The organism is Cedecea sp. VD22, from assembly GCF_037150195.1.
GTDB lineage: Bacteria > Pseudomonadota > Gammaproteobacteria > Enterobacterales > Enterobacteriaceae > Cedecea.
Genome location: NZ_JBBCPX010000001.1, coordinates 55,999 through 112,860, shown reverse-complemented (window position 1 = coordinate 112,860; position 56,862 = coordinate 55,999). Strand labels below are relative to the sequence as shown.

General features: G+C 55.6%; 53 protein-coding genes, 1 other RNA gene and 1 other annotated feature (1 of these 55 only partly in view). Of the genes, 33 read left to right on the top strand and 21 right to left on the bottom strand.

Going from position 1 to position 56,862, the window contains the following annotated elements; genetic code table 11:
- The 6 genes from astD to hutH form a co-directional block, all read left to right on the top strand.
- A protein-coding gene (gene astD, locus WFK85_RS00570) for a succinylglutamate-semialdehyde dehydrogenase (RefSeq protein WP_336708037.1) crosses the window boundary here: on the top strand, positions 1-857 show its 3' portion. The gene continues 622 nt to the left of window position 1, outside the view; the window shows 857 of its 1,479 coding nt (coding positions 623-1,479); its start codon lies off the left edge, out of view; it ends in the stop codon at positions 855-857.
- Positions 854-2,185 carry an N-succinylarginine dihydrolase gene (gene astB, locus WFK85_RS00565; protein WP_336708038.1) on the top strand — a complete coding sequence of 444 codons (1,332 nt, stop codon included), beginning with the start codon at positions 854-856 and terminating at the stop codon, positions 2,183-2,185. Before astD ends, astB begins: the two co-directional genes overlap by 4 nt.
- A 10-nt stretch (positions 2,186-2,195) precedes the next feature.
- Positions 2,196-3,161: a succinylglutamate desuccinylase gene (gene astE / locus WFK85_RS00560; RefSeq protein WP_336708040.1), complete on the top strand. Its 966-nt coding sequence runs from the start codon at positions 2,196-2,198 to the stop codon at positions 3,159-3,161.
- A gap of 334 nt (positions 3,162-3,495) precedes the next feature.
- Positions 3,496-3,981 carry an ATP-independent periplasmic protein-refolding chaperone Spy gene (gene spy / locus WFK85_RS00555; RefSeq protein ID WP_166874898.1) on the top strand — a complete coding sequence of 162 codons (486 nt, stop codon included), beginning with the start codon at positions 3,496-3,498 and terminating at the stop codon, positions 3,979-3,981.
- Between the two features lie 473 nt (positions 3,982-4,454).
- Positions 4,455-5,000, top strand: a complete 546-nt coding sequence (gene ves, locus WFK85_RS00550) for an environmental stress-induced protein Ves (protein WP_008456615.1) — start codon at positions 4,455-4,457, stop codon at positions 4,998-5,000.
- A gap of 263 nt (positions 5,001-5,263) precedes the next feature.
- Positions 5,264-6,808 (top strand): histidine ammonia-lyase, encoded by a 1,545-nt coding sequence (gene hutH, locus WFK85_RS00545; protein WP_336708043.1) that lies wholly within the window; start codon positions 5,264-5,266, stop codon positions 6,806-6,808.
- Positions 6,809-6,837: 29 nt separating this feature from the next.
- Here hutH and cho read toward each other — a convergent pair whose 3' ends face one another.
- From cho to nadE, 3 genes are all read right to left on the bottom strand, one after another.
- Positions 6,838-7,701 (bottom strand): excinuclease Cho, encoded by an 864-nt coding sequence (gene cho, locus WFK85_RS00540; protein WP_336708045.1) that lies wholly within the window; start codon positions 7,699-7,701, stop codon positions 6,838-6,840.
- A 66-nt stretch (positions 7,702-7,767) separates the two neighbouring features.
- On the bottom strand, positions 7,768-8,658 hold the full coding sequence (gene yddG, locus WFK85_RS00535; protein WP_166994014.1) for an aromatic amino acid DMT transporter YddG: 891 nt from the start codon (positions 8,656-8,658) through the stop codon (positions 7,768-7,770).
- A 65-nt stretch (positions 8,659-8,723) separates the two neighbouring features.
- Positions 8,724-9,551 carry an ammonia-dependent NAD(+) synthetase gene (nadE, locus tag WFK85_RS00530; RefSeq protein ID WP_008456608.1) on the bottom strand — a complete coding sequence of 276 codons (828 nt, stop codon included), beginning with the start codon at positions 9,549-9,551 and terminating at the stop codon, positions 8,724-8,726.
- Between the two features lie 267 nt (positions 9,552-9,818).
- On the opposite strand from nadE, the gene osmE reads away from it, so the two are divergent.
- Positions 9,819-10,160, top strand: coding sequence for an osmotically-inducible lipoprotein OsmE (osmE, locus tag WFK85_RS00525; RefSeq protein ID WP_166874884.1), 342 nt, complete (start codon positions 9,819-9,821; stop codon positions 10,158-10,160).
- Positions 10,161-10,311: 151 nt separating this feature from the next.
- A complete protein-coding gene (cedA, locus tag WFK85_RS00520) occupies positions 10,312-10,548 on the top strand; it encodes a cell division activator CedA (protein ID WP_008456606.1) in 237 nt (78 codons plus the stop codon).
- Between the two features lie 45 nt (positions 10,549-10,593).
- Here cedA and WFK85_RS00515 read toward each other — a convergent pair whose 3' ends face one another.
- The 3 genes from WFK85_RS00515 to hxpB form a co-directional block, all read right to left on the bottom strand.
- A complete protein-coding gene (locus WFK85_RS00515; RefSeq protein ID WP_336708046.1) occupies positions 10,594-11,985 on the bottom strand; it encodes an L-cystine transporter in 1,392 nt (463 codons plus the stop codon).
- 132 nt (positions 11,986-12,117) lie between these two features.
- The gene (locus WFK85_RS00510) at positions 12,118-12,708 is read right to left on the bottom strand and encodes a metal-dependent hydrolase (RefSeq protein ID WP_166994018.1); all 591 of its coding nucleotides are present in this window, start codon (positions 12,706-12,708) and stop codon (positions 12,118-12,120) included.
- 121 nt (positions 12,709-12,829) lie between these two features.
- Positions 12,830-13,498, bottom strand: a complete 669-nt coding sequence (gene hxpB / locus WFK85_RS00505) for a hexitol phosphatase HxpB (RefSeq protein ID WP_008456600.1) — start codon at positions 13,496-13,498, stop codon at positions 12,830-12,832.
- A gap of 168 nt (positions 13,499-13,666) precedes the next feature.
- Here hxpB and WFK85_RS00500 point away from each other — a divergent pair, with 168 nt between their 5' ends.
- Positions 13,667-14,203: a YniB family protein gene (locus tag WFK85_RS00500; RefSeq protein ID WP_166874878.1), complete on the top strand. Its 537-nt coding sequence runs from the start codon at positions 13,667-13,669 to the stop codon at positions 14,201-14,203.
- Between the two features lie 36 nt (positions 14,204-14,239).
- On the opposite strand, the gene WFK85_RS00495 is transcribed toward WFK85_RS00500, so the two are convergent.
- From WFK85_RS00495 to pfkB, 3 genes are all read right to left on the bottom strand, one after another.
- Positions 14,240-15,100 carry a fructosamine kinase family protein gene (locus WFK85_RS00495; RefSeq protein ID WP_166994020.1) on the bottom strand — a complete coding sequence of 287 codons (861 nt, stop codon included), beginning with the start codon at positions 15,098-15,100 and terminating at the stop codon, positions 14,240-14,242.
- Between the two features lie 98 nt (positions 15,101-15,198).
- Positions 15,199-15,480 (bottom strand): type V toxin-antitoxin system endoribonuclease antitoxin GhoS, encoded by a 282-nt coding sequence (gene ghoS, locus WFK85_RS00490; RefSeq protein WP_008456593.1) that lies wholly within the window; start codon positions 15,478-15,480, stop codon positions 15,199-15,201.
- 99 nt (positions 15,481-15,579) lie between these two features.
- On the bottom strand, positions 15,580-16,509 hold the full coding sequence (gene pfkB, locus WFK85_RS00485; protein WP_336708050.1) for a 6-phosphofructokinase II: 930 nt from the start codon (positions 16,507-16,509) through the stop codon (positions 15,580-15,582).
- A 291-nt stretch (positions 16,510-16,800) separates the two neighbouring features.
- Between pfkB and WFK85_RS00480 the strand changes: the two genes are divergently transcribed.
- The 18 genes from WFK85_RS00480 to selO all read left to right on the top strand — a co-directional run bounded on the left by WFK85_RS00480 (position 16,801) and on the right by selO (position 33,025).
- On the top strand, positions 16,801-17,559 hold the full coding sequence (locus WFK85_RS00480) for a DUF481 domain-containing protein (protein ID WP_008456590.1): 759 nt from the start codon (positions 16,801-16,803) through the stop codon (positions 17,557-17,559).
- Positions 17,560-17,683: 124 nt separating this feature from the next.
- Positions 17,684-17,938, top strand: coding sequence for a hypothetical protein (locus WFK85_RS00475; protein ID WP_008456587.1), 255 nt, complete (start codon positions 17,684-17,686; stop codon positions 17,936-17,938).
- A 257-nt stretch (positions 17,939-18,195) separates the two neighbouring features.
- Entirely contained in the window at positions 18,196-20,124 is a 1,929-nt protein-coding gene (gene thrS, locus WFK85_RS00470) for a threonine--tRNA ligase (protein WP_008456585.1), read from the top strand.
- 3 nt (positions 20,125-20,127) lie between these two features.
- Positions 20,128-20,670 (top strand): translation initiation factor IF-3, encoded by a 543-nt coding sequence (gene infC / locus WFK85_RS00465; RefSeq protein WP_071530481.1) that lies wholly within the window; start codon positions 20,128-20,130, stop codon positions 20,668-20,670.
- 91 nt (positions 20,671-20,761) lie between these two features.
- The gene (rpmI, locus tag WFK85_RS00460; RefSeq protein ID WP_006118955.1) at positions 20,762-20,959 is read left to right on the top strand and encodes a 50S ribosomal protein L35; all 198 of its coding nucleotides are present in this window, start codon (positions 20,762-20,764) and stop codon (positions 20,957-20,959) included.
- A gap of 44 nt (positions 20,960-21,003) precedes the next feature.
- Positions 21,004-21,360 (top strand): 50S ribosomal protein L20, encoded by a 357-nt coding sequence (rplT, locus tag WFK85_RS00455; protein WP_000124850.1) that lies wholly within the window; start codon positions 21,004-21,006, stop codon positions 21,358-21,360.
- Between the two features lie 240 nt (positions 21,361-21,600).
- Positions 21,601-21,724 (top strand) — a sequence feature (Phe leader region).
- A complete protein-coding gene (pheM, locus tag WFK85_RS00450; RefSeq protein WP_106120997.1) occupies positions 21,606-21,650 on the top strand; it encodes a pheST operon leader peptide PheM in 45 nt (14 codons plus the stop codon). (Overlaps the previous feature by 45 nt.)
- 60 nt (positions 21,725-21,784) lie before the next feature.
- Positions 21,785-22,768, top strand: coding sequence for a phenylalanine--tRNA ligase subunit alpha (gene pheS / locus WFK85_RS00445; RefSeq protein ID WP_008456562.1), 984 nt, complete (start codon positions 21,785-21,787; stop codon positions 22,766-22,768).
- A 14-nt stretch (positions 22,769-22,782) separates the two neighbouring features.
- A complete protein-coding gene (gene pheT, locus WFK85_RS00440; protein WP_008456560.1) occupies positions 22,783-25,170 on the top strand; it encodes a phenylalanine--tRNA ligase subunit beta in 2,388 nt (795 codons plus the stop codon).
- Positions 25,171-25,174: 4 nt separating this feature from the next.
- Positions 25,175-25,474, top strand: coding sequence for an integration host factor subunit alpha (gene ihfA, locus WFK85_RS00435; RefSeq protein WP_001229265.1), 300 nt, complete (start codon positions 25,175-25,177; stop codon positions 25,472-25,474).
- A 134-nt stretch (positions 25,475-25,608) separates the two neighbouring features.
- Entirely contained in the window at positions 25,609-26,568 is a 960-nt protein-coding gene (locus tag WFK85_RS00430; protein WP_336708068.1) for a bifunctional helix-turn-helix transcriptional regulator/GNAT family N-acetyltransferase, read from the top strand.
- Positions 26,569-26,670: 102 nt separating this feature from the next.
- Positions 26,671-27,651: a vitamin B12 ABC transporter permease BtuC gene (gene btuC / locus WFK85_RS00425; protein ID WP_008456557.1), complete on the top strand. Its 981-nt coding sequence runs from the start codon at positions 26,671-26,673 to the stop codon at positions 27,649-27,651.
- Positions 27,652-27,677: 26 nt separating this feature from the next.
- The gene (locus WFK85_RS00420) at positions 27,678-28,229 is read left to right on the top strand and encodes a glutathione peroxidase (RefSeq protein ID WP_336708070.1); all 552 of its coding nucleotides are present in this window, start codon (positions 27,678-27,680) and stop codon (positions 28,227-28,229) included.
- 10 nt (positions 28,230-28,239) lie between these two features.
- On the top strand, positions 28,240-28,977 hold the full coding sequence (gene btuD / locus WFK85_RS00415) for a vitamin B12 ABC transporter ATP-binding protein BtuD (RefSeq protein WP_442892203.1): 738 nt from the start codon (positions 28,240-28,242) through the stop codon (positions 28,975-28,977).
- Between the two features lie 76 nt (positions 28,978-29,053).
- Positions 29,054-29,515 (top strand): C40 family peptidase, encoded by a 462-nt coding sequence (locus WFK85_RS00410; RefSeq protein ID WP_008456552.1) that lies wholly within the window; start codon positions 29,054-29,056, stop codon positions 29,513-29,515.
- Positions 29,516-29,640: 125 nt separating this feature from the next.
- Positions 29,641-30,615: a LacI family DNA-binding transcriptional regulator gene (locus tag WFK85_RS00405; protein ID WP_008456550.1), complete on the top strand. Its 975-nt coding sequence runs from the start codon at positions 29,641-29,643 to the stop codon at positions 30,613-30,615.
- Between the two features lie 168 nt (positions 30,616-30,783).
- Positions 30,784-31,515: an EAL domain-containing protein gene (locus tag WFK85_RS00400; RefSeq protein ID WP_336708074.1), complete on the top strand. Its 732-nt coding sequence runs from the start codon at positions 30,784-30,786 to the stop codon at positions 31,513-31,515.
- Positions 31,516-31,579: 64 nt separating this feature from the next.
- Positions 31,580-33,025 (top strand): protein adenylyltransferase SelO, encoded by a 1,446-nt coding sequence (gene selO / locus WFK85_RS00395; RefSeq protein WP_336708075.1) that lies wholly within the window; start codon positions 31,580-31,582, stop codon positions 33,023-33,025.
- Here selO and WFK85_RS00390 read toward each other — a convergent pair whose 3' ends face one another.
- From WFK85_RS00390 to ppsR, 8 genes are all read right to left on the bottom strand, one after another.
- On the bottom strand, positions 33,026-33,805 hold the full coding sequence (locus tag WFK85_RS00390) for a heme ABC transporter ATP-binding protein (protein ID WP_336708077.1): 780 nt from the start codon (positions 33,803-33,805) through the stop codon (positions 33,026-33,028).
- Entirely contained in the window at positions 33,802-34,761 is a 960-nt protein-coding gene (locus WFK85_RS00385) for a FecCD family ABC transporter permease (protein ID WP_008456543.1), read from the bottom strand. Before WFK85_RS00385 ends, WFK85_RS00390 begins: the two co-directional genes overlap by 4 nt.
- A 35-nt stretch (positions 34,762-34,796) precedes the next feature.
- Complete coding sequence (locus WFK85_RS00380; RefSeq protein ID WP_336708079.1) at positions 34,797-35,612, bottom strand: heme/hemin ABC transporter substrate-binding protein; 816 nt, start codon at positions 35,610-35,612, stop codon at positions 34,797-34,799.
- Positions 35,609-36,640: a hemin-degrading factor gene (locus WFK85_RS00375; protein ID WP_336821300.1), complete on the bottom strand. Its 1,032-nt coding sequence runs from the start codon at positions 36,638-36,640 to the stop codon at positions 35,609-35,611. Before WFK85_RS00375 ends, WFK85_RS00380 begins: the two co-directional genes overlap by 4 nt.
- Positions 36,641-36,651: 11 nt before the next feature.
- Positions 36,652-38,631: a TonB-dependent hemoglobin/transferrin/lactoferrin family receptor gene (locus tag WFK85_RS00370; protein WP_008456539.1), complete on the bottom strand. Its 1,980-nt coding sequence runs from the start codon at positions 38,629-38,631 to the stop codon at positions 36,652-36,654.
- Positions 38,632-38,733: 102 nt separating this feature from the next.
- Positions 38,734-38,898 carry a hemin uptake protein HemP gene (gene hemP / locus WFK85_RS00365; protein ID WP_008456537.1) on the bottom strand — a complete coding sequence of 55 codons (165 nt, stop codon included), beginning with the start codon at positions 38,896-38,898 and terminating at the stop codon, positions 38,734-38,736.
- A 187-nt stretch (positions 38,899-39,085) separates the two neighbouring features.
- Positions 39,086-40,132, bottom strand: a complete 1,047-nt coding sequence (gene aroH, locus WFK85_RS00360) for a 3-deoxy-7-phosphoheptulonate synthase AroH (protein WP_166994075.1) — start codon at positions 40,130-40,132, stop codon at positions 39,086-39,088.
- A 170-nt stretch (positions 40,133-40,302) separates the two neighbouring features.
- On the bottom strand, positions 40,303-41,136 hold the full coding sequence (gene ppsR, locus WFK85_RS00355; RefSeq protein WP_008456534.1) for a posphoenolpyruvate synthetase regulatory kinase/phosphorylase PpsR: 834 nt from the start codon (positions 41,134-41,136) through the stop codon (positions 40,303-40,305).
- 327 nt (positions 41,137-41,463) lie between these two features.
- On the opposite strand from ppsR, the gene ppsA reads away from it, so the two are divergent.
- The gene (gene ppsA / locus WFK85_RS00350) at positions 41,464-43,842 is read left to right on the top strand and encodes a phosphoenolpyruvate synthase (RefSeq protein WP_008456532.1); all 2,379 of its coding nucleotides are present in this window, start codon (positions 41,464-41,466) and stop codon (positions 43,840-43,842) included.
- 84 nt (positions 43,843-43,926) lie between these two features.
- Here the strand turns inward: ppsA and WFK85_RS00345 are convergent, their stop codons facing one another.
- A complete protein-coding gene (locus WFK85_RS00345; RefSeq protein WP_166994077.1) occupies positions 43,927-45,489 on the bottom strand; it encodes an alpha/beta hydrolase-fold protein in 1,563 nt (520 codons plus the stop codon).
- 151 nt (positions 45,490-45,640) lie between these two features.
- Between WFK85_RS00345 and WFK85_RS00340 the strand changes: the two genes are divergently transcribed.
- A complete protein-coding gene (locus WFK85_RS00340) occupies positions 45,641-47,803 on the top strand; it encodes a TonB-dependent siderophore receptor (RefSeq protein WP_166994079.1) in 2,163 nt (720 codons plus the stop codon).
- Positions 47,804-47,812: 9 nt separating this feature from the next.
- Positions 47,813-48,715: an alpha/beta hydrolase gene (locus WFK85_RS00335; RefSeq protein ID WP_336708085.1), complete on the top strand. Its 903-nt coding sequence runs from the start codon at positions 47,813-47,815 to the stop codon at positions 48,713-48,715.
- Here the strand turns inward: WFK85_RS00335 and rprA are convergent.
- Together rprA and ydiK are read right to left on the bottom strand one after the other, a co-directional pair.
- Positions 48,712-48,818, bottom strand: an RNA gene (gene rprA / locus WFK85_RS00330) — antisense sRNA RprA. The genes WFK85_RS00335 and rprA overlap by 4 nt on opposite strands.
- A 299-nt stretch (positions 48,819-49,117) precedes the next feature.
- Entirely contained in the window at positions 49,118-50,236 is a 1,119-nt protein-coding gene (gene ydiK, locus WFK85_RS00325) for an AI-2E family transporter YdiK (RefSeq protein WP_166994084.1), read from the bottom strand.
- Between the two features lie 203 nt (positions 50,237-50,439).
- Here ydiK and ydiJ point away from each other — a divergent pair, with 203 nt between their 5' ends.
- The 3 genes from ydiJ to WFK85_RS00310 all read left to right on the top strand — a co-directional run bounded on the left by ydiJ (position 50,440) and on the right by WFK85_RS00310 (position 54,873).
- On the top strand, positions 50,440-53,496 hold the full coding sequence (gene ydiJ / locus WFK85_RS00320; protein WP_336708087.1) for a D-2-hydroxyglutarate dehydrogenase YdiJ: 3,057 nt from the start codon (positions 50,440-50,442) through the stop codon (positions 53,494-53,496).
- Entirely contained in the window at positions 53,493-53,903 is a 411-nt protein-coding gene (gene menI / locus WFK85_RS00315) for a 1,4-dihydroxy-2-naphthoyl-CoA hydrolase (RefSeq protein ID WP_008456522.1), read from the top strand. The genes ydiJ and menI overlap by 4 nt, the downstream gene beginning before the upstream one ends.
- A gap of 145 nt (positions 53,904-54,048) precedes the next feature.
- A complete protein-coding gene (locus WFK85_RS00310) occupies positions 54,049-54,873 on the top strand; it encodes a CPBP family intramembrane glutamic endopeptidase (RefSeq protein ID WP_336708117.1) in 825 nt (274 codons plus the stop codon).
- Positions 54,874-54,913: 40 nt separating this feature from the next.
- On the opposite strand, the gene WFK85_RS00305 is transcribed toward WFK85_RS00310, so the two are convergent.
- Complete coding sequence (locus tag WFK85_RS00305; RefSeq protein ID WP_336708089.1) at positions 54,914-56,554, bottom strand: ABC1 kinase family protein; 1,641 nt, start codon at positions 56,552-56,554, stop codon at positions 54,914-54,916.
- Between the last annotated feature and the right edge of the window lie 308 nt (positions 56,555-56,862).

The following is a 56,862-nucleotide window of genomic DNA, read 5'->3' as shown; positions in this document are numbered from 1 at the left end:
CTAATCAGTCGGAACTTGATGGGCTCCTGTTTACCGGCAGTGCGGGCACCGGCTACCACCTTCACCGGCAGTTTGCCGGGCAACCGGAGAAGATCCTTGCCCTGGAAATGGGCGGGAACAACCCGCTGATCGTCGAAGACCCGCAGGATATCGACGGCGCCGTTCACGTGGCTATCCAGTCGGCGTTTATCACCGCCGGGCAGCGCTGCACCTGCGCCCGCCGTCTGCTGGTGAAACAGGGTGAGCAGGGGGATACATTTATTCGTCGCCTGGTTGAAGTCTCTGCCCGTTTGCAGCCGGGGGAATGGGACGCTATGCCACAACCGTTTATTGGCGGATTGATTTCGGTGCAGGCGGCTGAAAGGGTGCTGACCGCGTTTCAGGCTCACGTAGCCCGCGGCGGTAAACCGCTGCTTGAACCAAAAATGATTCGTCCAGGCACCTCTTTACTGACGCCTGGCATCGTGGAGCTTAGCGGCGTGGCCGACGTGCCGGATGAAGAAGTGTTTGGCCCGCTGCTGGCGATTTACCGCTATGACAGCTTTGACGACGCGATTCGGATGGCGAACGACACACGCTACGGCCTGGCGAGCGGGCTGATTTCACCGTCCCGCGAACAGTTTGACCAGCTTTTACTGGAAGCCAGAGCCGGGATCGTGAACTGGAATAAACCGCTGACCGGGGCCGCCAGCACTGCGCCATTCGGCGGCGTGGGCGCTTCAGGTAACCACCGCGCCAGCGCCTGGTATGCTGCGGATTACTGCGCCTGGCCTATGGCCTCGTTGGAAAGTACAAGCTTCGCGTTGCCACCAACCCTGAGTCCAGGGCTAGATTTTAGCCGCGAGGAGCAGCCATGAAGAAAGCACGTGAGGCCAACTTCGACGGACTGGTGGGGCTGACCCACCATTACGCCGGGCTGTCGTTCGGCAATGAAGCCTCGACGAAGCACCAGTTTCGCGTGTCTAACCCGAAGCTGGCGGCGAAGCAGGGGCTACTGAAAATGAAAGCGCTGGCAGACGCGGGTTATCCGCAGGGCGTGATTGCCCCGCAGGAGCGTCCGAATATTGGCGTGCTGCGTCAGATAGGCTTTAGCGGCAGCGACGAGCAGGTTGTTGAGCGTGCAGCTCGGCAAGCTCCGCAGCTGCTGTCCGCCGCCAGTTCGGCCTCTTCGATGTGGGTGGCCAACGCGGCGACGGTATCACCGTCAGCCGATACGCTGGACGGTAAAGTGCATCTCACCGTCGCCAACCTGAACAATAAGTTCCACCGTGCCAGCGAAGCACCGACGACGGAAAGCGTGCTGCGGGCGATGTTCCGGGATACCGGGTGTTTTGCCGTGCACGGCGCGCTGCCGCAGGTGGCGATGTTTGGTGACGAAGGTGCCGCCAACCATAACCGTTTAGGCGGCGAGTATGGCGAGCCGGGCGTGCAGCTGTTTGTTTATGGTCGCGAAGACTCGAAAAGCGGGCAGGCACCGGCCCGCTATCCTGCTCGTCAGACGCTGGAGGCCAGCCAGGCCGTGGCACGTTTGAATCAGGTACGTTCTGAGCAGGTTATCTTCGCTCAGCAAAACCCGGCGGTGATCGACCAGGGCGTTTTTCACAACGACGTTATTGCAGTTTCTAACCGCGAGGTGCTGTTCTGCCACCAGCATGCGTTTGTGGATCAGCCGGGGCTTTATCAGCGCCTGCGCGAAAAATTCCCGGGCTTTACGGCCCTGGAAGTCCCGGACGATTTGGTTTCGGTGGCGGATGCGGTTTCGACCTATCTGTTTAACAGCCAGCTGTTGAGTCGCGCCGACGGCGGCATGACGCTCGTGCTGCCGGAAGAGTCTCGCCAGCATCCAGGCGTCTGGCGCTACCTTAATCAACTGCTGGAGGCGGATAACCCTGTCCGTGAGCTGCAGGTGTTTGATCTGCGGGAAAGCATGGCTAACGGCGGTGGCCCGGCCTGTTTACGCCTGAGAGTGGTACTGACGGACGAGGAGCTTAAAGCCGTTAATCCGGCGGTGATGATGAACGACACGCTGTTTATGACGCTCAATGGCTGGGTTGATCGCTGGTATCGCGACCGTTTAACCCAGGCTGATTTAGCCGACCCGCAGCTGTTGCGCGAGGGGCGTGAAGCGCTGGATGAACTGACGCACATTCTGGATTTAGGTTCCGTGTACCCGTTCCAGCAATAGGGGAGAAATAATGATTGATTTTCTGGCGCAGACGCTGGCCGGCAAGGCGCCTGAACAAACTTCCGGGGAGAATGCTTATCTCAGCTGGCGTTGGTGGGATGAAGGTATTCTGACGTTGACGCCGCGTGAGGCGGCAGGGAAAGCGCTGGTCATATCGGCCGGGATTCACGGCAACGAAACCGCCCCGGTGGAGATCCTTGGCCAGTTGACCAACGGCTTGATCGCGGGGCAGCTTCCGCTGCAGTGGCGCACGATGATTATTCTGGGTAACCCAGCGGCGCTGCGCGCGGATAAGCGTTATACCCATAGCGACATGAACCGTATGTTTGGCGGGCGCTGGCAGCAGTTTCCTGAAAGCGTAGAAACCCAACGTGCGGCCAGGCTTGAACATGCCCTCGAGCAATTCTGGTCGCGAAGTGAAGAGCAAACCCGCTGGCATCTGGATATGCATACCGCTATTCGTGGCTCTTATCACCCCCGGTTTGGCGTGCTTCCTGCGAGGCCGCTGCCTTATAGCGAGAGCTTTTTAACCTGGCTGGGCTGCGCCGGGCTGCAGGCGCTGGTGTTTCATCAAAAGCCCGGTGGCACCTTTAGTCATTTCAGCAGCGAGCATTTTGGGGCGCTGAGCTGCACGCTCGAGCTGGGAAAAGCCAGGCCGTTTGGGCAGAACGATCTTGGTCAGTTCGCGATAACTAAAGAAGCAATCTCAGCGTTGTTAAGCGGGGCAGAGCCGCCGGTCATGGAGATAGAACCGCAGCGTTACCGTGTCGCTCAGCAAATCACCCGACAGTCGGAGAAATTTGTGCTGCACATGTCCGGCCAAACGCAGAACTTTACCGAGTTTTCGAAGGGCACCCTGCTGGCTGAAGATGGTGAGAAGCGTTATGTCGTTGCCGGCGAAAAAGAGTACGTTTTATTCCCCAACCCGGATGTGGCGCTGGGGCTGAGAGCGGGCCTGATGCTGGAGGAAATTTAAACTTTAAGCAGCTCTGAATAATTGAGCTGCTTAATCATTTCGTATTGTTAATTTATTTGCGGATAATTCCTGGGTACAGGGTTTATTCGTTAGGTTGATTGCTGTACACTTTCCATATTGTCTTTATAATCAGTTATTTGTTATATTTAGTTGCACTATTCCTCGCCTTAATCCTTATTTTCTTCATAATTGATGCATTCTTGTTTTATACCCTTTCAATGATTTACGGATGCCACCGTCTCCTTGACGATAAGACTCGTAAACTCATTCTCGTCAACACGGCATCGTCGTTTTAAGCGAGCCGTCAATTTAATGAAAAGAGAAGGTTAAAAATATGCGTAAATTAACTGCACTGTTCGTCGCTTCTACCCTGGCTCTGGGTGCCGCTAACCTGGCGCATGCTGCAGACGCCACCCCGGCTGCGGCCCCACAAACCGATGCTCCGATGATGCACCATAAAATGATGCGCGGCCCGATGCACGACATGATGTTTAAAGACCTGAACCTGACCGATGCGCAGAAACAGCAAATTAAAGACATTATGAAAGAACAGCGCGGCAAGATGCAGCGCCCATCCGTTGACGAACGCCGCGCCATGCACGACGTGATTGCCAGCGACAGCTTCGACCAGGCTAAAGCCCAGGCGCAGATTGATAAAATGGCCGAGCAGAACAAAGCGCGCATGCTGGCGCATCTGCAAACCCAGAACAAAATCTACAACATTCTGACCCCGGATCAGAAAAAACAGTTTAATGCGAATTTTGAGAAGCGTCTGACAGAACGCCCTGCGCATGAAGGTAAAATGCCAGCTGCTCAGTAAGTCTGAGCGACTAAATTAAGACCGCCGGTCCTGTTCACAATAGCGAGGTACGCTGTGAACAGGATCGGCGGTTTTCTCGTTTAATCATGCCACTCCACTCTTTCCCCTTCGCTCGACTCAAATAATACCGCCCGGCAATAATCACGCCGACGGGATAAGCCATTTTAAACACTCAATTTCAGCAGCTTACATTCAAAATTGCAGTTCACTCCGCAGATTTTACCGACCGGTATTGAGGGCGATAAATTTACTTTGCTTCCCGATAAAAAAGCCGCTAAATCATTGTCACAAAAATAGAACCAGGGCTACAGCAACCGGCCACGGCTGCCGATAACACTGGCGTCAGGCACAGATCTGACGAACAAAACAGAGAACTGATGAGCAGGCCGCCGGGGGAGCTCTTCCTTTGGGGTCGCTCAATTTAAAGAGCAAATGCCAGGGCACACGGATGCCGTGCGTCCTCAGGAGTGGTGATGGAATTCTTTGATATACGAAAGGTGCCGGTTAACCTCTGGCGCAACGGCGCCGGGGAAACGCGAGAAATATGCTGTTTTCCACCCGCGACGCGAGATTTCAACTGGCGTGCCAGTATCGCCTCTTTGGCCCACAACGGCGAGTTTCCGGTCTTTCCGCAGGTTGACCGGGTAATGACTCTGCTGGAGGGGAGCGAGGTCGTTCTCGACGGCGGAAAGGCGTTCAGGCATACGCTCAAGCGCCATCAGCCTTTTACTTTTGCCGGTGAGCAGCCCGTAAAAGCCGAGCTGACTCGCGGCATGTCGATGGACTTTAACGTGATGACTCGCCGGGACCGATGCCGGGCCCAGGTGCGGGTGGCGGACAGAACCTTTACCACTTTTGGTACCCGAGGCGGCGTTGTTTATGTCCTGAGCGGGGAATGGCAGCTGGAAGATAAGCTGCTTTCACCGGACCAGGGCGCCTGGTGGCAGGAGGGCAGCCACACGCTGCGGCTGTTAAAAAACGAAGGGCAACTGCTGTTCAGCGAAATTACCTATTTGTAGACCGAATGCCCGGAAAACTGGCCGGGCAATGCTCTTTCTTCCTGATGAATATCCTCAGAAACTGCTGTGCAACTGCGGTTTTGTTCTTCATTTCCCCTGCCTGTAAACGCCCGGCAGCATCCCGTGCTGGAAAAATTTCACAAGCGCGATCCGGCTCACCGATCGATAAAAAAGTCCTATGACCCGCTGGCGGATTATTTGGTTTATTAGTTAAGTTGTATATACAAATATAGACAAAAACCCGATGCAAACAGGATGCTGACATGTCAACGCAAAAGAAGCTATGCAGTCTCACTCCAGGTTCCGTTTCACTGGCCACTCTGCGCGAGATCTACCATGGAAACGTGCTGCTCAGGCTTGACCCCGGGGCGGTTGCCGCCGTTGAGCGTGCGCTCGGCACGGTAGAAGCGATTGTTGCCCACGGCGACGTGGTTTACGGTATTAACACCGGTTTTGGCAAGCTGGCACAAACCACCATCGCCACCGATCATCTGGCTGAACTTCAGCGTAATCTGGTGCTTTCTCACAGCGTGGGGCTGGGCGAAGCGCTGCCGGATGATGTTGTCCGACTGGTGATGGCCAGTAAAATTATCAGCCTGTCACGCGGGCATTCCGGCGTTCGTCTGCTGGTGATTGATAGCCTGATTGCGCTGTTTAACTCGGGCGTAATGCCGGTGATCCCGGAGAAAGGCTCGGTGGGGGCATCCGGTGACCTGGCCCCGCTGGCGCATCTGTCGCTGATGTTGCTCGGGGAAGGGAATGTCAGGGTGAACGGCGAACAGATCCCTGCCGGTGAAGGTTTGAAGCTGGCAGGCGTAAAGCCGCTGGTACTGGGGCCAAAAGAGGGCCTGGCGCTGCTTAACGGGACCCAGGTTTCGACGGCGCTTGCGCTGCGAGGGTTGTTTGAGGGCGAGAAGGTGTTTGCTGCCGGGCTGGTGGCGGGGGCCTTGTCGCTGGAGGCTATCAAAGGCTCCGTGAAACCATTCGACGCGCGTATCCACCAGGCTCGCGGCCAGGCGGGACAAATTGATGTGGCTGCGGCGGTCACTGCACTGCTTGCCGACAGTAAAATCGTTGATTCTCACGTCCACTGTGGCCGCGTGCAGGATCCTTATTCCATTCGCTGCGTGCCGCAGGTTATGGGCGCGTGTCTAGATAACCTGCGCCATGCGGCGAGTGTTCTGCAGATTGAGGCCAACGCCGCCTCGGACAACCCGCTGGTGTTCAGCGACACCGGAGAAGTGATTTCCGGCGGCAACTTCCACGCAGAGCCCGTTGCCTTTGCCGCCGATATTATCGCGTTAGCGGTGGCGGAAATTGGCGCAATTTCGGAACGTCGCCTGGCGCTGCTGCTGGATACCGGGCTGTCCGGCCTGCCGCCGTTCCTCGTGAAAGAGGGCGGGATTAACTCCGGCTTTATGATTGCGCAGGTCACCGCTGCGGCACTGGCCTCGGAGAATAAATCGCTCGCTCATCCGGGTAGCGTCGACAGTCTGCCAACGTCTGCGAATCAGGAAGACCATGTTTCGATGGCGACCTATGCGGCTCGCCGTCTGGGATCTATGTGCTTTAACACTGCGGCAGTGGTTGGGATTGAGGCTATGGCGGCCGCTCAGGGCATCGAGTTTCACCGGCCGTTGCGCAGCTCACCCCTGCTTGAAAACGTCTTCGGGGATATTCGCGAACGCGTGGCATTTCTGGAAAAGGACCGCCTGCTGGCACCGGATATCGAGCAAATGCGTCTCTGGGGCTGCAGCGACGGCTGGCCGGAAGCTATCACCAAACTTCTGCCTTCGTCGGCGGCTTAGCACTTTTAGACTCCTCTCTTGGGGGGAGTCTACTCCAGTTCTATCACCTCATATTCCCCGCTCAGCATCAGCTTGCAAAGGATCTTGTAGCCGTCGTTATCAAAGCCCTCCGGCGGCTGGCGGCGGGTTGTTACGTCATTTAACTGCTGCACGGACCCAAGATAAAACCAGTGATCGATCAGGTGATACTCGGTCATCTCCGGGCTGCGTTCCACGATGGCGACGGCGTTTTTCCATGGCCAGCAAATCAGGCGAACCTGTTCGAGAGCCTGAACCAGGCGGGCATGATGCCCGGCCTGAGTCTCTTTCCCGCAACAGGCTCCGGCGCAGCGTTTGAGCGCTGAGCGAAAACAGGCCCGGCCCTTACTCAGTGATTCCAGGCCCAGCAGGCCGTAACAGAGGTGATGCTCATCGGCCAGCCCTTGCAGCGTTTGCAGCGCGGCCCGGCGGTTAGCATACAACCCATACAGGCCCGGCTGGCGGGAGAAATCGACATCTTTGGCATATACAACCTGCGGTGTGTCCCCCTGAAGAGACAGGGAACAAAGCTGGCGGTTACGACGCAGGCGTTTGTTGAACAAAGGCTGTTGCTCTTTGATCATTTGCGCTTCGAGCAGTAGCGCTCCGAGTTCGCCGGCAGTGCGGATAAAGGTAATACGGCGAGACTGCCTCAAGAGTGCGGCTTCATCAGGCGTACGAAAATGGGACATCACGCGCGTGCGGATATTGACACTTTTGCCGATATACAACGGCATAACGTCGCCTTCACCGTGAAAAACATAGACGCCGGGTTTTTTGGGCAGGTCATCAAGCCATGGCCTGAGATGCTCCGGATATTCATAGACCGCCGCGGCTTCAAACTCTAACCGCGACGTATTTGCACGCCTGACCACATCGGACTCCTGGATACTGTTTATTTCACCAGTATAGCAGTCGTGAAGGTGAAGAGGGAATCGCCCTTAACCATAGTGCCGCGTGGCAAGCCAGCAAAGCAGAGAGCCGCCTACAACCATCAGTACACCTTGCCAAAAAGCAAAGCCGGGATGCAGACCCAGCCACAGCGTGGCGAGCAGGGCCGATAATACCGGCGTGAAGTAGGAAGCCGTGGCAAGCAGCGTCATGTTTCCCCGCTGGATACCAACATTCCAGGCTGAATAGGCGACGGCGGTAGAAATCCCCATAAATAACAGCTGCGCCGTACCGGATAGCGTGAAATGCATTGTTGGATGTGCCACAAAGGCGAACTTAATCCACAGCACCAGCGCGGTGGCGCAGAAAAACAGGCTGACGCCGCTTTTACCTTCGCTCCAGCGGCGAGTCAGGTTGCAGTAGAGCGCCCAGATGATGGCGGCGGCAAAAGCCAGGCCGTAGGCCAGTGGGTTATCGAGAATGTTGTGCCACATCACGAGAGGCGACCAGTCGCCGTCTCCTTTCATTACCTGCACAATCCCCGCCAGGGAAAGCGCGAGCCCAGGCCACAGCCATAAATTGCTGCGCTGGCCGTTAATAAACAGGGCGAAAAAGACGGTCAGGCAGGGCCAGAGATAATTGATCATCCCCAGTTCCAGGGACTGAGCGCGGGTGTGCGCCAGGCCAATTGAAAGCGCCAGGCTTATTTCATAGCCCACAAAGAGCAGCCCGCCAACCCAGAGATAACGGGGTGGGAGTTCGCGTATTTTGGGCAAACCTCGGACGAGGCAAAGACACAGCGCGCTGACGGTGTAGAGCAGGGCCGCGCCGCCGACTGCGCCAAAGTGCTCGCTGATGCTGCGCAACAGGCCAACGGAGGTACTCCAGAGCAGGATTGCGATAAGGCCGATAAGCGTGGCGCGTTGCGAAGAGGTGTCCATGTCCATCCTGTAAAAAAGGCGGCACTACGCCGCCCTGAAAAATGCTAATGCAAAGTTGTTTCTGACTATTTTTTCCAGAAATCATCAAACACGGTAATCGGCGGACGGCGTTTGTGTTCCGTTTTCAGATACCAGCCTTCGATGATTTTTGCGGTTTCAGCCGGTACGGTTTTGCCTTCCAGATAATCGTCAATTTGCACGTAGGTTACGCCGAGGGCCGCTTCATCCGGCAGAGAAGGGCGATCGTCTTCGAGATCGGCTGTCGGGGCCTTCAGGTACAAATGTTCCGGGCAGCCGAGCGTTTTCAGCAGCAGTTTGCCCTGGCGTTTGTTGAGGCGGAAAAGAGGATTAATGTCGGTGCCGCCGTCGCCATACTTGGTGAAGAATCCGGTTACGGCTTCCGCGGCATGGTCCGTCCCCACGACGACGCCTTTGGTCATCCCGGCGATGCTGTACTGCGCTTTCATGCGCTCGCGGGCTTTTTCATTGCCACGCACAAAATCGCTCAGCTCGATTCCCGCTTCGCGCAGAGCCTGCTCGCTGGCAAGCACGGCGCCCTTGATGTTCACCGTTAACACGCGATCCGGCTGGATAAACGCAATGGCATCCTGGCAATCCTGCTCGTCGGCCTGTACGCCAAACGGCAAGCGCACGGCGATAAACTGATAGCTGTCGTCGCCGCTTTCTTCACGCAGTTCGCTGATAGCTAGCTGGCAGAGTTTGCCCGCCAGAGTGGAGTCCTGGCCGCCGCTTATCCCCAGCACCAGAGATTTAATAAACGGGTAGGTTTTAAGGTACGTTTTCAGAAAATCAACGCTGACGCGGATCTCTTCGCTGGCGTCGATCTGTGGCTTGACGCCCAGTGCCTGAATAATTTCTTGTTGCAGAGCCATTTAACCCCTCCAATAAGCTGTACCCGCAACGCGCAGGCCGCAAAATTTAACTGCCCTAAAACTTACCCTGTTGCGCTGAAAACGACAAGGCTCAAAGACTTGCCCTGCCCGCAGGCGGCGAGTTTTTCTGCAAACCAGACAGGATCCTTATGAATACTCTTATTGTCCGAATTTTCACGCATTAAGGGTAACGAGTTGAAAAATGTTCTTTTATATTCCAGGCTTATCTAACACGCAGGATCAATACATTCATTGATGAGGATAATTATGAATAATAAATTTGCAGGATTTTTAGGCGCGGCAGCGGTAATGACTATGCTGGCAGGGTGTACCGCTTACGATCGCACCAAAGATCTGGTGACTGAGCCGGTAGTGAAAGATGTGAAAAAAGGCATGACCCGTGCCCAGGTACAGCAGATTGCGGGTAAACCGTCTTCCGAAATCACCATGATCCACGCCAAAGGGACCTGCCAGACCTATATTCTGGGCCAGCGTAACGGTAAAGCTGAAACCTATTTTGTCGCGCTGGATAACACCGGTCGCGTGATGAATTCAGGCTACCAGACCTGCGCTGAATATGACACCGATCCGCAGGCACCTAAAGCCTAAGCTAGCACGCCGTAAAGGACCCGGCTGCAGTCTCTGCACCGGGCTTTTTTTTGCCTTACGGGCGGAGACAGAGAAGAGGGGGCGACGAGGAAGGGTGAGATCCGCTATCATGGTGAGGTTGTTCACTAATTCAGTTCCAATCCCGTTGCCTATGAAACCACTGCGCCAACCGAATACACGCCCAATCATTACCTACACGCCCCGCGTGGAGCCAGCTCCGCCTTCTCATGCGTGGCGAGTAGACGGGTTTAAAGATGTCTATCTGCTGCGCGGGCAGTATGTAGCGTTTGTTTTACTGGGTGATGCCTTCCGCCAGTCGCCGCCGTTTACTTTGCCCGAGTCGGCACAGCGCTGGGCGAAACAGGTTCGGCAGGAAAACGAAGTATAAAAAAAGGCCGCTAGTGATAGCGGCCTTTTTGTTTTTCAGTTCAGATTAACGGTGGGCTAATTCCACTTCATCGTCGCTGTTCAGAATCTCTTTGTCGGTCTGCTTCATCAACTGGCTGGTAATGGTCCCGGCGGTCATCGATCCGCTAACGTTCAGGGCGGTACGGCCCATATCAATCAGCGGTTCAACGGAAATCAGCAGCGCGACCAGCGTGACCGGCAGCCCCATCGCGGGCAGCACAATCAGCGCGGCGAAGGTTGCACCACCGCCCACGCCGGCTACGCCTGCGGAGCTAACGGTCACAATCCCTACCAGCGTCGCAATCCAGACAGGATCCATCGGGTTAATCCCTACGGTCGGAGCCACCATCACGGCAAGCATCGCCGGGTAGAGACCTGCACAGCCGTTCTGGCCGATGGTTGCACCGAAGGAGGCAGAGAAGCTGGCGATAGATTCTGGCACGCCAAGACGGCGGGTTTGTGCTTCCACGTTCAGCGGGATACTCGCCGCGCTGGAGCGGCTGGTGAACGCGAAGGTCAGCACCGGCCAGACTTTGCGGAAGTATTTCACCGGGCTAACGCCGTTGAAAGCCAGCAGAACGGCGTGAACGCCAAACATAATTGCCAGGCCAAGGTAAGACGCCACCACGAAGCTGCCCAGCTTGATGATGTCCTGCAGGTTTGAGCCCGCCACTACTTTGGTCATCAGCGCCAGCACGCCGTATGGCGTCAGCTGCATGACCAGGCGAACCAGCTTCATGACCCAGCTTTGCAGGGTGTCGATAGCCACCAGTACGCGCTCACCTTTCGGGGCATCATCTTTCAGCAGCTTCAGCGCTGCGACGCCCAGGAAGGCGGCAAAAATCACCACGCTGATGATAGACGTCGGGTTGGCACCGGTCAGGTCAGCAAACGGGTTTTTCGGCACGAAGGAGAGAATCAGCTGCGGGACGGTCAGGTCAGCCACTTTACCAATGTAGTTGGATTGAATCGCCGCCAGACGAGCGTTTTCTGCATTGCCCTGCACCAGGCCTTCAGCGGTCAGGCCAAACAGATTGGTGACCAGCACCCCGACCAGCGCGGCAATCAGCGTGGTAAACAGCAGTGTACCGATAGACAGAACGCTGATTTTCCCCAGCGAAGATGCATTATGCAGTTTGGCGACGGCACTCAGAATTGAGGCGAAGACCAGCGGCATAACAATCATCTGCAGCAGCTGCACATAGCCGTTACCGACAACATTAAACCACTGAATGGAATCTTTCAGCACCGCGCTGTCGGAACCATAAATGGTGTGCAGCGCCAGGCCAAAGATCACGCCCAGTACCAGACCTGCCAGCACTTTTTTGGCAAGGCTCCATTGCTTGTGGCGAGTTTGCGCCAGCAGCAATAGCAATACAACGAACACCACAATGTTCGCTACCAGTGGAAAATTCATCCCCGTATCTCCTGATTTATTGTCACGCGGCCGCGCAGGGGCGACCGTTATGTTGCAAAGCGTAACAGATGGCAGGGCGTTGGCTTATATTCAAAAGGAATTGATTATTACCAAATGAATGATATTGGCTGTTTAACGCTCAGACTGGTGAGTTATAAAGCTATCAAAGGTGGTTTGCAGCGAATTTATCATCTGCGAAGACCAGCGTACTGCACCGTTTTCGGGCAGGCCCTGGGGCATCCAAACCGCAAAACCAAACAGCGCCATGCACAGGGCGCGCTCAAGCTGATTGCCTTTTTGTGGGCGAACGATGGGGAAACGGAAACGCCAGCGGCACGGCCACAATAGCGGCACCCCGGCAGGCGTTAGCATGTCGGCAAGGATATGGCTGAGGTAACCCAGCACCATACCCTGCAGCGCATCGGCCGGAATGACCCAGCTTTCCGGTACCTTGAGGTAAAACAGTGCCAGCCCGGCGAACACCACAAACAGGCTATGGGTAAACCCCCGGTGGCCGCACATTCGCGCCACCGGTTTTGAGATCCAGCTTAGCCGCTGGCCCAGAAAGGATTTTGGGTGGTCAATATCCGGCAACAGGCAGGTCAGAATCGCGGACGGCACAATATGCCACCAGTCACCCTGGGCGAGGACGGGCGTCAGTTCGGCGTTTTTGGCAAAAACTGCGCAGGCAATAGAAAAGAGCAGGTGGCCTTCCGCCGTCATGATACAACCTGAATGAAGAAACTGTCGATTCATCCAGTATAGGGTTTTTGTACAGTATTCGGAAGAGGTGACGGTGTAACATTTTGTCAGGAAGATGGGCGGCCTGAGCCGCCCGACAGGTTTAGCCTTTCAGGCTTGTTTCCGTTAGCTGAACCAGAGAAGGAAGTTTGACGTCCGCCAGGCACCAGCGTGGGTCCGCAAAGTTCTCCTCGGCAGGCACCACAATGGAGCGCATCCGCGCTGCTTTGGTGGCAATCATACCGTTGACGGAGTCTTCGAGCGTCACGCAGGAGAGCGGATCGATCCCCAGCTTCGCGGCTGCATCGAGATACACTTGTGGATGCGGCTTGCTGTAAGGCAGATGTTCAGCGGAGGCAATAGCGTCGAAGTCCTGGCGCAGGTCGAACATTTCAAGCACCTTTTCCAGCATGTGCAGCGGAGACGCAGAGGCCAGGCCAACCTTCAGGCCCAGCGTTTTGCAAAGCTTCACCGCTTCAATAACGCCAGGCAGCAGCGGGCGCTGTTCCTCAACCAACGCAATAGCACGTTCGATAACGCGCGCGGTCACTTCCTCACGGGATGGTCCGGTCCACGGCTGGCGTGAATACCAAAGTTCAACCACCAGGTCGATGCGTAATCCCAGCGTGTCGGGCAGTTCGTGACGACGCGTAATATCGACGCCGATGCTCTCCAGCACGTCCAGCTCCGCACGATCCCAAAGCGGTTCGGAATCTATCAGCAGCCCATCCATATCAAAAATTGCTGCGAGGATTTGGCGCGTTTCGGCCATAAAATGACTCCTTTCTGTTCGTCAAAATAAAATGTTTGTGTATCTTTAGCCGGAAACAAAGCTCGAAGCTACCGCTTTTGCGAATTTAGCCCGCAAAGCTCAGGCGAAATAGCGCCACACAGGGTAGACTTTGAGCGTATAACGTTACGTCCTAATAAAGGGGAGTACATGACGTATCAACAAGCTGGACGCATTGCGATTTTAAAGCGCGTGGCGGGCTGGATTATTTTTATCCCGGCGCTTCTGTCGACGGTAATTTCCATCCTGAAATTTATGTATCAGCACAGCGAAAAACAGCCGGGCATTGACGCCGTAATGATGGATTTCGCCCACGTGATGATTGAGATGATGCGGTTCAATACGCCGTTCCTGAATCTCTTCTGGTACAACTCGCCGCTGCCGGATTTTAACGGCCAGGTGAACGTCTTCTTCTGGCTAATATTTGCGCTGATTTTTATCGGTCTGGCGCTGCAGGACTCCGGGGCCCGCATGAGCCGTCAGGCAAAATTCCTGCGCGAGGGCGTGCAGGATCAGCTGATTCTTGAACAGGCCAAAGGGCCGGAGGGACTCAGCAAAGCGCAGCTCGATGCAAAAGTGGTTGTGCCACATCACACGATCTTACTGCAGATTTTTCCGCTTTATGTCCTGCCGGTGATTGTCATCGTGGTGGGCTATTTCTTCTTCAAGCTGCTCGGCTTTTTATAAAATAACGGGCCACGCCGTTCAGGCGCGGCCTGCTTTTTACGCCGCTAATACTTTCTCCAGCGCTTTTTGCGCCGTCACCAGGTGCTGCCCGCCGAACAGAATCGCCCGGTTAAGCAGGGTATAAAGTTGGTAAATGGGTTGGCGGTCGAGGAAGCCCGCCGGAAGAGGAGAGACGGACTGATAGCCGTCGTAAATTTGCGGCGGCTGGTCGTTGTGCAGCGGCAGCATGGCCAGGTCGCATTCCCGGTCACCCCAATAGCAGGCGGGGTCGTAAATAAAGGGCCCGTCAGGCCCGAGGGCGCAGTTGCCCGACCAGAGATCGCCGTGCAACAGGGAAGGCTGAGGCTGATGCGAGGCCAGCGCCTGCTGGACAAAATCAACGATCAAATCAATATCGCCATAGTCGATGCCTTTTTCCGCCGCCATTTCCAACTGCCAGCCAATGCGCTGCTCGGCAAAGAAGGTCGACCAGCGTCGCTGCCAGGCGTTGGGCTGCGGGGTGGTGGAGAGATCGTTGTCGAAGTCCAGACCGAACTGCGGCTGGTCGCTCCATTGATGAAGCCGGGCCAACTGCTGACCGAGGAGAAACGCGTTATGGGCATCGAGGGGTTTAGAAGGCAGATACTCCAGCAGCAAGAAGCTGTAATCTCTGTCGCTGCCGAGCGCCCAGGCCTTGGGTACTCTGACGGTTTTACTGCGCGACAGGAGCTCTAGCTGATCGGCTTCTGCCGTGAAGATGGGCAGCATTTCGCGTTCGTCACACTTGACGAAAATCTCGTGGCCCGCATAACGAATATGCCATGCCGCGTGAATTTCGCCGCCGGGTAGCTCAGTGCGCTGTTCAATCTCTGCTTCGCCTAACTGCTCGCTTAACAAATGACGGATGGCTTGCCACATGACTTTTCTCCCCAGGTTGGCTGGTAGACACTGCAATCAATAGCTTATCGCCGTTTGCCGGGCAAAAACACGCGCTGACGCACAACCCCGGCCAGTACTTACTTTTGTTTCTGCCAGGCTTCCCAGCGGGTAACGACGACGTCAGGCTCCGTGCCAAGCGCTACGCTTCCCAGCCCTCTGGCCAACGCTGCAACTTCTTGTTCATCAAGCGGACTGATTAGCCCGAAGCTGCCCGGGCCAAGTTCGTGAATTTTGCCTTGATCATCGGTGAGCGTGAGGGTAAAACCGCCGCGCGTGAGCTGGTTGTTCAGCTCGTTGATGTCGGCCAGGCTTTGCTCTTCAAATTGCACCGTTATCAGATAGCGTTCAACTTCGCTCATAGTCACCCCGTTGTTATCCTGAAGGTTTTAGCATAGTTCATGCTGCCGGAATGGCGATATTCTCGCCCGGCGGCAGCCCGTTTATTCTGCAACGAAACGTTAGCCTCGTAGCCAGGCGTAGATCTTCTGCGTATTTTCCTGCGAGCAGAGGCGGGTGCCTTTGTTCAGCGTAGCGGCACTGCCGGCAGCCACGCCATAGCGAACGATATCCAGCAGAGGCGCGTTTTCCGCAAGCTTGATCGTCATGGCGCCAACCATGCTGTCTCCGGCGCCGACGGTGCTTTGGCTTTTGACCGGCGGTGGCACAACGTGCACACACTCTTGTGTATCAACCGCCAGGGCTCCCTGGGCTCCCAGAGAAACCACGACGCGTTTTGCCTGGCCGCTGTCGACAAGGTGCTGCGCGGCGGCTCGCACATCGTCCGGCTGCGTAAGTTCGCGCTGGACTAAGGCGCTCAGCTCTTTTTGGTTTGGCTTCACCAGTTCGATGTTGCCTAACGCGAGTGTGGCTTTCAGTGCCTCTCCTGAGCTGTCCACGATGCAGCGTATGCCTTTCTCCTGAGCCATTTTTACCAGGCGGCAGAGCTTTTTGAGATCAACGCCCGGCGGCAGGCTCCCGCTGATCGCCAGAATATCGCCGGAATGAAGGGCAAGGGCTTTTTGTTCCAGGTGCAGGAATTCATCCTCCGTCAGGGCGGCTCCAGGCATAACGAATCGATATTGTTCGCCGGTAGATTCGGTATGTACGTGCAGGTTCTGGCGAGTCCAGTCTTTCGCTTCCACGGTGTCCACGGTGACATGCTCTTCAAGCAGCAGATCGCGAAGGTGCTGGCCAGTCGCGCCGCCAACCGGAAATATCGCCGTGGCGTGTCCCCCCAAATGGACAATGGCACGGGCAACGTTTATACCGCCGCCGCCGGGTTCAAAGATGGGCGAGGTGCAGCGAAGTTTCCCTTCAGGATAGATTTGCGCCGTGACGGTGGCGCTGTCGAGGGAAGGGGCGAGGGTGAGTGTAAAAATAGCGGTCATGTCTCCTCCTTTTTTAGCCATTGTCCTAAAGCGTAGCACCGAAGCGGGAAGTGAAATGTTAATTAAAATCATGATTTATCGAATGATTATCCAAAAACCATAACCTTCGTATCCTTATGAAAATAAAGATATTTTAAGAGCTCTCTTATACAAAAAATGAAACAAGAATCCATTGCTATGTTATTGCGGAGTTTTTATAATTTGTAACCTTTCCGGGGCGGCTTCGATTTGATCCCGAGGAAAGATTCCGGAACCTTAATGGTTTCTTTTTTGTGTTGTACGGATTAATAAATGAAGCTTTTAAAGACAGTGCCGGTTGCGCTTTTACTCACCGGTGGAGCGTTCTTTAGCCATTTCGCAGTGGCAGATGACTCAGTATTTACTGTCATGGATGACCCGACTACCGCGAAGAAACCCTTCGAAGGTAATCTGAATGCAGGCTATCTTGCGCAGGCAGGCAATACCAAAAGTTCTAACTTGACTGCTAACACCAATATGACCTGGTACAATACGGCTACCGCCTGGTCAATTTGGGGTACCGCCAGCAACACCTCTTCCAACGATGTGCGCTCTTCCGAGAAATACTCAGCGGGTGGGCGTGGTCGTTACAACATGACTGACTATGACTATCTGTTTGGTCAGGCCAGCTGGTTGACTGACCGATACAACGGCTACCATGCGCGCGATGTCTTCACTGCGGGTTATGGTCGCCAGTTGCTGAACGGTCCAGTTCACAGTCTGCGTGTGGAATTCGGTCCAGGTGTGCGTTATGACGAATTTACCGATGGTAAAAACGAGACTCAGGCGCTGGGCTATGCGTCTGCGACTTATAACTGGCAGCTGACCGACAACGCTAAGTTTATTCAGGGCGTGTCCGTGCTGGGCAGTGACGACACCACGGTGAACTCCGAAACGGCGCTGGATGTGGCTATCAGTGAGCACTTTGGCCTGAAAGTAGGCTATAACGTGACCTGGAACTCCGATCCGCCGTCTACTGCACCAAACCATACCGACAGACGTACGCAAATTACGCTCGGGTATAAAATGTAAGATTAAGAAGCCGGACAATATCCGGCTTTGTTTTTTCCTCGTGCGCCCACTCTTCGTTTTTTCCTATCCTTTTGAGAACCAAAACCACCTGGCAAAACGCATCGCGCCCTGAGAATAATCGTGCATGACTATCTATCGCGTACGAGTGGGGTTTCATAACCCTTCAGCCCTGACCTTCAGGCAGCTTGATGAAATTCTGGAGCCGCAGCGATTCTGGCGCACTGAGTCCGGCGGTGGGACTTTTCGCTATTTTATGGAATACGAATATGAGTCGGAACTGAGAGACCTTTGTGCGGTGTGCGACCTGGCTTACTCCCAGGCTTGTAAGGTAAAAAAATGCCCGCTGGTGCTGGTGGAAGAGAAAGACAAAGCGGCATAACGCGCCTTGAAAAGGGTGGGCGACGGCCCTATTTATCAAGCTCGTTCACGGCAACAAGGGATGTATTCCCCTTTCTGTTAGTGTTACCATCTGCGATTCAGGTGAGATGGCAGTGATGCCATTTTCATTTGTACACCAGACTGCGTACCAATTCGGCGATTGTTGGTCAAATGGTTACGCAACGAGTTGTTCTAAATCCAATTTCTCTACTGTATGTGATCTTTCGTGCGGGTCACCACTGCAGATAAGGACTTAACATGCCTGTTATTACTCTTCCTGATGGCAGCCAACGCCATTACGACAAACCCGTTAGCCCAATGGACGTTGCGCTGGACATCGGTCCAGGTCTTGCCAAAGCGTGTATCGCTGGCCGCGTAGACGGTGAACTGGTTGATGCTTCCGATATTATCGAAAACGACGCGAAGCTCGCCATTATCACCGCTAAAGACGAAGCGGGTCTGGAAATTCTTCGCCACTCTTGTGCTCACCTGCTCGGTCATGCCATCAAGCAGCTGTGGCCGCACACTAAAATGGCGATCGGCCCGGTTATCGACAACGGTTTCTACTACGACGTTGATCTGGACCACACCCTGACGCAGGAAGATCTTGAGCTGCTCGAGAAGCGTATGCACGAGCTGGCCGAGAAAGATTACGACGTTATCAAGAAAAAGGTGAGCTGGCAGGAAGCACGTGAGACTTTCGTCAACCGCGGCGAAAACTACAAAGTTGCCATTCTTGATGAAAATATCAGCCATGATGACAAACCAGGTTTGTATCATCATGAAGAATACGTGGATATGTGCCGCGGGCCACATGTGCCAAACATGCGTTTCTGCCATCACTTCAAGCTGCAGAAAACCTCCGGCGCATACTGGCGCGGTGACAGCAACAACAAGATGCTGCAGCGTATCTACGGCACCGCCTGGGCGGACAAAAAGCAGCTGAACGCTTATCTGCAGCGTCTGGAAGAAGCGTCCAAGCGCGATCACCGCAAAATCGGCAAGCAGCTTGACCTGTACCATATGCAGGAAGAAGCGCCGGGTATGGTGTTCTGGCATAACGACGGCTGGACGATTTTCCGCGAGCTGGAAGTGTTCGTCCGTTCCAAGCTGAAAGAGTACCAGTACCAGGAAGTGAAAGGTCCGTTCATGATGGACCGCGTTCTGTGGGAAAAAACGGGCCACTGGGACAACTACAAAGACGCGATGTTCACCACCTCTTCCGAGAACCGTGAATACTGCATCAAACCGATGAACTGCCCGGGCCACGTGCAGATCTTCAACCAGGGCCTGAAGTCCTACCGCGACCTGCCGCTGCGTATGGCGGAATTTGGTAGCTGCCACCGCAATGAGCCTTCGGGCGCGCTGCATGGCCTGATGCGTGTTCGCGGCTTTACTCAGGACGACGCCCACATCTTCTGTACTGAAGAGCAGGTTCGCGATGAAGTAAACAGCTGTATCCGCATGGTCTACGACATGTACAGCACCTTCGGTTTCGAGAAAATCGTGGTGAAACTGTCTACCCGTCCGGAAAAACGCATCGGCAGTGACGAAATGTGGGATCGCGCGGAAGCGGATCTGGCTGTTGCATTGCAGGAAAACAATATCCCGTTTGACTATCAGCCGGGTGAAGGTGCATTCTACGGCCCGAAAATTGAGTTCACGCTGTATGACTGCCTGGATCGTGCCTGGCAGTGCGGTACCGTTCAGCTTGACTTCTCCCTGCCAACCCGCTTGAACGCCTCCTATATTGGCGAAAATAACGAGCGTTTGGTGCCGGTAATGATTCACCGCGCCATTTTAGGTTCAATGGAACGCTTTATCGGTATTCTGACCGAAGAGTTTGCTGGTTTCTTCCCAACCTGGCTTGCTCCGGTGCAGGCGGTGGTGATGAATATCACCGACGGCCAGGCAGAATACGTTAACGAATTGACTCGTAAACTCCAAAATGCGGGCATTCGCGTAAAAGCAGACTTGAGAAATGAGAAGATAGGCTTTAAAATCCGTGAACACACGTTACGTCGTGTCCCTTATATGCTGGTTTGTGGCGATAAAGAGGTCGAAGCAGGCAAAGTTGCCGTTCGTACCCGCCGCGGCAAAGACCTGGGGAGCATGGATGTCAACGAATTGATTGAAAAGCTGCAGCAAGAAATTCGCAGCCGCAATCTTCATCAACTGGAGGAATAAAGTATTAAAGGCGGAAAAAGAGTTCAACCGGCGCGTCCTAATCGCATTAACAGAGAGATTCGTGCCACTGAGGTTCGTCTGACCGGTATTGATGGCGAGCAGATTGGTATTGTCAGTCTGAATGAAGCTTTAGAAAAAGCCGAAGAGGCTGGGGTTGATTTAGTAGAAATCAGTCCAAACGCCGAGCCGCCTGTTTGCCGCATCATGGACTACGGCAAGTTCCTCTACGAGAAAAGCAAATCTTCTAAGGAACAGAAGAAGAAGCAAAAAGTTATTCAGGTTAAGGAAATTAAATTCCGACCTGGTACCGATGATGGCGACTATCAGGTAAAACTCCGCAGCCTGGTTCGCTTTCTGGAAGACGGAGACAAAGCCAAAATCACCCTGCGTTTCCGTGGACGTGAAATGGCACACCAACAGATTGGTATGGAAGTGCTTAACCGCGTCCGTGACGATTTGAGTGAACTGGCAGTGGTCGAATCCTTCCCAACGAAGATCGAAGGCCGCCAGATGATCATGGTGCTTGCTCCGAAGAAGAAACAGTAAGGCCATCAAGTAACAGACCGCGGGGCTTAGGCCTCGCGGGTTTTGTTCGCCTACTGGTTCGTTTTATTAACAATGCGAAGTGGAAATTGAAATGCCAAAGATCAAAACAGTACGCGGCGCCGCTAAGCGCTTCAAAAAGACTGCTTCTGGCGGTTTTAAGCGTAAGCACGCTAACCTGCGTCACATTCTGACTAAAAAGTCTACCAAACGTAAACGTCATCTGCGTCCGAAAGGCATGGTCTCCAAAGGGGATCTGGGCCTGGTTGTCGCTTGCCTGCCGTACGCATAAGTAAACTTTTTTTAATTAATTCAGAATAGAAACAGGAGAGCTAAATGGCTCGCGTAAAACGTGGTGTAATCGCACGTGCTCGTCACAAAAAAATCCTCAAACAAGCTAAAGGCTACTACGGTGCGCGTTCTCGCGTATACCGCGTTGCCTTCCAGGCTGTTATCAAAGCTGGTCAGTACGCTTACCGCGACCGTCGTCAACGTAAACGTCAGTTCCGCCAGCTGTGGATTGCACGTATCAACGCTGCAGCTCGTCAGAACGGTATCTCTTACAGCAAATTCATCAACGGCCTGAAAAAAGCCTCTGTTGAAATCGACCGTAAGATCCTGGCTGACATCGCCGTATTCGACAAAGTGGCATTCACTGCCCTGGTTGAGAAAGCGAAAGCAGCTCTGGCATAAGCCAGTTATAAGAGGGAGCTTGCTCCCTCTTTTAATTTATCCCCGTCATACTTCAATCTGTAGCTGCGTTAACTGCACTTGCTGACCCCAGTCACTTACTTAAGTAAGCTCCCGGGGATAATCGAGCTTGTCGCCTTACTACAAATCGAATTATTAGGGCATAACACAATCAATTTATTGACTTTCAACGCCGTAGCTCGTTCAATAGCCAAAGCGAAATTTGTCAAAACAAGGTAACTGCAAGCATGAATGCTGCTATTTTCCGCTTCTTTTTTTACTTTAGCGCCTGATTCAGGGGGCTTTGCGCGTAAGAAAAGAAACGAAAAACAGCGCCGAAAGCCTCCTGTACGGAGGCTTTTTTTTTGCGTTTCGTTTTCGAATCAGACCAACTACCCCGGCAGTTTGCCGGCATAAGAGGAATACCATGCCACATCTCGCAGAGCTGGTTGCCAGTGCCAAAGCAGCCATAAACGATGCCCAGGATGTTGCCGCGTTAGATAATGTACGCGTCGAATATTTGGGGAAGAAGGGGCATCTGACCCTTCAAATGACCACCCTGCGTGAACTGCCACCGGAAGAACGTCCGGCTGCGGGCGCGGTGATTAACGAAGCTAAAGAGCAGGTTCAGGAAGCCCTGAACGCCCGCAAAGCTGCACTCGAAAGTGCCGCACTGAACGAACGTCTGGCTGCAGAAACGATTGACGTTTCTCTGCCTGGTCGTCGGATTGAAAACGGTGGCCTGCACCCGGTAACCCGCACCATCGATCGTATCGAAAGCTTCTTCGGCGAACTGGGGTTCACCGTAGCAACTGGCCCTGAAATCGAAGATGACTACCACAACTTCGATGCGCTGAATATTCCAGGGCACCACCCGGCGCGCGCGGACCACGATACTTTCTGGTTTGACGCGACCCGTCTGCTGCGTACCCAGACTTCTGGTGTGCAGATCCGCACCATGAAAGACAAGCAGCCGCCAATTCGTATTATTGCCCCGGGCCGCGTCTACCGTAACGACTACGATCAGACCCACACCCCGATGTTCCACCAGATGGAAGGCCTGATCGTTGACACCAACATCAACTTCACCAACCTGAAGGGAACGCTGCACGATTTCCTGAATAACTTCTTTGAAGAAGACCTGCAGATTCGCTTCCGCCCGTCCTACTTCCCGTTCACCGAGCCGTCCGCTGAAGTGGACGTGATGGGTAAAAACGGCAAGTGGCTGGAAGTACTGGGCTGCGGCATGGTGCACCCGAACGTGCTGCGTAACGTAGGTATCGATCCGGAAGTTTACTCCGGCTTCGCCTTCGGTATGGGCATGGAGCGTCTGACCATGCTGCGCTATGGCGTGACCGATCTGCGTGCATTCTTCGAAAATGATTTACGTTTCCTCAAACAGTTCAAATAAAGGCGGGATATCCAATGAAATTCAGTGAACTCTGGTTACGCGAATGGGTAAACCCAGCCAACAGCAGTGACGAACTTTCCAGCCAGATAACTATGGCCGGGCTTGAAGTTGACGGTGTCGATGCCGTAGCAGGGGCTTTTCACGGCGTTGTGGTCGGGGAAGTGGTCGAGTGCGGTCAGCATCCAAACGCCGACAAACTGCGCGTAACAAAAATTAACGTCGGTGGCGATCGCCTGCTGGATATCGTCTGCGGCGCACCAAACTGCCGTCAGGGTCTGAAAGTTGCCGTGGCGACTGTTGGCGCCGTGCTACCGGGCGATTTCAAGATCAAAGCGGCCAAACTGCGCGGTGAGCCGTCCGAAGGGATGCTGTGCTCCTTCTCCGAGCTGGGTATTTCCGACGATCATAATGGCATTATCGAGCTGCCAGCGGACGCGCCAATCGGCACTGACATCCGCGAATACCTGAAGCTGGACGACAACACCATTGAAATCAGCGTCACGCCAAACCGTGCCGACTGCCTCGGTATTATCGGCGTAGCTCGCGACGTGGCGGTGGTGAACAAGCTGCCTCTGGTTGAGCCAGAAATTACCGCCGTTGCTGCGACTATCAATGACACGCTGCCTATTCGCGTAGACGCCGCAGAAGCTTGCCCACGTTACCTGGGCCGCGTTGTGAAAGGCATCAACGTTAAGGCACCCACGCCGCTGTGGATGAAAGAGAAGCTGCGTCGCTGCGGTATTCGTTCCATTGATGCGGTGGTTGACGTGACCAACTATGTGCTGCTGGAGCTTGGTCAGCCGATGCACGCCTTCGACCTGAACCGTATTGAAGGCGGGATCGTGGTGCGTATGGCGGAAGAGGGCGAAACCCTGGTCCTGCTGGACGGCAGCGAAGCGAAGCTCAATGCCGACACCCTGGTTATTGCCGATCACAATAAAGCGCTGGCCATGGGCGGTATCTTCGGCGGCGAGCATTCAGGCGTAAACGACGAAACCCAGAACGTACTGCTGGAATGTGCCTTCTTCAGCCCGCTGTCTATCACCGGTCGTGCGCGCCGCCATGGTCTGCATACCGATGCTTCCCACCGCTATGAGCGCGGCGTCGATCCTGCGCTGCAGTATAAAGCGATGGCGCGAGCGACTCGCCTGCTGGTGGATATCTGTGGCGGTGAAGCTGGCCCAGTTATCGATGTCACAAGCGAAGCGCACCTGCCTAAGCGCGCTACGATCACGCTCCGTCGCAGCAAACTGGACCGTCTGATTGGTCACCACATCGAAGATGCTCAGGTTAGCGACATTCTGCGTCGTCTGGGCTGCGAAGTGACCGAAGGTCAGGCGCAGTGGACTGCCGTGGCGCCGAGCTGGCGTTTCGATATGGAAATTGAAGAAGACCTGGTGGAAGAAGTGGCCCGCGTTTACGGCTACAACAGTATTCCAAACAGCCCGGTACAGGCAGGTCTGGTGATGGGCACCCATCGCGAAGCCGACCTTTCTCTGAAGCGTGTGAAAACCATGCTGGTGGACAAAGGTTACCAGGAAGTCATTACCTACAGCTTCGTCGACCCGAAAATTCAGCAGCTTTTGCACCCTGGCGAAGAAAATCTGATTCTTCCTAATCCGATCTCTACCGACATGTCCGCTATGCGCCTGTCGCTGTGGAGTGGCCTGCTGACAACCGTGGTTTATAACCAGAATCGCCAGCAAAGCCGCGTGCGTATTTTCGAGTCCGGCCTGCGCTTTGTGCCTGATACTCAGGCAGACCTTGGGATTCGTCAGGATCTTATGCTGGCGGGGGCTATCTGCGGCAACCGCTATGAAGAACACTGGGATCTGGCGCGTAACACCGTTGACTTCTATGATCTGAAAGGCGATCTGGAGTCCGTTCTGGCCCTGACCGGTAAACTTTCAGACATCGAATTCAGAGCGCAGGCAAATCCGGCCTTGCATCCTGGGCAAAGTGCTGCCATTTATTTAGCAGGTGAATGCATTGGTTTCATTGGTGTTGTTCACCCGGAACTGGAGCGTAAACTGGACCTTAACGGCCGCACGGTGGTGTTTGAGGTGCTGTGGAGCAAGCTCGCAGACCGCGTGGTGCCTGAGGCGCAGGACGTTTCCCGCTTCCCGGCAAACCGCCGCGATATCGCTGTTGTGGTGGCTGAAAACGTCCCGGCAGCAGATGTTTTGGCCGAGTGTAAGAAAGTTGGCGCAAATCAGGTAGTTGGCGTAAACTTATTTGACGTGTACCGTGGCAAGGGCGTAGCCGATGGCTACAAGAGCCTGGCCATAAGCCTTATCCTTCAGGATACGGGCCGTACACTCGAAGAAGAGGAGATGGCCGCTACCGTTGCAAAATGTGTAGAGGCATTAAAAGAGCGATTCCAGGCATCATTGAGGGATTGAACGTATGGCGCTTACAAAAGCTGAAATGTCAGAATATCTGTTTGATAAGCTTGGGCTTAGCAAACGAGATGCCAAAGAGCTGGTAGAGCTGTTTTTCGAAGAGATCCGTCGCGCTCTGGAAAACGGTGAGCAGGTTAAACTCTCGGGCTTTGGTAATTTTGACTTACGCGATAAAAACCAACGTCCCGGGCGCAACCCGAAGACCGGTGAAGATATTCCCATTACGGCGCGCCGTGTGGTGACCTTCCGACCTGGTCAGAAGCTAAAAAGTCGGGTTGAAAACGCGTCGCCAAAAGACGAGTAACCTGAGTTAACAAAAAAGGCCGCATTCGCGGCCTTTTTCTTTTGCTTTTAAGTCCTGTTGCTTAACGACATGTGCTTGACAAACATTTCTGTCAAATGGTTGTATTGTACAACCATATTTCAACGGTATCGATCATGTCTGACAGCACCCTAATCGAATCTATACGCGCCTCATCGCGCCAGGTTGTACGCGAGCTTGGTTTTCTCAACTCAACGCTTGCCGCCACGAACTACTCTGCTTCTGCGGTTCATGCTTTGCTGGAAATTGATTCCCGGGAGAACGTCACTGCGGCCGATCTGGTCCAGATTCTTGGTCTGGAGAAGTCGAGCGTCAGCCGAATGATAGGCAAACTGCGCAAGGCGGGAGAGCTGTTCGAGAGCGTTTCAGACGAAGACGCCAGAGCCAGACGACTCCGTTTGACCGCCCAGGGTAAACAAACGGTCAGGGAAATCCACAGATACGGCAGAATGCGGGTAGAGAAGGCTCTGGCGCACCTGAATACTCCGGCGCAGCAATCAGTGGCTGCTGGCCTGTCTAACTATGCTCAGGCGCTGAAAGCCTGTCGTGGTGAGTTGACGGGCGACGAGGGAAGAAAAAACTTCGAGATAATGACGGGATACCTGCCGGGCGTAATTGGCCGCGTGGCGGAAATGCACGCTAACTATTACTCAAAGCACTATAACTTCGGCTATTTTTTTGAAGGGAAAGTCGCCGCCGGGCTGGCGGAGTTTTCAGGGCGGCTGGATCGCCCGTGTAACCGCATCTGGGTGGTGCTCCACAACGGCAAAATAGTGGGCTCTGTATCCATCGATGGTGAGGATCTGGGCAATCACGAAGCCCATTTACGCTGGTTTATTCTCGACGATGAGTGCCGTGGCAGCGGTATCGGGCGAGCGCTTTTACGTGAGGCGATGCGCTTTTGCGATGAGTATGGTTTTTCCGCCGTGCAGCTGTGGACTTTTAGCGGACTGAATGCCGCTCGCCATCTTTATGAGTCGATGGGATTCAAGCTAACCAGGGAATGGCAGGGCGAGCAGTGGGGAAGCTCAATGCTGGAGCAGCAGTTCACTCGTAAACGGCCAGTAGAAAAGTAATTCGGGACAGGTGCGGTATTAAGGCCTTTTCTTTGCTTGTTCTCTTCGGCGAACTCCCCGTAAAATCAGGCGCATAAACGGGGCAGAGGGAGCCTTTACGGAATGCTGAATTTTGTAACCAGACAACGCAGGTTTGAGCGACGCTGGCTAGTGGCCCTGGTCTTTGCCACGGCGACGATGCTGGCCTTGAGCCTGTGCGCCGGGGATGTCTGGTTTTCCCCTCTTTCCTGGTGGAATGATGAGGCCCGGCTCTTTATCTGGCAAATCCGCCTGCCGCGAACGTTGGCCGTTCTGCTGGTGGGGGCGGCTCTGGCCGTGACCGGCACGATTATGCAGTCGCTGTTTGAAAATCCGCTGGCCGAACCCGGTTTACTTGGCGTCTCCAACGGCGCCGGCGTTGCGCTGGTTGTTGCCCTGTTGCTCGGGCAGGGGATGCTGCCGGGCTGGGTGCTGGGGCTGTGCGCCATTCTCGGTGCCTTAGCGATCACTTTTATTCTGTTACGTTTTTCCCGTCGTCATCTCTCCACCAGTCGTCTATTACTGGCAGGTGTCGCCCTCGGCATTATTTGTAGTGCCCTGATGACCTGGGCGGTCTACTTTAGCTCAAGTCTCGACCTGCGCCAGCTGATGTACTGGATGATGGGAGGCTTTGGCGGCGTGGACTGGCGTCAGGGCTGGCTGATGGTGACGCTGCTGCCGGTGGTGGTCTGGCTGTGCCGACAGCATGCGCCGCTCAACCTGATGGCGCTCGGAGAAAACTCAGCCCGGCAGTTGGGGCTTTCCGTCTGGCTGTGGCGCAATATTTTGGTTGTGGCTACCGGCTGGCTGGTTGGCGTCAGCGTGGCGCTTGCCGGCGCAATTGGATTTGTCGGTCTGGTGATCCCGCACATGCTGCGACTCGCGGGGTTAACCGATCATCGCGTTTTGCTGCCTGCCAGTGCGCTGGCTGGGGCCGCGATCTTAACCGGCGCGGATGTGGTGGCAAGGCTTGCGCTAAGTTCTGCCGAGCTGCCCATTGGCGTAGTCACCGCTACGCTCGGCGCGCCGGTGTTTATCTGGCTATTATTGAAAGCCGGACGTTAATTCGGCTCACAGAGGAAGAGGATGATATGCAAAGCAATGTTCTGAATACCGAAGTCACCACCATTGACGGCGAAAACACCACGCTGGAGAGCTGGCAGGGAAAAGTGCTGCTGGTGGTGAACGTCGCTTCCAGGTGCGGCCTGACGCCGCAGTATGAGCAACTGGAAAACCTGCAAAAAGACTTTGAAGCTCAGGGGTTCAGCGTGCTTGGTTTCCCATGTAATCAGTTCCTGGGGCAAGAGCCAGGCAGCAGCGAAGAAATTAAAACCTTCTGCAGCACTACCTACGGCGTGACGTTCCCGCTGTTTAGCAAAATCGATGTCAACGGCGAGCACCGACATCCGTTTTATCAGAAACTGATTGATGCGAGCCCGGCAGCCGTTGCCCCGGAAGGCAGCGGCTTTCTGGAGCGAATGAGCAGCAAAGGGCGTGGCCCGCTTTACCCTGACGACATCCTGTGGAATTTCGAAAAATTCCTGATTGGCCGTGATGGCAAAGTGATTCAGCGTTTCTCTCCGGACATGACGCCGGAAGATCCTGTGGTGCTGGACGCCATTAAACAGGCGTTGGCTAAATAAGTTGTCCCTGCTGCAGCTGACAGGCGTCACCGTCGCGGGCCGGGTTGGGCCAATATCTGCGGCGGTGGAGCCCGGAGAACTTATCCATCTTGTCGGGCCGAACGGAGCAGGCAAGAGCACGCTGCTCGCGCGAATGGCAGGGTTAAGCGCCGGGCAAGGCAGCCTTCTGTTTAACCAGCAGCCGCTTGACGACTGGTTGCCTGCCGGGCTATCCCGACATCGTGCCTGGCTAAGCCAGCAGCAGCTTCCTCCTTTTGCAATGCCCGTCTGGCATTACCTGCAGCTACATCAATCCTCGCCTGAGTCCGAAGCGGCAATGCTGCGCCTGGCGGCGTCGCTATGGCTCTCAGACAAACTGACCCGGTCGGTCAACCAGCTTTCCGGCGGTGAATGGCAGCGCGTTCGCCTTGCCGCCGTGCTGCTGCAGATTGATCCCTCGGCCAATCCCGAAGGGCAGCTCTTGCTGCTGGATGAGCCGATGAACAGCCTTGATGTCGCCCAGCAGGCCGCATTAGATCGCCTGTTGCTTACGTTTTGTGAGACGGGTATTGCGGTAGTGATGAGCAGCCATGATTTGAACCATAGCCTGCGTCATGCCCATAAAGTGTGGCTCTTGCGTGAGGGAAAAATGATCGCTCAGGGGCCGAAGGATGAAGTGCTGACGCCAAAAAATTTAGCCGCAGCTTACCAAATGCCGTTCCGACTCTTGCGTATCGAAGGGCACAGTATGCTGATAAGCCCGTTATAACATCGTGGAAAGCTTGCAATAATTCCGGGCGACAGGCTAAATTACTGGAAACAGCAAGACCGGGAGTTGTCTGAAAATGCGTTTGTGGCTTATTGCAGTGGCATGCATAGTGTTGGTGGGGTGTAGTCATAATGCCCCTCATCCGAACGCCAGGCTTTCCGATTCCATCACCGTTATCGCTCAGCTAAACGATCAGCTCCGCAGCTGGCACGGCACGCCGTACACCTACGGTGGCATGAGTCGACGCGGCGTGGACTGTTCGGGCTTCGTGCTGATGACCTTCCGCGACAGGTTCGATCTGATGCTGCCGCGCATGACCAGCGAGCAGGCAGAAATCGGCACAAAAATCGATAAAGACGACCTGCTGCCTGGCGATCTGGTGTTCTTCAAAACCGGCTCGGGCGAAAGCGGCCTGCACGTCGGCATTTATGACACCGACAACACCTTTATTCACGCGTCTACCAGTCGCGGCGTTATGCGTTCCTCTCTGGACAACGTCTACTGGCGTAAAAAATTCTGGCAAGCCCGCCGCATATAGCCTTTCTTGTTTGTTCTTGACTGAAAATCGTGACCGTTCCCGCAAATCTGCGGGCAACGTCAACGGTATTGGCAATATCAGGTAATATCGGGATGCATTGTGCTTTTCCCGCTAAGGATTGTGTCATGGTCACCCTCGAAGATGTTGCTGCTCACGCCGGCGTCTCCCGCGCCACCGTATCCCGCGTGGTGAATGGCGACACTAAGGTTAAATCGCAAACCCGCGTTAAAGTGGAGGCCGCGATTGCTGAACTGGGCTATTCCCCCAATCCTGCAGCCAGAGCGCTGGCGTCCAGCCAGAGCCATTCCATTGGTCTGGTAACCACGTCATACACCGGGGGTTTCTTCGGGACGCTGATGGATACGGTGCAAAGTGAAGCTGAATCCCACGGCAAGCAACTGCTGGTGACGCAGGGGCGTGGCGTAGAAGAGAACGAGCGCAATGCCATTCAGCGACTCTACAATCTGCGCTGTGATGGCTTGATTCTCCATGTCCGTGCCATCGCGGACGAAACGCTGCTTCAACTGGCGGAACGAGGTAACCGGTTTATCATCCTCGACAGAGACGTGCCCGCATTAAGCCCGCGCTGCGTGGTCTTCGATCATCGTCTTGCCAGCCACATGGCCACCCGCTATTTGCTGGATGCCGGCCACCTGGCAATCGCCTGCCTGCATGGCCCGACCCAGCGCGCCTCCAGCCTCTTACGACGCCAGGGCTTTCTCGATGCCATGGAAGAGCAGGGCATTACCCCGGTGGCGGTGGTGGAAGGCGAGTACGATATGCCCAGCGGCTATCGGCAAACCTCGGCCTTGCTGGATGAATATAAAATCAGCGCCCTTTATTGCTGTAACGAAGAGATGGCCGTCGGGGCGATGCTGGCCATTACCGAGCGGGGCTTACGCATTCCTCTGGATATATCCCTTATTTGTTATGACAGTGGCGATCGTGCGGCATTTGTCCGCCCGGCGTTAACCAGCGTTTATTTCCCAATAGGCGACATGGCCCGCTTTGCCACGCGTAAATTACTGAATGAACATTGTGAGAATGAATCTTTTTTACCTTGCATCATTGCTCGTGATTCCGTTCGGAATTTACGTTAAAAACTGGCTATGTACGGATATCCAGGATAAGCTAAAAGTTATTAAAACATAAAGCTTAAACGTTTCAGGGATGAGTGTGAAATTCACAGCGATAGCAGCTATCCGACTATTTTCGGATTGGCGCTGTATCTCTCTGCCGTCCAACCAGAAATCCACAGGGCTGGCAAAATGATTGTTTCACTTGATAGTGTTTATTGTTCTCACCTCTACTATCGCCCCGCCGTCAGGCCGGACGCTAGCATTTTGGGCGTCGAAATCGTTGCTAACTTCGTGGGGGCCGACGCGCCGGTTCGTATTCCAACCGAATTGTTAATTCCTCATCTTGCGCCTGAACAGCATCTCGAACTGTTTAGAGAAAAATTAACGCAAATAGAAGAACATCAGCATTTCTTTATCACCCGGTACCTTGTTGTCTGGGTTCATATTAATGAAACTATTGTTGATGCGCTAATTAACAACCAGGATTTATATATCCGGCTAAAGGCTTTGCCGTTTATTGAATTAATGATTAGCGAAAGCTTTCCTGATTTAAATAGCGGCAAAACGAATTTAAGACTGGCCTGGCTGGCTGAACGTTTCCCACTCGGTTTGGCTGACTTTGGTGCAGGCAATGCCACCACAAAATCTATTTTTGATGGTCTGTTCCGGCATGTGATCATGGACCGATTTTTTGTTCAGAAACAGCTTCCTGGCCGCACTTTCTCGCCCTTTATGCTTGCCATTCTTGGACAGGTTTCGCCGTTTTGTCAGGCATTGTTGATTGCCGGGATAGATACCGCCAGCGCGCGACGTAAAGTGCAGGGTTTAGGCTTTGCCGCGATGCAGGGCAAACTCTGGCCGCTGGTGCCGCCGGAAGGACTGGCCTCACTTTTCCCCCCTCATGACGGTCTGGTTCACTAAAGCCCCTGCTGCTCGACTGTGTTTAAAATGCATTACTGGGGCTACACTGTCGGGCGGAGGAACCATGACCAATACTTTAGCTTTTCTGAATACCTGGCACGATGAGCTGCCGGGGTTCTATAGCGAATTAACCCCCACGCCGCTGAAAAACGCCCGGCTGCTTTATCACAGCCAGCCGCTGGCAGACGATCTGGGGATTAACGCCTCGTTTTTTGCTGCACCACAGCAGGGGATCTGGAGTGGCGAAACGCTGCTGCCCGGCATGCAGCCGCTTGCCCAGGTTTATAGCGGGCACCAGTTCGGCGTCTGGGCAGGGCAACTGGGGGACGGGCGTGGTATTTTACTGGGAGAGCAGCAGCTGGCGGACGGACGCAAGGTTGACTGGCATCTCAAAGGCGCAGGCTTGACGCCGTACTCTCGCATGGGCGATGGCCGGGCCGTGCTGCGCTCCACTGTTCGCGAATTTCTCGCCAGCGAAGCCATGCATGCTTTAGGCATTCCGACGACGCGAGCGTTAACTATAGTCACCAGCGATACGCCGGTACAGCGTGAAACGGTTGAGCAGGGGGCAATGCTGCTGCGGGTGTCCGAAAGCCATCTGCGTTTTGGGCATTTTGAGCATTTCTACTATCGCCGCGAGCCGGAAAAAGTTCAGCAGCTTGCCGATTACGCCATTCATCACCACTGGCCGCATCTGCAGGGGCTTGAAGAACGCTATGAGCTGTGGTTTACCGACGTGGTGGCGCGTACCGCCGCGCTCATTGCCAGCTGGCAAACGGTGGGCTTTGCCCACGGGGTAATGAACACCGACAACATGTCGATTCTTGGCCTGACCATGGACTACGGCCCGTATGGCTTCCTCGACGACTATCAGCCTGAATTTATCTGTAACCATTCCGACTACCAGGGCCGGTATGCCTTCGACAACCAGCCAGCGGTAGGGCTGTGGAACCTGCAGCGCCTGGCGCAGACGCTGTCGCCGTTTATTACGGCCGAGAAGCTGAACGCGATTCTGGATGGCTACCAGCCGGCAATTATGCGTGCTTTTGGCCAACGGATGCGTGCCAAACTGGGGCTTTTCACCGAACAGCAGGCCGATAACCTAATCCTGAGTGAGCTCTTCGCCCTGATGAGCAAAGAAGGCAGCGATTACACGCGTACCTTCCGGATGCTGAGCGTGACGGAGCAGCTCAGCGCGGCGTCGCCGCTGCGGGATGAATTTATCGACAGGGCAAGTTTTGATGTCTGGTTTGGGCGCTATCGTGAGCGGCTTCAGGCGGAGCAGGTGAGTGATGCCGAACGCCAGCAGAAAATGCAGGCGGTGAACCCGGCGCTGGTCTTACGCAACTGGCTGGCACAGCGGGCAATCGAAGCTGCCGAAAAGGGCGATACTCGTGAACTGGCTAAACTCCACGAGGCGCTGCTCCAGCCGTTCTCCGATCGTGAGGACGATATGACGCAGCGCCCACCTGACTGGGGAAAACGGCTGGAAGTCAGCTGTTCAAGCTGATCACTGGCGCAGGCCTACCTGAGGAACCGGGTGTTCCGGATGTCGGAACACCCGCAGATCGGCCTGATACCAGCGCTGCAACGTTTGCTCTTCCAGCACTTCATCAGGCGTTCCGTTTGCCACCAGCCTGCCTTTATGTAGCAGCACGATACGGTCGGCCCAGAGTGCCGCCAGATTCAAATCGTGCAGCACAACGCAGACCGATAACGTCCCCATTTGCGCCAGGCGACGCAGCAGGCGCAGCACATGCTGCTGGTGGTAGAGATCCAGCGCCGACGTAGGCTCGTCCAGAAACAGCCAGCCGTGAGGCTGCCCATCGCACCAAAGCTGCGCCAGCGCCCGGGCAAGCTGCACCCGCTGTTGCTCGCCGCCTGACAGACGACAAAAATCTCTGCCGCTCAGAGAGTCGCACCCGGTCAGCGCCATGACTTCCGCCACGACGTCGGCCGTTGACGCCTGCGGCCACGGCGCACGGCCCATAGCGATCACGTCTTCTACCGTCCAGCTAAACGCCATGCTGCTTTGCTGGCGCATCACCGCGCGTTTGCGGGACAGCGCTTCGTTGGACCACTGATTCAAATCCTGGCCTGCCAGCGCAACGTGCCCGCTGTCAGGCTGTTGAAACCCGGTTAACAGCCGCAACAGCGTGGATTTGCCCGCGCCGTTTGGGCCAATCAGCGCCACAACTTCACCCGGCTTCAGGCTGACATTGACGTTATCAATCAGATAACGGTGGCCCAGCTTTAGCGAAATATCGTGCGTGGACAAAACTTCATTCATCTCGCGCTCTCCTTGCTGCGAAAGATCATCGCCAGGAACCAGGGGCCGCCTATCAGGCTGGTCAACAGGCCTACAGGCATTTCTGCTGGCGCGACAATCGTTCTCGCCAGCGTATCGGCCACCAACAGCAGCATGGCACCGGCCAGCACGGAGCCGGGCACCAGCCAGCGATGATCGGACCCAAGCCACATGCGCACCAGATGCGGAACCACCAGACCAACGAAGCCGATCACGCCGCTGATGGCTACCGCCGCAGCAACCAACAATGCGCTCAGGATCAGCAAATGCCGCTGGGTTGTTTTGACATCCACGCCCAGGTAATGCGCTTCCTCATCACCAAGCTGGAGCAAATTCAGGCGCTTTGAAAGCAGCCAGATGCCCAGGCTTGCAGGAAGAATAAGCGACGCGGTAGCGAGCAGCGTGGACCATTGTGCCTGGCCCAGGCTCCCCATGCCCCAGAGAGAAAGCTGGCGCAGCTGAGTGTCGTTGCTTATCCACGACAGCACGCCAACCGCCGCGCCGCACAGCGCATTGATGGCGATGCCCACCAGCAGCAGGCGAGACAAACTGTTGGTGCCTTTCCGGCTAAGCAGGAAAATCGCCAGCGTCACCGCCAGGCTGCCTACAAACGCTGCCAGCATAGGGGCATAAAGCGCTAAAACCGCCGGCAGAGCCAGCGGCATAACAATCGACAGCCCCACCGCCAGCGCGGCCCCGCTGCTGATCCCAAGCAGGCCCGGATCGGCAAGCGGGTTACGGAACAACCCCTGCATCACGCAGCCCGACAGCGCCAGCGCGCCGCCGATCAGCGCCGCCAGCAGCACCCTCGGCAAACGGATGTTGAGCCAGATGTCACGCAGCGTGTCGTCATGCGTCTGCCACAGCACGGCCACAGACAGCCGCATGGCGCCGAGGTTAGCGGCAATAAGCGCCATTGCCAGCAAAACCAGCCCCATCAAAAACAGGGCATGGTGAGGCAAAGGTCGGCGTATCACGGCAGTTGCTCCGCTTTTTTGCGCAGGGCGAGGATCGTCTGCGGGGTATCAATGCCAAAGCCGAGCAGCGCCATGTCATCGACGACCATCAGCTGTTTATTTTTCCCGGCTGGCGTTTGCGCAAGCCCTGGCAATGCCCAGACTTTGGCTTCTCCGCCGAGGGTTTTCACCCCATCAGTGGTGACCAGGATCAGGTCAGGTTTGCTGGCGATCACGCCTTCCTGAGACAGCGGCTGGTAGCGCTTGAAGCCCTGCATGGCATTGTCCAGTCCGGCGGCGTGAATCGCGGCATCCGCGGCGGTTTCCTGCCCGGCAGCCATGGCGGTCATGCCGCCGTGGCTCATAATGAACAGCACTTTTTTGCCCAGCGGTTTGGCCGGGATCGCCGCTAGCTGGTCGTGAAGCGTTTTGCGCAGCTTGTCGCCTTCGGCTGTTTTACCCAGCGCGGTAGCCACGGCAGCCACTTTGGCATCAATGCTCTCGAGGTTATTTTCCGCCGGAACGGTAACCACTTTCACTTTGCTGGCCTCAACCTGCTTCAGCGCCATGGATGGCTGAGCCTGAGCGCTGGCCAGTACCTGCGTCGGGCGCATGGCTAGAATACCCTCGGCATTAAGCTGGCGCAGGTAGCCCACATCCGGCAGTTTTTTCACGGCATCGGGATGAAGGCTCGTGCTATCACGAGCCACCACATCCTGACCCGCACCCAGAGCCCAGGCAATCTCGGTGACGTCGCCACCGATGGTTACCACGCGCTCGGCCGCACCTGCCATCAATGGCAGGGCGAGGATGGCGAGCAGCAGGCGTTTCATGCCGCTAACCCTTTGCCGATCAGGGCTTCAATTTGCAGACGCCACTGCTCCTGCTCCGGCTGGCCTTCAGTACGCTGGCCGTACAGCTGGGCAATTTGCGTGCCGTCGGCGGCAAACAGCTCGAGGCTGGTCACGTGGCCGTCGGCGGTTGGTTTGCGGGTTACCCAGCTTTCGGCGATGGTATCGCCCATCAGGTGCAGGGTGAATTCCGGGTTGAACACGTTGACCCAGTTTTCCATCGGGACCACTTTGCGGATTTCACCGGTGAAGATCTGCACGCAGCCGCGGTTGCCGACGAAAATCATGATCTCGTATGCCGTCTTCTGCTTGTAAAACAGCAGTTGGGACAGCGCTTCGTTATCTACGCGACAGGCCAGATCGTCTTTCACCAGGCGGAAAGCCTGCTGGCGAGTCAGCTGATGGCGTTTAAGCAGCTGGAAGAACTGGTGTACATCCGTCATCGCGCGCCATTCTGCGTCCACCTTGTCGGCCTCGACCGTAGGCGTCATTACCGCTTCTTCAACGGCTTTGATCGCCAGCGCCGGGTTGTCGGTGTGGATGAAACGGGTCAGCACCTGGCTCCATGATTCAACATGGGTGTTGTCGGTGGTATATACCTTCAGCAGCGCATCACCCTGATGGTCAAAGAATTGAATGCTCTGGCGTTCGCCGCGAGCGGTCTCTTCCCGGACGTGGAACACGCTCGCCCACTGGTTCAGGAACAAACGCAGATCCAGCGCACGAGGATTCAGTACCAGCCCGGCGTGGCCGTTAAGGTGCTGGTTCTCAAAGCGGCCTACCTGCTCGTGAACGGCATATTCGTTGCGGCAGATGCACTTTGTTTCCCCCACGGCTTCCAGCGCGGCGAAGATCTCTTTCACATCGCCATTCAGGCGCCATGCGTCGTGCCCGACGCGGGCATGGGTCAGTTCCGCCTCGCTGATGTGCATCAGTTTGGCGATATCCCGGGCATATTTTTTCGGGTGTTCTTGCTTAAGCTGGATCCAGCTGTCGTAACGCTGACTCATGAATAACTCCTTTACCATTGATAGCTCACGAAAATTTTACCGTTACGGCCATCCTGCGGGAGACCCTGCGGTGACCAGTACTCTTTATCGAAGGCGTTGCCAAACACCAGCGTGGTGGTTAAACCGCGCAGCTGCTGCTGCCCTTTGTAGCTGACATAAAAATCGCTGACCGCATAGCCCGGCTGCTGTGCATAGGAGCTGCTGATATGGGTGGAACGCTCGGCGAAGGTGCCGACCCAGCCCACGGAGAAGCCGCTGTGTGACACAGGGATGTCCAGGGTGGTGGTGACGGTGTCCGGGTTCAGGCTGGAGATGTACTCGCCGGTATCTTCATCTTTACCGCGGGTACGGTTATAGGCGGTATCCAGGCTGAACAGATCGGCGGTGTACTTCGCGTTGACGTCCCAGCCCCAAATTTTTGCTTTTGGCACGTTGTAGGACATGGTGGTCGCTTTGGCGAAGTCCACGGTGGTAGAGATGTAATCTTTCGCTTTGGTGTCGAAGTAGCTGGCTTTGAATTCCAGGCCGTCGTTAGCCATGGCCAGATTGTCGAAGCGCAGACCGAAGCCGTATTCCTGCGTTTCGTTGGTTTCCGGGCGCAGGTTCGGGTTTGGTACCCAATAGTTGGTGTAGCGAGTGCCGATAGAGAAGTGCTTGGAGTCGTTGTACATCTCGCCCATGGTCGGCGCACGGAACGCCTGCGCATAGGAACCAAACAGCATCAGCCAGTCGGTTGGGGTGACAGAAACCGCTCCGCGTGATGACCACTTGTCGGCATCCACGTCTTTATAACCCTGGCTGCTGCCGCTGTAGTTGTCATAACGCGTCCCGGCCAGGATAGAAATCGGCAGGTCGCGCAGGGTGATTTCATCCTGCAGCCAGCCGGAACCAAAGTTGATTTTCGCCTGTGGGAAACCGGTCGTCAGGCCACCAGGAGCCTGCTCCTGACGATAATATTCGCTGCCGTAGGTCAGCAGGTTAGCCGCGAAGCTGTCGCTAAACAGACGGCTGCGGTTTTCGAGCTTACCGCCTTTGGTCGTCTGTTTACGGAATTCACCCCCCTGATTAGGGGTTTCAGCGTTGATACGAGCTTCGGACCAGTAGGCCGTCGCGGTCGCGTTCAGCCAGTCGTTATCCTGCGGATTGAGGTGGTATTTCAGCTGCGCGTCGCGCTGAATGGTGGAGCGATTGGTCATCGGGTTGCTGGAGGCTGAGGCATCCGGCGTCTGCGGGTTTTTCGGTTCCTGCGCGTTGTTATTGTAGTAGCGCAGGGAGCCGGACAGCGACTGAGCCGAATCGATATACCAGGTGCCTTTGGTCAGCAGGTTGCCGATGTTTTCGTCATTAGGCGCGGTTTCACCGTTGCTCTGGCGCAGGTTACCGCGATCGCGGCTGGACCAGGCGACGACGCCGTCCAGGTTATCGGTACGGCCAAAGGCACTGGCGCCCATGCCGATGCTGTGGTCGCCGGTACCGCCGGTGCCGAAGACGCGGAAGCCGCTGTTTTGCCCGTCAAATAGAAGATCGGCGGCGTCTGCGGTTTCATAGGAAATAACACCGCCCAGCGCGCCGCTGCCGTACAGCAGAGCCGCCGGGCCACGTACCACTTCAATACGCTTAATCAGCGCGGGATCGAGGAACGTACTGTTCAGGTGGCCGGTGTCGGTGCCCTGACGAATGCCGTCTACCAGGGTAAGTACGCCACGGCGGTCGTAACCGCGCATGTTGATGTCCTGGCCGTTGGTGCGCCCGGTGCCGTCGATGGTGATCCCCGGAACTTTGCGCAGCATGTCAGCGGCGGACGTGGACGTCTGGCTCTCTGGTGAATTCGCATCGATAACGCTCACCATCATTGGGGCTTCGAAAGTGCTGCGTTGGTTACCGGTGGCAACCACGGTCATTTGATCGTCTTTTGCGAAAGCGGGCAGGGCGGTAAATACGGCTAACGTGAGTACAGACAGACGAAAACCTGCTGTGTTGGTGCAAGGCATAGCGCAACTCTCCTAAGGAATATCGAAAGCGCTGGCTGCCTGGGTATGACCTGGGTGGCTGGCTAATTTCCCCGTTAGGGTGTGGGGAACGGTTTGTTTAATTTATTTGGTCAGGATCAGCTTCCCGGCCTGAGTCTGGCGTAACAGATATTGCTGTCCTTCATGGACGATAACAACGCGGCCATCGGCACCGAGCAGCGTTTTGCTGTCAACCTGGCGAGGTTCTGTCGCGGGCTGTGGGCGGGCGGGGGTGAATGGTTTGTCCATACGCTTCACTCTGTTTACAAATGACAATCAGTGTAACAATGAGAATCATTATCAGAAAAAGCCGAATCAGCAGCAAGCATTATTTGTAAGAATTGTGTGAATCAGGGAATTTCTTTGCGGGCGAGTTGTCGCGAGGCGTAATGCTATGATATCCGGCGGGTTATCAAGTGCCCGCCGGTGGAAACTATCAGAAGCGTCGGTCAGTGGCCTGCGCCAGCATCGCGACCAGCGTTTCCGTATCTTCCCAGTTAAGGCAAGGATCGGTGATCGACTGCCCATAAGTCAGGGGCTTGCCAGCAACGATTTGCTGCGTCCCTTCTTTCAGGAAGCTTTCCGCCATGATCCCGGCAATCGCCCTCGAGCCGTTGCGAATTTGCGTGCAAACATCTTCGCAAACATCCAACTGACGGCGGTGCTGCTTCTGGCAGTTGCCGTGGCTGAAATCAATCACCAGATGTTCAGGCAAGTCAAACGCGCCCAGCGTGTCGCAGGCGGCGGCAATGTCTTCTGCGTGATAATTCGGCTGCTTGCCGCCGCGCATAATAATATGGCCGTAAGGGTTGCCGCTGGTCTGGTAAATCGTCATCTGCCCCTGTTTATCCGGGGAGAGGAACATATGGCTGGCACGCGCGGCGCGGATGGCATCCACCGCAATGCGGGTATTGCCATCTGTACCATTTTTAAAGCCAACCGGACAGGAGAGTGCGGACGCCATTTCACGGTGGATCTGGCTTTCGGTCGTGCGCGCGCCAATGGCGCCCCAGCTAATCAGGTCGGCGATATACTGCCCGGTCACCATATCCAGAAATTCGGTCGCGGTAGGGACACCCAGCTCGTTGACCTGCAGCAGCAGGCGGCGCGCCTGTTCGAGGCCGTAATTAATGCGGTAGCTGCCGTTCAGATCAGGATCGGAAATTAACCCTTTCCAGCCGACGACGGTGCGGGGTTTTTCGAAGTAGGTACGCATCACGATCTCAAGACGATCCTGATGTTTTTCACGCAGCGTTTTGAGGCGGCGAGCATAGTCCATCGCGGCGTCAAGATCGTGGATCGAGCAGGGGCCGACGATAACCAGCAGGCGCTTATCTTCACCGGTGAGGATCTTTTCGATCCGGCGGCGGGCGGCGGTGACGTGCTGGGCAACCTCGGCGGAAACCGGGAAGCGCTCGGTTAGCTCAGCCGGTGTCACCAGGCTGTCGATGCGCGCGGTTCGCAATTCATCTGTTTTGTTCATTGGGTGTCTCAGAAATTTTGTCTTCTCTGCGGCAGATTTACCGGGAAGTGATGGGGATCACAATAAACCAAAGCTGACCGATTTCAACATCCGGCCGGCTTTGGCGAAAGGATTGCCCCACCGCAGTCTGTACACCCTAGCATACACGCCTGGTCTTTTGTACTAGTTTCTTAGTACATGCGGCGATTCAGCCCCATAATGTCGAGAATTTTGGTCGCCATCTCTTCAACAGAATAGTTGGTGCTGTTGAGGTAGCGGATCTGATTTTTACGGAACAGGGCTTCCACTTCGGCGACCTCCAGACGGCACTGGCGGAGAGAGGCATAGCGGCTGTTTTCACGCCGTTCTTCACGAATGGCGGCCAGGCGTTCAGGGTTAATGGTCAGACCAAAAAGCTTGTGCTGCAGCGGTTTAAGCACGGCCGGGAGCTGAATGTTGTCCATGTCATCGGCAATAAAAGGGTAGTTCGCGGCGCGAATGCCAAACTGCATCGCGAGGTACAGGCTGGTCGGCGTTTTTCCACAGCGGGATACGCCCAGCAAAATGACCTGCGCCTGATCGAGATTGCGCATCGAAATCCCGTCGTCGTGCGCCAGCGTGTAATCAATGGCGGCAATACGGGCGTCGTATTTCGTCAGGTTACCGGGGTTAAGGCCGTGCGTTCGGTGGGCGACGGGAGTCGGGTCGAGTTTTAGCTCCTGCTGCAGCGGCGCAACCAGGGTTTGCACGATGTCCTGACAGAAACCTTCGCTCTGCATAATGATGTCGCGGATATTGGGCAGCACGATGGAATAAAACACCAGCGGACGCACCCCGGTTTGTTGGTAAATAGCGTCAATCTGCTCTTTTACCGCTTTTGCGCGGCTTTCATTTTCAACAAACGGCAGCGTAATACTGTTGATAGATACCGGGAATTGTGACATGACCGCGTGACCAAGTACCTCTGCGGTAATCGCGGTGCCATCGGAAATACAAAATACCTGACGATCGACTAAATTATCCATTTTTATTCCTGAGCGGGGAACCGGTTTCCCTAAAGCATAAAGTAAAACAAGGGATTCCGAGTAGCGCTAATCTTAATTTAAAAAGTGAAATAGCGTTTTTAAATTTAATAAACCATCTTAAATATATTCAAATCAATACTATACCCATCTAAACTGTGAGGATTATATGATAATCAATGGTTTATGAAATGAGCGGATCTATCCGAAAACGTCATATTTTATTTTGCTTGAACGATTCACTGGTTTCATTCCCCCCTAAGAATATGCAAAGCTAAATACGAAGTCTGGTGTTTCTTGTACCCATTCATTTAAAAAAGGATTGTTTCGATGTCCAATAACGGCTCGTCACCGCTGGTGCTTTGGTATAACCAACTTGGCATGAATGATGTAGACAGGGTCGGAGGCAAAAATGCCTCCCTGGGTGAAATGATTACCAATCTTTCGGGTATGGGCGTTTCCGTCCCGAACGGTTTTGCGACCACCGCCGAGGCGTTTAACCTGTTTCTCGACCAGAGCGGCGTGAACCAGCGTATCTACGAGCTGCTGGATAAAACCGACATTGACGATGTGAGCGAACTGGCAAAAGCCGGGGCGCAGATTCGCCAGTGGATTATTGACACGCCTTTCCAGCCTGAGCTGGAGCATGCCATTCGTGAAGCGTACCAAACGCTCTCCTCCGATGATGCCGAGGCCTCTTTTGCGGTGCGTTCTTCGGCCACTGCGGAAGACATGCCGGACGCTTCCTTTGCCGGGCAACAAGAAACTTTCCTCAACGTGCAGGGATATGATGCCGTGCTGGTGGCGGTGAAACACGTTTTTGCCTCGCTGTTTAACGACCGTGCAATCTCCTACCGCGTGCATCAAGGCTACGACCACCGCGGCGTGGCGCTCTCCGCTGGCGTTCAGCGTATGGTGCGCTCCGACCTCGCTTCTTCCGGGGTGATGTTCTCCATTGATACCGAATCCGGTTTCGATCAGGTGGTGTTTATTACCGCCGCGTGGGGCCTGGGTGAAATGGTTGTGCAGGGCGCCGTAAACCCGGATGAATTCTACGTGCACAAGCCAACGCTTGAGGCGGGTAATCCGGCCATCGTTCGCCGCACCATGGGTTCGAAAAAAATTCGCATGGTCTACGCTCCAACGCAGGAACACGGCAAGCAGGTGCGGATTGAAGACGTGCCGGAAGCCGATCGCGACCGCTTCTGTATTACCCAGGAAGAGATTCAGGAACTGGCTAAGCAGGCGGTACAAATCGAAAAACATTATGGCCGCCCGATGGACATCGAGTGGGCTAAAGACGGCCATACCGGCAAGCTGTTCATCGTTCAGGCTCGCCCGGAAACCGTGCGTTCTCAGGGCCAGGTGATGGAACGCTACCAGCTGCACGCGCAGGGGCAGATCGTGGCGGAAGGCCGCGCGATTGGTCACCGCATCGGCGCGGGTCCGGTAAAAGTGATCCACGACATCAGCGAAATGAACCGCATCCAGCCGGGCGACGTGCTGGTCACTGACATGACCGACCCGGACTGGGAACCGATCATGAAAAAAGCGGCGGCGATTGTCACCAACCGCGGCGGGCGTACCTGCCACGCGGCCATCATCGCACGTGAGCTTGGTATTCCAGCCGTTGTGGGCTGTGGCGATGCCACCGAGCGCATGAAAGACGGCCAGAACGTGACCGTTTCCTGCGCCGAAGGCGACACCGGCTACGTTTACGCGGAGATCCTCGACTTCACCGTGAAAAGCTCCACGGTTGATGCCATGCCGGATCTGCCGCTGAAGATCATGATGAACGTTGGCAACCCGGATCGTGCGTTTGACTTCGCCTGCCTGCCGAACGAAGGCGTTGGCCTGGCGCGTCTGGAATTTATCATCAACCGCATGATTGGCGTGCACCCGCGCGCGCTGCTGGAGTTCGACCAGCAGGAGCCCGCGCTGCAGGCGGAAATCCGCACGATGATGAAAGGTTATGACGATCCTGTTGAGTTTTACGTGGGTCGCCTGACCGAAGGGATCGCGACTTTAGGTGCGGCGTTCTGGCCGAAGCGCGTGATTGTGCGTCTGTCTGACTTCAAATCTAACGAATACGCCAACCTGGTGGGCGGCGAGCGTTATGAGCCGGAAGAAGAGAACCCAATGCTGGGCTTCCGTGGGGCAGGTCGATACGTGGCAGACAGCTTCCGCGACTGCTTCGCGCTGGAATGCGCGGCCATGAAGCGCGTGCGTAATGAAATGGGCCTGACCAACGTCGAAGTGATGGTGCCGTTTGTGCGTACCGTTGCCCAGGCAAAAGCGGTGGTTGAGGAGCTGGAACGTCAGGGCCTGAAGCGCGGTGAGAACGGGCTGAAGATCATCATGATGTGCGAGATCCCGTCCAACGCCCTGCTGGCGGACGAGTTCCTGCAATACTTTGACGGCTTCTCCATTGGCTCGAACGATATGACGCAGCTTGCGCTGGGCCTGGATCGCGACTCTGGTGTGGTGTCTGAACTGTTTGACGAGCGTAACGACGCGGTGAAAGCGCTGCTGTCGATGGCGATTAAAGCGGCGAAGAAACAGGGTAAATACGTCGGGATCTGTGGGCAGGGGCCGTCCGATCACGAAGACTTTGCCGCCTGGCTGATGGAAGAGGGGATTGACAGCCTGTCCCTGAACCCGGACACCGTGGTGCAAACCTGGCTCAGCCTTGCTGAACTGAATAAGTAACGTTCAACCCTTTTCTGCAATAAAGAGAGGGGATCCGGCCCGGAGCCTGCCTGCTTTATGCGGGGCAGGCCACCGGGCCGACACTTATCCCCGCTTAATCAATTCCTTCATGCCGGTAATAATGGCCTCGCACCACGCCGCATAATCATGCCCGCTCGACCAGGGGTTAAAGCTCACCTCGTAGCCCTTTTCACGCAGCACGGCTTCAAGCTGTTGCGTATTACGGTAAATACCGCCGTCTGCGCCTTTGCTTTCAAAGCGTCCCGCCTGCAGCCAAAATCGCACCGGCAAGCGCGGGGATGCCTGATACTGACGGGTAAGCCAGCCCGGCGCTTCGCCCTCGGGTGCCCACCAGTAAGAGCCGGACAAACTCAGCACGTTGCCAAACGCTTCGGGATGGCGAAGCGCCACCCAGGACGATGCCAGACCGCCGTAACTGGAGCCTGCCACGATGGTTTTTTGTGCCGGAGTGGTGATGCCCTGACGGCGCAGCCACGGCACCAGCTCTTCGGCCATAAAATCGGCGAAATCGGGATTGGGCGGCAGCTCTTTTTCCCGTCGTTCGCCGTCGAGGCTGTCGATAAACACGGCGTTAACCGGCGGCAGGGCATGACGGGCTATCAGGCCGTCCAGCACATTGGCGAGATGATAACGGTCCTGGTACATACGGCCATCGAACAGCATTAGCGTCCAGCGGGCGGGCTGCCCCCCGCGTGGCCGGTAGACGGCCACTTCCCGCCGGTTAGCCAGCTTTTTGCTTTCTACCTGATAGCGAACCAGGGAGCCCTGCCTAATCGGCTCGGCGGTTGCCTGCGGGGTAAAATAGCGGTGGGTGGTCAGGTCTAAAAGTGAGAAACGATTCCAGCGGTCGCCTTTGCCTGCGGGGCTGAATTGCGGGTTAAGCGGGTCAGTCTGGGCCGACACCAGAATCGCCCGGCGCTGGTCGCGCGCGGTGCCTTCCACAAGGGGAACGTCGGGGGCAAGTTTGTACTGCATTAGCGTATCAGCCGGTACCACATAGCTGCGATACCAGACGTCGGACTGCCCGAGGCGGAACATCGGGTCATGGTCACCGGCCGGTGAACCGAGCACGAACACGTTGCCCTGTGCGCCTCGCCACAGGAACGTCACGCGTTTGCGGCTGGCATCGATGGGCTCGACCAGCGGCGTGCCCTGCTCGCGCCTTTCCTGCCAGAAAGCTTCCGTACTTGCGCCGTGGCTCAGAGCCTGCTCAAGCGCCAGCAGTGCCGGGCTTTCCGGGGATTGTTCGTCGTTACGCTTGAGCGGCACGGTTTCACGGATCTGCCAGCGAAACAGCCAGCGCCTGCCGGGCTCACCGCGAAGCACCAGCGTAGAAGGCTGACCGACGGGCAGGGCAAAAAGCGGATTGTGCTGGCCATCCACCGGCCCATTTTCCACCAGCGAACGCCAGAGCCTGCCTTTGCTGTCTACCAGGCTGGCGTCGGTTACGCCGCTCAACCGGACGTTGGCGTAATTTTCACCCAGCGCCGGAAGGGCAAAGCAGATTTCGCCGCTGGCGTCGAACTTCCCATCCTGCTCACCCTGGCTGCCGGTAAAAGTACAGGTCGCGGCCACCGCCGACGCTGAACAAAGTCCCAACATTAATGCGCTCCACGCGGCTCTCATCGTGTTTATCATTCCTGATAAAAAAGTGCACACACGCTAATGCAAATGAGATTGATTTGCAATAACATTGCGAGTCGTTGCGTTTTACGACAAAACGTAACAGGAGAGAAAGGCGAACTTAATTCACCTAATCACATGGGATGTTACGGTCATGCACTTTAAAAATAATAAGGTAACCTGCGGCCTTTGGCTGATGGGATTCAGTGCCCTGGGGATGGGAAACAGCGTTCAGGCGCAGGAGCGGCAGGGCAGCGAGGAAACTCTGGTTGTCACCGGTTCCGTTAGCGAGGATCCTTCTGCGCCGCTGAAGGGGATGGTGGCTACCAAAACGCTGTCTGCAACGAAAACCGCGGCTGATTTGCTCCAAACGCCGCAGTCGGTTTCGGTGATTACCCGCGACCAAATGAACGCGCAGGATGTTACCTCCGTGTCGCAGGCTTTGCGCTATTCGGCCGGGGTACTGACGGAGTATCGGGGCAGTTCGAACCGCAACGATGAGGTGTTTGTGCGCGGCTTCAGCTATGTCCCAAAATATCTTGACGGACTGAGCTACGGCGCAACAGCGTCTTCCCAGACCGGGACGTTTGACCCGTGGCTGCTTGAGCGCGTGGAGCTGGTGCGTGGCCCGGCATCCGTGTTGTTCGGCCAGGTGAACCCCGGCGGGCTTATCAGCATGACCAGCAAGCGGCCGACAAGGGAAGCGATACATGAAGTGCAGTTCCGCTCAGGCAACCAGCATCTGGCCGAGGGGGCTTTTGATTTTGGCGGCTCGCTAAGCGACGATAATCGGGTGCTTTATCGCCTGAACGGCATCGCACGCACGCAGCACAGCCAGGTGGCCGATTACAAAGAGCAGCGCCTGGCGATTGCGCCGGCGCTGACCTGGTATCCCAACGAGCAGACTCGTTTTACTTTACTGACCAGCTACCAGAAAGACCCGAAGGCGGGCTATCGTAACTTCCTGCCTGCCGCAGGCCTGGTGACGGAAACCACGGCGGGGTATATCCCGCTGGACTTTAACGTTAGCGATCCCAATTACGACCAGTCGTGGCGCGAGCAAACGATGGTGGGCTATGAGTTCGAGCACAGCTTCAACGATATCTTCACCTTCCGCCAGAACGCCCGTTACGCCAGCATCAAACAGAAGTACCGTTACCTCGTGTATTCCACCTCAAAAAGCGAGACGCTACTTTCGCGCCGTGCGCAGCGAGAAACGCGTGATACCGATGAGTTTGGCGTGGATAACCAGCTTGAGGCGCAGTTTGATACCGGCGCGCTGGGGCATACGCTGTTAGGCGGCCTGGATTACAAGTCTAACCATGACCGGCAGCAGCTCAGCCGCGGCACCGGGGCGAAATACGATCTGTACTGGCCGAATCCGGTATATGGCCTCAATGTGGACGAAAGCACCTTCAGCGCGGTGAACGACGACCAGCAGAATCTCGACCAGACGGGCGTGTACCTGCAGGATCAGCTCAGCTGGAACAACTGGCAACTGCTGCTTTCCGGGCGTTATGATTGGGCCGAAGTGCGCACGACGGACAGGTTAAAAAGTAAAACGACGCAGCAGAATGACAGCAAGTTCACCTGGCGTACGGGGCTGCTTTACGCCTTTGATTTTGGCCTGTCGCCGTATATCAGCTACAGCACCTCGTTTGAGCCCAATCTGCAGACCAACCGTGCGCCAGGCGCTGCGCCGTTCGACCCAAGCCTGGGCAAGCAGACCGAAGTGGGCCTGAAGTATCAGCCGCTGAAAGAGACCTTCATGACGCTGGCGGTGTTCGATCTCCGCCAGACAAACGTTGGGACCTACAACAGCGCGCTGGGTTGGTTTGAAAACGCCGGTGAAATCCGTTCTAAAGGGCTGGAGGCGGAGGTGCATTCCACGCTGTTTAACAGCCTCAACCTGATAGGCTCTTACACCTGGACGGATGCGGAAACCGTGAGCACCACCGTGGCGGGCACCGAAGGAAAAACGCCCGCGCGTGTTCCAACACATATGGCCTCGGCGTGGGGCAGTTACACTATTCCTGAAGGCCTGCTGAAAAACCTGACGGCAGGTGTCGGGGTTCGCTACATCGGGACCAGCTATGGCGATGCGAAAAATACCTTTAAAGTGGCGGCCGTGGATCTCTATGACGCCATGCTGCGTTACGAGCTGGGAGAAGTGAGCCCTGATTTAAAAGGGGCCGCCCTGCAGTTCAACGTCAATAATCTGTCGGACACAAAATACGTGGCGTCCTGCGCGTCGGATTCAGCCTGTTTCTACGGCATTGGCCGTACCTTAACCGCCACCGTCAGCTATCGCTGGTAAGGAGAACTTTTGCGCTATCTGCTTATGGCGCTTATCGCACTCGCTGCTCCCTCGGGGGCAGCGGTCATCGAGGATAAGCCCTACAAGCTGGCGAATACGCTGGTACACAGTCTGCATTCGCCGGAAAACGGTGAGTATAAAATTATGGTTTCCTGGCCTGAAGGCGAAGCGCCTTCAGAAGGCTGGCCGGTGATTTACCTTCTGGACGGTGAGTCCGTCTTCCCCGGCGCGGTGTCGCTGATGCAGCGCCTGACCTGTGAGCGTTGCCCGTTGACGCCAGGCGTGGTGGTGGCGATTGACTACCCGGAAAACAGCCGCCGGGAGCGGGATTATCGACCTGCGGTAGAAAAAGTGGTGCTGGAGCCGAATCCGGCAGGGGGCACTTATCCGCCAGGCGCCCCCGGCGAGGCGCAGAAATTCTGGCGGTTTATTGACGCCGAACTCCGGCCCTGGGTCGAAAAGCAGTGGAAAATCAATCCGCAGCGGCAGGCGCTTTTTGGGCACTCCTATGGCGGCCTGTTCACCACCTGGCTGTTTATGACCTCGCCGGGCGCTTTCCAGCATTATTACGCCTCAAGCCCATCGGTGTGGTGGAACGATCGCTATCTGCTGCGAATGGCGCAAAACTGGCGGCCTGATAAGGGAAATGCTCAGCTATCGCTCTCCGTGGGAAGTTATGAACAGTCGCTGCAGCCGCAGGAGGCCAGGCTGTCGGAAGAGAAGCGCGCCACGCTATTAAAACATCGTGGGCAGCGAGCGATGGTAGACGGGAACCGCGAAATGGCTAATGCCCTGATAGCTAACGCGCCGACCCGGGTTGATTTTACGCTGGTAGAAGGACAGAGCCACCTGACCGTTGCCCCGTTGGTTCTGCATGGGGCGCTTATCAATCACTTTGCGAAATCAGAATAAAAAAAAGCCCATCATCAAGATGGGCAAAGACTACACACAGCAATTCGTTGTTTCACTCAGGGGATTTCGATGTTTATAAATCAACGTGTTGATTCATAACCGTGAGTTAAATAGTAGGCATCTCACTAAGTGGCGTCACTCAGATTCGTCTCAATCGTTAACAGAAGGTAAATAACTTGAGGCAGCATAGCCCGGAATGGGGGCTTCAATGGCCGGAATAGCGAAGGGAAAATGCGTTATTGATTAGATTTATTAACCATTTGCGTTAAGTCACTGCTTTAGGCGCAAGCTATTCTGTCGTTAAAAAAGTTCCTGTGGAGATGTAGAGGATGTGAACGGAAACTTAGCTGTTATCGCATAGAGGGTTTGAGCGAACAGGAACTCCTCAAACCCTCCGCATCCTTATTGCTTCACATTCAGCGTCTGCTGCTCCTCAAGCAGTTCGACCACCTCTTGTGGATCGTCCTGTGGGGCAGGCGCCTCGTGCATCCAGACCGAAATCAGGCGATAAGAAACCGCCAGCAGCACCGGGCCGATAAACAGGCCAATCATCCCGAAGGCAATCAAGCCGCCGATCACGCCGGAAAGAATCAGAATCATCGGCAAGTCCGCGCCCATGCGAATAAGCACCGGGCGAATCACGTTATCCATGGTGCCAACGACACAACTCCATACCAGCAGCACCGTCCCCCAGGTGGTATCGCCGCTCCAGTACAGCCAGATAATGGCGGGCACCAGAATCACCAGCGGGCCAAGCTGAATCAGGCAGCTAAGCACCATCAGCACCGTAAGCAGCGCGGCGTAAGGAATGCCGGACACCGCCAGGCCAATACCGCCCAGTACACCCTGTGCTAGCGCGGTGACAACCACGCCCAGCGCTACGGCGCGAATCGCCTGGCCGGCCAGCAGTACGGCAGCATCACCGCGTTTGTCCGCGAGGCGGAAGGCGAAATGACGAATGCCGTTCCCCAGCGTCTCACCTTTGGCATATAGCAGCACGCTGAACAGCAGCATCAGGCCGAGATGTACCAGCAGAGTACCTATGTGTACGGCCTGACCAAGGAACCAACTGGTCGTCGTGCCGATATAGGGCCGGATCTTTTCCATAATCGCGCTGCCGCCGCTGCTCACCAGCGTGTTCCAGCCGCTGTAAAGTTTATCGCCAATAAGTGGGACGCTGTGCAGCCATTCGAAGGCGGGCAGCGCCATGTGCCCTTTGGTCGCCCAGTTAATCACCGGGCCGCTGTTGTCCACCAGGCTGTTCACTAACATCGCGACCGGGATGACAAACAGCATCAGCAGGAGCAGCGTCATCACCAGCACCGCAAGGGAGCGTTTGCCCCACAGCAGCTTTTGCAATTTGATGAGCAGCGGCCAGGTCGCAATGACGATGGTTCCGGCCCAGGCGAAGCCCAAAACAAACGGGCGCACGATCCACAGACAGGCAAGAATCATCACCGAAATAAACAGCACGGACAGCAGGATCTGCAGCAGATCCTTTGGCTGACTGACTTTGATCATAGGAAGAATCACCTCAATAAAATGCACCCGCGCTAAATTCGCATGGCGATAATTTAATGATGATGTATTTCCTCGATTTTTGACAGGTGCATTTCGCATCGCGTTATCTGAAATAACAGCCGCAAATCGCGATGGAATATGATAAAAACAAAACAGACACGCAAACGATAACTCTTACTAAGCAACACAGGGTCGACCCGTCAATGATCCCACAAATTTCTCAGGCACCTGGCGTCGTTCAGCTGGTGCTCAGCTATTTAGCATCACTGGAGCAACAGGGCTTTACCGGCGATACCGCCACTAGCTACGCAGACCGCCTGACCATGGCGACCGACAACAGTATTTACCAACTGCTGCCGGATGCGGTGCTTTTCCCTCGTTCAACCGCCGACGTCACGCTGATTACCCGCGTGGCCTCCGAAGAGCGCTTTAAATCCCTGGTGTTTACCCCGCGCGGCGGCGGCACCGGCACCAACGGGCAGTCGCTGAACGGCGGCATCGTGGTGGACATGTCCCGCTACATGAATCGCATTATCGAAATCAACCCGGAACAAGGTTGGGTGCGGGTCGAAGCCGGCGTGATTAAAGACCAGCTCAACCAGTTCCTGAAGCCGCACGGCTACTTCTTTGCCCCGGAATTGTCGACCAGTAACCGTGCCACGCTGGGAGGAATGATTAATACCGATGCCTCCGGGCAGGGATCGCTGGTGTACGGTAAAACCTCCGATCATGTGCTGGGCGTGCGCGCCGTGCTGATGGACGGTGAAATTCTGGACACGCACCAGATGGCAACCGGGCTTGCCGAAGAGCTGGGCCGCGAAGAGACATCGAGCGGTAAAATCTACCGCACCGTGCTTGAACGCTGCCGCGAGCAGCGTGAGCTGATTATCGATAAATTCCCCAAACTAAACCGCTTTCTTACCGGCTATGACCTGCGCCACGTCTTTAATGACGATCTAAGCAAGTTCGATTTAACCCGCATTCTTACCGGCTCCGAGGGGACGCTGGCCTTTATCACCGAGGCGAAGCTGGATATCACCCGCTTGCCGAAAGTGCGCCGGCTGGTGAACGTCAAGTATGACTCCTTCGATTCAGCCCTGCGTAATGCGCCCTTTATGGTGGATGCTCGGGCGCTGTCGGTGGAAACCGTCGACTCCAAAGTCCTGAATCTGGCGCGGGAAGATATCGTCTGGCACTCGGTCAGCGAATTGATCACCGACGTGCCGAACAAAGAGATGCTCGGGCTGAACATCGTTGAGTTTGCCGGGGACGACCAGGCACTGATCGACGGCCAGGTCACTGAGCTATGTGCTCGCCTCGATGCGCTAATAGCCGCAGGCGAGGGCGGGGTGATTGGCTGGCAGGTTTGTGACGAGCTGGCCGGTATCGAAAAAATCTACGGCATGCGGAAAAAAGCCGTTGGCCTGCTGGGGAACGCCAAAGGCCAGGCTAAACCGATTCCGTTTGCCGAAGACACCTGCGTGCCGCCGCAGCATCTGGCGGACTACATTGTTGAATTCCGCGCTCTGCTGGATAGCCACAACCTGAGCTACGGGATGTTTGGTCACGTTGATGCAGGCGTGTTGCACGTTCGCCCTGCGCTGGATATGTGCGATCCGCAGCAGGAAATGCTGATGAAAAGCATCTCCGACGACGTGGTGGCGCTGACGGCAAAATACGGCGGTCTGCTGTGGGGCGAACATGGCAAAGGGTTCCGCGCCGAGTACAGCCCGGCCTTCTTCGGTGAAACGCTGTATGAAGAACTGCGCCGGATTAAAGCCGTGTTTGACCCGGCTAACCGGCTGAACCCCGGGAAGATTTGCCCGCCGCTCGGCGTGGACGACCCGATGATGCAGGTCGATGCCGTTAAGCGCGGGACGTTTGACCGACAAATCCCGATTGCGGTACGCACCTCCTGGCGCGGCGCGATGGAGTGCAACGGCAATGGCCTGTGCTTTAACTTCGACGTGAAAAGCCCGATGTGCCCGTCGATGAAAATCTCCAGCAACCGTATCCACTCCCCGAAAGGGCGAGCCACGCTGACCCGTGAATGGCTGCGGCTGCTGACCGAGCGAGGCGTTGACCCGCTGCAGCTTGAGAAACAGCTGCCGGAGCAGCGCGCCAGCCTGCGAGGCCTTATCGAGCGTACCCGCAACTCGTGGCACGCCAGCAAGGGCGAGTACGATTTTTCCCACGAAGTGAAAGAGGCGATGTCCGGCTGCCTGGCCTGTAAAGCCTGCTCGACCCAATGCCCGATTAAAATCGACGTGCCGGAGTTCCGCTCTCGCTTCCTGCAGCTTTACCACACGCGCTATCTGCGCCCGCTGCGCGATCACGTTGTGGCCTCCGTGGAGAGCTACGCGCCGCTGATGGCGCGCGCGCCAGAAACCTTCAACTTCTTTATGAGCCAGCCGTGGGTCCAGAGTTTGTCCCGCAGGCACATCGGTATGGTTGACCTGCCTATGCTGTCCACGCCGACGCTGCAGCAGCAGTTGGTCGGGCACCGCTCAGCCAACGTCACGCTGGAAGAGCTGGAGCATTACTCAGATGAGCAGCGCGCCAAAACCGTGCTGGTGGTGCAGGACCCGTTCACCAGCTATTACGATGCTCAGGTGGTGGCTGATTTTATTAAGCTTGCAGATAAGCTAGGCTTTGAACCTGTGGTGCTGCCGTTCTCACCGAACGGTAAGGCTCAGCATATTAAAGGGTTCCTGCAGCGTTTTGCGCGCACGGCGAGTAAAACGTCTGAGTTCCTGAACCGCATTGCGAAACTGGGTATGCCGATGGTCGGCGTCGATCCGGCGCTGGTCCTGTGCTACCGCGATGAATATAAACAGACATTAGGCGAAGAGCGCGGTGATTTTCAGGTGCAGCTGGTGCACGAATGGCTCCAGACTGCGCTGAAAGAACGGGAAGTGCAGGGCGCGGGAGGGGAAGCATGGTACCTCTTTGGCCACTGTACCGAAGTAACGGCGTTGCCGGCGACACCGAATCAGTGGGCCGGTATTTTTGCTCGTTTTGGCGCGAAGCTCGAGAGCGTGAGCGTTGGCTGCTGCGGCATGGCTGGCACTTACGGTCACGAGGTGAAAAATCTCGCCAATTCATTGGGCATCTATGAACTCTCCTGGCATCAGGCGATGCAGCGCCTGCCGCGCAACCGCTGTCTGGCAACCGGCTACTCCTGCCGCAGCCAGGTCAAGCGCGTTGAGGGCAACGGCGTACGGCATCCATTACAGGCTCTTCTGGAGATTATCGGATGATTTGGCGACGTGAAGCCACGCTTGCCGCGCTCAATAAAATGGGCGCGAACAATATGGTCGGCCATGTAGGCATTGAATTTACGCGTTTTGACGACAACGAAATTGAGGCCACCATGCCGGTGGATGAGCGCACCCGGCAGCCGTTTGGCCTGCTGCACGGCGGCGCGTCGGTGGTGCTGGCGGAAACGCTGGGTTCCGTAGCAGGCTACCTGTGCACCGAAGGCGACCAGAAGGTGGTTGGGCTGGAAGTGAACGCCAACCATATCCGCTCGGCGCGTGAAGGCGTGGTGCGGGGCGTTTGTCGCGCGGTGCACGCGGGGCGTCGTCATCAGGTGTGGCAAATTGATATCTACGATCAGCAAGACCAACTGTGCTGTACCTCCCGCCTGACTACGGCGGTGGTGTAAAGCAACGGCTAAAATATTCCCACGTTCAGCCCTCGGGGACGTGGGATTGTTTTAATTTGTGATTATTTCTTTAAAAAACTATATATCCACCACCCATTTTGTTAAAAAACCTGCCTCATGATGTTTTCAGGCTTAAGGAAAAATGATGTGGATATTGCTGGCAGCCGCCTTACTGGTTTTACAATTTAATAAAAAAATTTCCCTCGGATTATTACTGGTGACCGTGGTATGGGGTGCCGTTGACGGTGTACTCGACTGGCGAGCACTGGCTTCACTGGCGGTAATGACCGCTCTTGCCGTCGCTTATTTAAAAGCCGCAAACAGAAAGCCCGTGCGCTATGTGCTTGAATTTTTGCTGGTCGCCGCCGCAGTAGCGCTGACCATCCATGTTATTCCCGGTTTCCATAATCCAAAGGTGCTGGACTCGGTGACCGCCGGGCCGCAAAGTGCGCCGTTTTCCATGTATTACAACTTCGACAAAGCGCTGGTGCCCTTTATTTTGCTGGTGGGGATGCAGTCGCTGTTTGTCAGCGAGCCGAAATATCAGCCCGCTAAGCTCTGGTGGATCTTGCTGATTGCTTTGATCCCAGGGCTGTTGCTATTGGCGGTAGCTTTGGGTGGCTTAAAGATTGAACCTCATTTCCCGCAGTGGCTGCCGCCGTTCCTGTTCGCAAATATTTTCTTTGTTTCGCTGGCGGAGGAAGCGCTCTTCCGGGGGTATCTCCAGCAGCGTTTATCCGACTTTATGCACCCGGTTGTGGCGCTGATTATTTCAGCCGCGATATTCGGCGGGCTGCATTTCGCCGGTGGTCCGCTGCTGATTGTTTTTGCCGCACTGGCGGGGCTTATTTACGGCCTGGCGTGGATGTGGAGCGGGCGGCTGTGGGTTGCCGTGGCGTTTCATGTCGGGCTGAATATGACCCATTTATTGCTGTTTACCTATCCGGTGCTGCAGCATTCTGTGCACTAATTTTTTACGACATCGGAACCTGGCTCCGATGTCGTAAATCTCATCGCCTTAACAACCGAATAACCAGCCATGCGCTTCCCGCAATAGCACACAACAAGCCAAGTACAGGGAAAAATGGGATGCCAAACAGCGTCCAGTTCAACCCGAGCAGCCATGGAGCTATCGCGATTGTCAGGGCGGCTAAAACAAGGGCGAGCGCCAGAGTAGAGGCCGCTCGCTCCAGCGACTTTCCGAGCTGGTTAATATTCTCTACGTTAATGTCCGCGTGCAGCTTACCGTGACGAAGCCTTTGCATCACCAGACGTAGGGTCTGCGGCAGCGAATCACCTCCCTCAAGAAGCTGATTGCCGAGTTTAAGCAGGCGTCTGCGGCTTCCGAGGCGGGTATAGCGTTTTAACAGCTCCTGCTTAATCACCGGGCGAAGAATGCGAATAATGTCGAACCGCGGATCCATTCTCAGCAATACGCCGTCCGCGGTGATCAACGCCTTAAACAATAAAACCAAATCCGGCGGCAGCGACAGCTGGAATTCCCGGACGGTGGAAAGCATATCGGTCAGCGCTTTTCCAAGCTGTAGCGGGAGATTGCCCTGTTTTTGCAGAAAATAGCTGGCTGCAAGTTCCAGTTCGGTAAGATCTACTGTCTCCTGGCCACTCCAGGCGATGAGGGCATCGACAATCCCGCTGGCATCACGCTCGCTGATGGCATAAATCAGCGACAACAGCTCGTCGCGTCGCGCCTGGCTCAGGCTTCCCACCATGCCGAAATCAATGAAGCCGACCCGGTTGCCCGCCAGGGCCATGACGTTGCCGGGATGCGGATCTGCGTGGTAAGTCCGCAGGTCAAAGAGCATATTGATAAACGCTGTCGCGCCTTTACGCGCCAACAAGGGGCCATCAAACCCGGCGGCGGCAAGCTGCTGGCCGTCAACCGGCGCCACGCCGGGCAAAAATGCCTGTACCATCAGCGTCGGGTGGCACCAGTCCCAATAAATCCTGGGGATGACGACGTCGTCGTTGTCGGCGAAAAATTGATAAATCTTTTCCCCGTTGGCTGCTTCATGGCAAAAATCCAGTTCCTGATTCAGGGCGTTTTCCAGATAACGCACCAGCATCACTGGCTGAAAGCGAGCAAGCCCCGCGCTCTGCTGCTCCAGACTTTCCGCCAGGTAACGGAGTAAACGCAGGTCGGCCTTGAGGGTTGTTTCAATCCCGGGGCGCTGAATTTTGACGATAACCTCGTCGCCATTTTTCAGCGTGGCCCGGTGAATTTGTGCTATCGAGCCACTGGCCAGCGGGGTTTCATCAAAGGTAGCGAAAACCTCCGCAGGCGAAGCCCCAAGAGTCGCCACGACGAAGGGCTCGAGCTTTGGCCAGGGCAGAGGGCTGGCGCTCGAATTCAACTGGCTAAGCGCTTCCGTCCATGCGGGGTCAAGCAGGTCGCTACGGGTTGAGAGGATTTGCCCGAGCTTAACGAACGTCGGGCCCAGTTCTTCCAGCGCCGCGCACAGGCGCTGCGGCATCGGTAAAGCATCGTGTTGGCTGCCGCCACGTATTTTGTCATGCAGCGAGGCCAGGCCCAGCAAACGCACAATGTCCTGCAATCCATAGCGAAGGAAAACGCCGATAATTTCCTGCAGCCTAACGCGATCGCGGGCGGTGACCATAATCATTTTCAGCATTGGACAAGCTCCTTTTTTCTTAACAGGAGGATAGTCGATAAATCGGAATATTTTCACGCCATTCTTATCTCAGGGCAGAGGGTTAGCCTGTCGCATACAGGCTGCGGGAAATTTGACGTTAAAGCGATGGAAGGTAATGAGAGTCGTCAATAAAAGCTAACTGATCTTCATCTCATCTGTTTATCTTGTTTTTTTTTGGTATGTGTATGGTTTTCTCTTATTGCCAAATCTGATTTTTATTATCGATTTTTTACCACTTTTGCCCGAGGTGAATTCTGAAAGTCTGGTGGTTTTTGATGTGTTTGTTT

What these genes read in the sequence shown, in the direction of transcription:
- astB (WP_336708038.1), top strand. Translation starts at nt 854, where the DNA reads ATGAAGAAAGCACGTGAGGCCAACTTCGACGGACTGGTGGGGCTGACC.
- astE (WP_336708040.1), top strand. Translation starts at nt 2,196, where the DNA reads ATGATTGATTTTCTGGCGCAGACGCTGGCCGGCAAGGCGCCTGAACAA.
- spy (WP_166874898.1), top strand. Translation starts at nt 3,496, where the DNA reads ATGCGTAAATTAACTGCACTGTTCGTCGCTTCTACCCTGGCTCTGGGT.
- ves (WP_008456615.1), top strand. Translation starts at nt 4,455, where the DNA reads ATGGAATTCTTTGATATACGAAAGGTGCCGGTTAACCTCTGGCGCAAC.
- hutH (WP_336708043.1), top strand. Translation starts at nt 5,264, where the DNA reads ATGTCAACGCAAAAGAAGCTATGCAGTCTCACTCCAGGTTCCGTTTCA.
- yddG (WP_166994014.1), bottom strand. Translation starts at nt 8,658, where the DNA reads ATGGACACCTCTTCGCAACGCGCCACGCTTATCGGCCTTATCGCAATC.
- nadE (WP_008456608.1), bottom strand. Translation starts at nt 9,551, where the DNA reads ATGGCTCTGCAACAAGAAATTATTCAGGCACTGGGCGTCAAGCCACAG.
- osmE (WP_166874884.1), top strand. Translation starts at nt 9,819, where the DNA reads ATGAATAATAAATTTGCAGGATTTTTAGGCGCGGCAGCGGTAATGACT.
- cedA (WP_008456606.1), top strand. Translation starts at nt 10,312, where the DNA reads ATGAAACCACTGCGCCAACCGAATACACGCCCAATCATTACCTACACG.
- WFK85_RS00515 (WP_336708046.1), bottom strand. Translation starts at nt 11,985, where the DNA reads ATGAATTTTCCACTGGTAGCGAACATTGTGGTGTTCGTTGTATTGCTA.
- WFK85_RS00510 (WP_166994018.1), bottom strand. Translation starts at nt 12,708, where the DNA reads ATGACGGCGGAAGGCCACCTGCTCTTTTCTATTGCCTGCGCAGTTTTT.
- hxpB (WP_008456600.1), bottom strand. Translation starts at nt 13,498, where the DNA reads ATGGCCGAAACGCGCCAAATCCTCGCAGCAATTTTTGATATGGATGGG.
- WFK85_RS00500 (WP_166874878.1), top strand. Translation starts at nt 13,667, where the DNA reads ATGACGTATCAACAAGCTGGACGCATTGCGATTTTAAAGCGCGTGGCG.
- WFK85_RS00495 (WP_166994020.1), bottom strand. Translation starts at nt 15,100, where the DNA reads ATGTGGCAAGCCATCCGTCATTTGTTAAGCGAGCAGTTAGGCGAAGCA.
- ghoS (WP_008456593.1), bottom strand. Translation starts at nt 15,480, where the DNA reads ATGAGCGAAGTTGAACGCTATCTGATAACGGTGCAATTTGAAGAGCAA.
- pfkB (WP_336708050.1), bottom strand. Translation starts at nt 16,509, where the DNA reads ATGACCGCTATTTTTACACTCACCCTCGCCCCTTCCCTCGACAGCGCC.
- WFK85_RS00480 (WP_008456590.1), top strand. Translation starts at nt 16,801, where the DNA reads ATGAAGCTTTTAAAGACAGTGCCGGTTGCGCTTTTACTCACCGGTGGA.
- WFK85_RS00475 (WP_008456587.1), top strand. Translation starts at nt 17,684, where the DNA reads ATGACTATCTATCGCGTACGAGTGGGGTTTCATAACCCTTCAGCCCTG.
- thrS (WP_008456585.1), top strand. Translation starts at nt 18,196, where the DNA reads ATGCCTGTTATTACTCTTCCTGATGGCAGCCAACGCCATTACGACAAA.
- rpmI (WP_006118955.1), top strand. Translation starts at nt 20,762, where the DNA reads ATGCCAAAGATCAAAACAGTACGCGGCGCCGCTAAGCGCTTCAAAAAG.
- rplT (WP_000124850.1), top strand. Translation starts at nt 21,004, where the DNA reads ATGGCTCGCGTAAAACGTGGTGTAATCGCACGTGCTCGTCACAAAAAA.
- pheS (WP_008456562.1), top strand. Translation starts at nt 21,785, where the DNA reads ATGCCACATCTCGCAGAGCTGGTTGCCAGTGCCAAAGCAGCCATAAAC.
- pheT (WP_008456560.1), top strand. Translation starts at nt 22,783, where the DNA reads ATGAAATTCAGTGAACTCTGGTTACGCGAATGGGTAAACCCAGCCAAC.
- ihfA (WP_001229265.1), top strand. Translation starts at nt 25,175, where the DNA reads ATGGCGCTTACAAAAGCTGAAATGTCAGAATATCTGTTTGATAAGCTT.
- WFK85_RS00430 (WP_336708068.1), top strand. Translation starts at nt 25,609, where the DNA reads ATGTCTGACAGCACCCTAATCGAATCTATACGCGCCTCATCGCGCCAG.
- btuC (WP_008456557.1), top strand. Translation starts at nt 26,671, where the DNA reads ATGCTGAATTTTGTAACCAGACAACGCAGGTTTGAGCGACGCTGGCTA.
- WFK85_RS00420 (WP_336708070.1), top strand. Translation starts at nt 27,678, where the DNA reads ATGCAAAGCAATGTTCTGAATACCGAAGTCACCACCATTGACGGCGAA.
- WFK85_RS00410 (WP_008456552.1), top strand. Translation starts at nt 29,054, where the DNA reads ATGCGTTTGTGGCTTATTGCAGTGGCATGCATAGTGTTGGTGGGGTGT.
- WFK85_RS00405 (WP_008456550.1), top strand. Translation starts at nt 29,641, where the DNA reads ATGGTCACCCTCGAAGATGTTGCTGCTCACGCCGGCGTCTCCCGCGCC.
- WFK85_RS00400 (WP_336708074.1), top strand. Translation starts at nt 30,784, where the DNA reads ATGATTGTTTCACTTGATAGTGTTTATTGTTCTCACCTCTACTATCGC.
- selO (WP_336708075.1), top strand. Translation starts at nt 31,580, where the DNA reads ATGACCAATACTTTAGCTTTTCTGAATACCTGGCACGATGAGCTGCCG.
- WFK85_RS00390 (WP_336708077.1), bottom strand. Translation starts at nt 33,805, where the DNA reads ATGAATGAAGTTTTGTCCACGCACGATATTTCGCTAAAGCTGGGCCAC.
- WFK85_RS00385 (WP_008456543.1), bottom strand. Translation starts at nt 34,761, where the DNA reads ATGGGGCTGGTTTTGCTGGCAATGGCGCTTATTGCCGCTAACCTCGGC.
- WFK85_RS00380 (WP_336708079.1), bottom strand. Translation starts at nt 35,612, where the DNA reads ATGAAACGCCTGCTGCTCGCCATCCTCGCCCTGCCATTGATGGCAGGT.
- WFK85_RS00375 (WP_336821300.1), bottom strand. Translation starts at nt 36,640, where the DNA reads ATGAGTCAGCGTTACGACAGCTGGATCCAGCTTAAGCAAGAACACCCG.
- WFK85_RS00370 (WP_008456539.1), bottom strand. Translation starts at nt 38,631, where the DNA reads ATGCCTTGCACCAACACAGCAGGTTTTCGTCTGTCTGTACTCACGTTA.
- hemP (WP_008456537.1), bottom strand. Translation starts at nt 38,898, where the DNA reads ATGGACAAACCATTCACCCCCGCCCGCCCACAGCCCGCGACAGAACCT.
- aroH (WP_166994075.1), bottom strand. Translation starts at nt 40,132, where the DNA reads ATGAACAAAACAGATGAATTGCGAACCGCGCGCATCGACAGCCTGGTG.
- ppsR (WP_008456534.1), bottom strand. Translation starts at nt 41,136, where the DNA reads ATGGATAATTTAGTCGATCGTCAGGTATTTTGTATTTCCGATGGCACC.
- ppsA (WP_008456532.1), top strand. Translation starts at nt 41,464, where the DNA reads ATGTCCAATAACGGCTCGTCACCGCTGGTGCTTTGGTATAACCAACTT.
- WFK85_RS00345 (WP_166994077.1), bottom strand. Translation starts at nt 45,489, where the DNA reads ATGAGAGCCGCGTGGAGCGCATTAATGTTGGGACTTTGTTCAGCGTCG.
- WFK85_RS00340 (WP_166994079.1), top strand. Translation starts at nt 45,641, where the DNA reads ATGCACTTTAAAAATAATAAGGTAACCTGCGGCCTTTGGCTGATGGGA.
- ydiK (WP_166994084.1), bottom strand. Translation starts at nt 50,236, where the DNA reads ATGATCAAAGTCAGTCAGCCAAAGGATCTGCTGCAGATCCTGCTGTCC.
- ydiJ (WP_336708087.1), top strand. Translation starts at nt 50,440, where the DNA reads ATGATCCCACAAATTTCTCAGGCACCTGGCGTCGTTCAGCTGGTGCTC.
- menI (WP_008456522.1), top strand. Translation starts at nt 53,493, where the DNA reads ATGATTTGGCGACGTGAAGCCACGCTTGCCGCGCTCAATAAAATGGGC.
- WFK85_RS00310 (WP_336708117.1), top strand. Translation starts at nt 54,049, where the DNA reads ATGTGGATATTGCTGGCAGCCGCCTTACTGGTTTTACAATTTAATAAA.
- WFK85_RS00305 (WP_336708089.1), bottom strand. Translation starts at nt 56,554, where the DNA reads ATGCTGAAAATGATTATGGTCACCGCCCGCGATCGCGTTAGGCTGCAG.